Below are 57671 nucleotides of genomic sequence, written 5' to 3' on the forward strand. Positions count from 1 at the left end.
CCTCGGGGCCGAGCACGAGCGTCGCCCGCGCGCCGTCGGTGACGACCAGCGTCGCCTCGGGCCGGAGCCGCTCGCGGAGCGCGCGCGCCGTCATCCCCAGCACGTCGAGGTCGCCGGTGCTGCACTTCACGAGGTCCGCCTGCGCGAACAGCCGGAAGCAGCCGCGCACGCCGACGTCCGCCCCCGGATGCGGCGCGGCGCGCCCGGCGCGCGGCCACATCCGCGGGCGCGCGTTGATGTCGACCGAGACGGCGCACCCTTCGCGGCGGGCGCCCGCCGCTGCCCGCGCTAACGCGCCGATCGCCCCGCGCACCGGCGCGATCCCGGTGAAGTGCACGACCCGGGTCTGCCATCGCGCCGGCAGCGCCGCGGCGAGCGCGCGCGCCTCGAGCTCCCCCTGCCGGTAGCCGACGAAGCGCGCCTCGCCGCGCGCGATCGCCACGAACATCAGCCCGGTGCGCGCCGCGCCCAGCGCGAGCCGGCCCACATCGACGCCGGCCGCAGCGACCTCATCCTTCAGCCCGCGCCCCAGGGCGTCGTCGCCCAGCGCAGCGCACAGCCCCGAAGGCACGCCGAGCCGGGCGAGCGCCGTCGCGGTGTTCACCGCGCCGCCCCCCGGCACGCGGCGCAGCAATTTTGCCCGCTCTAGCGGAATGCCCTCCGGCGCGTAGAGGTCCCACAGCGCTTCGCCCACGCAGACCACTTCGGTGGGTTCAATCCTTGTTTGACGCGTTTTGTGATCCACAATGGCGGCTCCCCGCGACGGCGCATGCCCGGGCGCGAAGCGTCATCGCAGCTGAGTCAAGCGGGAAAGGAAATGGCGATGAGACCGGGGTTGCTCAATTTCCATACCTTGCCGCCCTCGGCAGCGCCTCGGCGCGCCGCTGCCCCGCGATCGGAGCGGCGGCCCTCCAACGTGGAACCTGCATTGGGATGCCCACCGCACGAACGCTCACTGCAATGCAAACAGAAACCCTTCTCAGGGCTGCCCATGTTCTGATAGACGGAAATCGACCCTGCACCCGACGCCCCGAAGGACCGTTGCGCCTTCGGGGCGTCGCCCATTTCGGCGCCTGTGGAAAAGCTCGGGGCGGGATGGGGGTAATCGGTGGGGAGGAGATGCACGGATGATGAGAATGATGGATCGCCGGGGCCAGCGGCCTCAGAGGATCGAGCCTCCCATCGTCGCCGGACGTGTGCCGCCGCACGACCTCGACGCCGAGGCGGCGGTGCTCTCGGCCATCCTGCTGCACCGCGATGCGCTCGATCGGGTGCTCGAGATCCTGAAGGCGGAGCATTTTTACAGCGAGGCGAACAGCCGCGTCTACGAGGCCGCGCAGGAGCTCGCGTCCGCCGGCACGCCCCTCGACATCGTCTCGGTGGCCTCCTGGCTGCGCGACCGGGAGCGCCTTGCCCAGGTGGGCGGCGCGGCGTACCTCGCCCAGCTCGCGGACGCGACGCCGGCGGTCGCGCACGTCGGCGCGCACGCGCGCGTCGTCTACGAGAAGTGGCGCGTGCGCCAGCTCATCGCCACGTGCCAGCGCGTCGCGGCCGAGGGGTACGGCGACGTCGGCGTGGTGCAGGAGTTCATCGACGGCGCGGAGCAGTCGGTCTACCAGCTCGCGCGCACGCCCCAGGGGACGGCGACGCAGCCGCTCGCGCAGGTGCTCAAGGCCGCGTTCGAGCAGATCACCGCGGCCGCGGAGCGCGGCGACCGCATCACGGGCATCTCGACCGGGTACGAGAAGCTCGACGCCAAGACGGCCGGCCTGCACGACGGCGACCTCACGATCATCGCCGCGCGCCCCGGCATGGGCAAGACGTCGTTCGTCCTCAACCTCGCCGTGAACGTGGCGTCGCCGCGCACGGTGAGCTCCCCCGGCCCCGACCAGGCGGGGCACGGCATCGAGCGGCACGAGCCCGGCTTCGGCGCCGCCGTCTTCTCGCTCGAGATGCCGCGCGAGCAGCTCGCGACACGTATGGTCTGCTGCGAGGGCCGCGTCGACCTCGGCAAGCTCCGCCAGGGCTTCCTGCAGCCCGACGACTGGCGCCGCCTGACCGAGGCCGCGTCCTTCCTCTCGACCCTGCCCGTCTGGGTCGACGACACGCCGGCGATCACCCTCCTCGAGCTGCGCGCCAAGGTGCGGCGCATCCAGGCCGAGTACGACCGGGCGCCCAGCGACGGCAGCTCGGGGCGGCGCATCGGGCTCGTCGTCATCGACTACCTGCAGCTCATGAAGGGGCGGGACGGCGTGAACAGCCGCGAGCAGGAGATCAGCGAGATCTCCCGCGGGCTCAAGCAGCTCGCGAAGGAGCTCAAGGTGGCGGTCATCGCGCTCTCCCAGCTGAACCGCGCGGTCGAGACCCGGACCACCAAGGACAAGCGCCCTCAGCTGTCGGACCTCCGCGAGTCCGGCGCGATCGAGCAGGACGCCGACAACATCATCTTCATCTACCGCGACGAGTACTACAACGCGGAGACGACCAACCACAAAGGCATCGCGGAGCTCATCGTCGCCAAGCAGCGCAACGGGCCGACGGGCAAGGTGATGACGCGGTTCACCGCGTCGTGCACCCGGTTCGACAACCTCGCGCCCGGCGACTACCCGGAGATGGCGGACGACGAGTAGACGAGCCGCCGGCGGCGTGACCGCCACCGATCGGTCCTGACCCAAGCCGCGCCGCGGCCGCGCATCGGAACAGCACCGATGATCCGCTCGCCCGAGAGCTCCCTCCGCCCCCCCGCTTTCCCCGCGCGCGTCTGGCGCACGGCGCGCCGCTCCCTGAGCCCTGCGGGCCTGGCCGCCCTCGCGCTCGCCAGCGCGACCTGCGCGCCGCCCGTGCAGGGCGGCAGCGTCGTCGTGTCCTCCGGCGCGGCCGGGCGCCTCGGCATGCTCTGCCGGTGGGGGCACGGCGGCGGGGAGCAGGGCGAGCTCTGCCCGAGGGCCGAAGGCGCGGCGCGGCCGGCGCGCGTCCGGCGGATCACGGGGCCCGCGGACGCGCTCTCGGGGCCGCTCGCGGCGGGGCGGCGCGGCGACTACGTGCTCGAGAACGACGAGATCGCCGTGGTCGTCGATCAGCTGGGCCCGGGGACCGGCCTCGCCGAGAGCGGCGGCCACCTCATCGACGCGGCGGACGCGCGGGCGCGGCGCGACGAGCTCGGGCAGATCGTCCCGCGGATCGGCGCGCCGCCGCGGCAGGTGCTCTACCGCGACATCGCGGCGGGCGCCGGCGAGGACGGCGCCGCCTGGATCGAGGCGCGCGGCGAGGTGCGCGGGCGCGAGCTCGCCGGCGGCGCGCTCTCCGTCACCACCCGCTACACGCTCGGGCCGCGCGACCGGGCGGTCGTGATCGCGACGTCGCTCCGGAACGACGGCGACCGCCCGGTCGAGGCGCTCGACCTCGGCGACGTCGTCCACTGGGGGTCGGCGGAGCACGTCGCGCCCGGCGTGGCGCCGGGGCACCGCGGCGAGCACGAGGCGCCGTACCTGGCCGGCGTCGGGGCCGGCGTCGCGTACGCGCTCGCCCCGGCGGACGGCGCGACGATCCGCGCGCGGAGCGGCGCCGGCTTCAGCGACGCGACGTTCGCCCGGCAGGCCGCGCTGCCGCCCGGCGGGCGCGCTGCCTACCAGCGGGTCCTCGCGATCGCGCCCCGCGGCGACTCGCTCGCCGTCGCGACGGAGCTCTTCTTCCTCGGCGGCGGCGCGCCCGGCGGGGTGGCGCTCGCGCTCGTGGACGCCCGCGGCGCGCCGCTCCCGCGGCTCGCCGGCAGGGCGACGCTGACCCCGATCGCCGAGGGCGGCGCCGCGCCGGCCGCCGGCGCGCTCGATCTGTGGTTGCGGACCGGCGAGGACGCGCCGCTCGCCGCCGAGGCCCCGCCCGGCCTCTACCTCGTCGGCTTCGAAGGGAGCGGCCGCCGCGCGCTCGGGAGCGCTCGGATCCGGATCCGCGCCGGCGAGATCGCCCCCGCGCGGCTCGCGCTCTCCGGCGCCGGCCGGCTCGACCTCCAGCTGCAAGAGCGCGGCGCCCCGGAGCCCGCCGAGGACGCGGATCTCCTCGGTCCGTTCACGCCGGCGAAGGTCAGCCTCTTCGACGCCACGACCGGCAAGGCCGTATCGCCGCCCCACCTTTCGCTCACGGGCGAGCTCCAGATCCCCCTGCCCCCGGGGCGGTTCCGGGTCGTCGCCTCGCGCGGGCCCGAGTACGCGCTGGCCGAGGCGACGGTCGACATCGCCGACGGCGGCAGGTCGCGGCTCGATCTCACGCTGGCGCGGGTGGTCGACACGTCGGGCTACATCGCCTGCGACCTCCGGCAGCACACCGCGCAGAGCGCCGACGCGGGCGTCGACACGACCGCGCGGATCGTGTCGAACCTGGCGGAAGGCGTGGAGTGCGCGGTGACGAGCGAGCACAACCTCGCCCTCGCCTCCGATCTCCGGCGGGACATCGCCCTCCTGGGGCTCGAGTCGCAGCTGCGCATGCTCCCGGGCGTGGAGCTCACGAGCGGCCGGAGCGGCGCCGGGCTCGGGAGCCTCAGCGTGTTCCCGCTCGGCGCGGAGGCGGCCGCGCCCCGCGAGGGCGCGCTTCGGTGGGCCGACGAGACCGCGGGCGAGATCCTCCGCGAGGTGCGTGCGCTGCCCGGCGAGCGCGTCGTCCAGGTGAGCCGGCAGCACGGCGGCGGCTCCCCGCTGCACGGCGGCGGCTCCCCGCTGCACGCGGCCGGGGCGCCGCAGGGCGCGCCGGACCAGGGTCCGAGCCTGCTCGCGCAGATCGTCGGGGACGGCGCCGGCGCCGATGCCGTCGAGGTCTGGACCGGGCGCGGGGCTGCCGCGCGGGACCGCGCGCTCGAGGAGCTCTGGGCGCTGCTCCGCGCGTCCCGCCCGGTCACGCCGACGGCGACCAGCGACACCCACGGGCTGCACGGCGCGGAGGCGGGTTACCCGCGCACGTACATCGCCGTGGCCGACGAGGATCCGGGCCGGCTCGACGTGGCCGACCTCGTCGCGGGCCTGCGGCGCCGGCGCGACGTCGTGATCACGAACGGCCCGTTCGTGACGATGCGCCTCGGCGACACGCGTCAGGGCGGCGTCGCCTCGATGCGGCGCGGGTCCCGCGGCGGGCCGCTGTCGCTCTCGATCCGCGTCGAGCGCGCCCCCTGGGTCGACGCGCGCGAGCTCCACGTGCTCGTCGGCGGCGTCGCGCGCGGCGCGCCGATCCCCCTGGAAGGCGCGCGCACGACGCCCGCGGGCGCGCTCCTCGACGAGATCGCGATCCCCGTCGTCCTCGAAACCGGCGGCGGGCGGCGACCGCCGCGGCCGGGCGCCTCGGCCGGCGGTGCGCCTGGCGACCAGCGGCCCGGGCAGAGCGCGCGCGGCGCGATCTCCGTCGCCGAGGACACCTTCGTGGTCGCGATCGTCCGGGGGCGGCGGCCGCTCGAGCCGGTGCTCACCGGGGATCCGGGCGAGATCCTGCCGTTCGCGATGACGGCGCCGCTCTGGATCGACGCCGACGGCGACGGCCGCTCCCTCGGCCGTGTAGTGGAGCCGTGAGCGCGGCGAGTTCGGCGCGTCCGGGGGGCCGCCGCGTCGGTTGTCGTCTGCCTTCCGTGCGCATGCGCGACATGGACCGCAGCGAAGACAACCAGCGCGCGTGGGGGAAGCCACCGGCGCGGGGCGCATCGGCCTCGCGTGCGGGGGCGTATGAAGAAGTTCCGGCTGACCGCGCGGCAGCGGTGCTGCCCGAGCGCGCCGCCAGCGGGGCGGCCGGCTACTTCGCCCAGAGCACCGAGAGCTCGAGCTCGATGGCATCGAAGGGCTGGGCGCGGACGCGCGCGGCGTCGCGGTGGACGACCGCCGGCCCCCATCGGCGATCCGCGCCGAGCACGTGGACCTCGAGCGTCCGCGCGATCGGGTCGACCAGCCACGCGTACCGCACGCCCTCGCGCGCATAGATCGGCATCTTCTCGTCGCGGTCGTGCTCCTCGGTCGACGGGCTCAGCACCTCGCAGATCCAGTCCGGGGCGAGCTCGAAGTAGGCCGTCTCGGGTAGCTCAGGCATGCGCTCGCTGCGCCAGCCGGCGAGGTCAGGCACGACTGCGTCGATCTCGCCTGGCGCGTCGGGATCGGGGAAGTGGAGCTCGGGCTCGACCAAGAGGGTCCAGCCGCCGGGCCCACCGCGGCCGCGGTCGAACGGGCCGAAGAGCTCCCCCTGCAGCGCGCTCTCAGCCCTGGAATGCCGCGGTGCCGGCCGGGGCATGACGTGGAGCACGCCCCCGATGAGCTCCGCTACCTTGTTCGGTGGGACGGCTTCGAGATCGGCATACGTGGCGCGGCGCTGCTTCTCGGCGGGCTGGCCCATGGGCGAAGCCTGCCCGGCGGTCCGCGGGCTGGCAAGGCGGCCACGGGCGGTCGCGCCACGCGGCGAGCATCACGCTGGCCGGGCACGCGGCGCAGCTCGTCGGCCCTTCCCCTCGCCACCCCTGGCCGTCGCCAGCGCCCCGGGCTCGCAGCGCTGGCGGGGCCGACTCAGGTCACGAGCTCGCCGCCCGCGGCGCCCGCGGCCTCTTCGACTTCACCCACCGCCGGCTCCCCCGGCTCCTCCAGGCTCGGCCCCTCGCCCGCGACCGTCCCGCCATACCGCTTGCCAGCCCGCTCCGAGGCCTTCAGCACGGGCCCGCGGATCGTCTCGATCGCCTCGGCCGGGGCGTCGGAGAGCTCCAGGTTGGAGAGCACCGCGGACACGACCCGGAACCACTGGCTGCGCGCCGCCGCGATCGTCGCCTTGGTCACCGGCGCCGTCTTCTCCTTCGCGGCGAGCTCGTCCCGCTGGTGCTCGATCGCCTCGAGCTCCTTGCCCGTCTTGATCCACCGCTGCGTCGTGTGGAGCAGCGTTGTTTTCCCGGCCACCGGGATCCCCTTCAGGAACTCGCCGATCGACGGCTCCTCATCGAGGAGCCGGGCGATCCGCGCGGTGTTGCCCGCCTCCGCGGTCGGCGAGGCCTTGATGATGGTGAGCCCGTTCGGAAACAGCTTCGGTTGCACCTGGTCGCAAGTCGCGGCGCGCCCTCTCTCCGGAGGGTCCTCTCCAAGGCAATGCTCGCGGTGCGCGTCGATGCCCCAGCACACGGCCCTGGCGAGGTGATCGTGGCGCTCGTCGACCCGCGCGACCTCCTCGTTCAAGGCGCTCATCCTGGCCGATGGCCCAGCCTTGCTCGGGCGCACCGCGAGCACGGCCTCGTGGGCTGTGATCACCTTCGGGTGCAGGCCGGCGATCTCGGGTATCGAGAGGAACATCCGCTTCCGTTGCGCGCTCTCGACCCACGGGGACACGAGCGCAACCATCTCTTCGATCATCAGGTGCTTCAACATCGCATAGACCTCCTCGTCCGGGGTACAGCGTGTCCGGTCAGGAGATGACGAGGCGGCAGAGCCCGTCAAGCGAACCGCCAGTTTCCGACGAATCGAGACCAACCCGGCCGCCTGAAAAGGAGGTGCCACGGAGGTCACGACCAGCGCCGGCGCTCGTTACGAGGCCGCGGAAAGGTCGCAACCCATCGCCGCGGGTCTTTTCAGGCCTGAACGAAGGTCCCAACCGAAGAAATTGAATTTTTTCATACGAATGGACAGGTCCCGACCGGTCCACCGGCTCCCCGCGAGCCTCCGCGCCCGGTCGAGACCACGCGGGGGACAGCCGAACGATCGGCCGTACCGGGTGGACGGCACCGCCGGATCCTCTCCTCCAGGTAAAGCACCTCAAACGCTGGGCCGTTGCGGCCGGACGGCAGGCTCAGGACTGAAACCACGGCGCCGCACCGGACCCCTCGACCCGGAGAGGTTGATAAACCGCAGCCGCAAGGACGCAATTCGTGCCCTGAATCACAGTTGACACCGCCCCTCCGCACGCGCATCTGGAATGACTTGGAGGATGGACATGCGCCACAGGCTGAAAATGAAGGCGATCGTTGTTCTTATCCTCTCGGTCTCACGGTGTGGGCGTGCAACTACGACGTGGGTGAGTGCTATCTCAGGGGGACGGAAGGCACAGGGGCCGCAGCCCCATACCCACCGGGGTCAGCAGCTACGGGGGACTGGTTCGGAAACGGTGACGACGTGGGGAGCGGCGCCACTGAGGAGATGGCAGGGTGCACGCCCGACAAGACATGCACAGACATGTTCGTCGATTGCCAGGACATCGGCGGCGAGTGCATCACGGGATATCCAGGCTGCGACAAATGGGGCCATACACCGTGTGAAAGTTGCCGCGACGCCTGCCAAACGGGCGCACCCTACCCGCCAGCGTGCAAATGCAGATCGTGCGGATTCAGATGATGAATGAGCTGATGCAGGATGCAATCTATGTTGCCATCGGCAGGGTTGCCGGAGCGGCGCTAGCCAAGGTTGCATCCCCGGTCGTGGCCGACGATGACAGTCTCCTGCTGGGTCCGTCAAGAGTCGATCCGAAACGTCATCGTGCTGCGCGCGTTAGATACTGGGGGGGAGAGCCGTCTACCGAGCTAAATGAAGAGCTTGCGCGTTCTGAGGGGCCGCCGGTCTGCGTGGCGCTTCCGCCGACACCAGGCGGCCTGATGAGCCTCTGTCGGATCTGTGCTTCCGTAGTCGAGCGAGGGCGCGCGGTGTTCGTCGTTGATCTCAGCCCAGACGCCGCTGGAACATTTCCGCAAGGGCCCGACCCAGGCAGGGCCATCGTCCTCAATGTCGCGGATGCTCTGCTACGCAAGCCGCCTGTGGTCCAATGGTCGAAGCTCGAGACAGCTCTCGCGGCTACGCTCTGGAAATTATGGTGCCGCCGCTCGCCCGTTGCCTTTTCCAGGTTCTGTGCATCTGGGAGCATATTCCACCCGCAGTTGGCCAACCTTGGGCGTTATCATGCCGGACTCTTTCCCAGACGGGTAGGCCACAGTCTCTTACTATCACGCTTTGACGAGCTTCTCCTACGACAGCTATCGCAAGAGTGGCTCTCGCCAGTCAAAGCGTTCGTCAATGCGATCAATGCCGGATCTGAGCTCGATGCATGGTTTTCACACACGGGGGATCTGTACGTTGCCAAACGGCTTAATGATTGGTATCACCATGCGCGAGGCCGCATCATCGAACGTCGGAATGCGCATCATCCGAGACCTTCTGAGATGACGAGATGGTCCTTTCGATGGCGTGCGGGGAGCGAGGAGATCCTCGAGGCGCTGCCGAGTGTGCAAGCGGCCCCGCCTGTATCTATTGGAGGCACTACCGCGTACGATCCTGGCCATGCTTGGGTATGCCAATTTGATGCACGAGGCACACCTTACCTGAGCCGATTTGACACCGCATCGTCGGGCGACAGGCTGGAATAGGGCGTATCGGATAGCGCCTGTGACGATGCGAAATCCTTCGCCAGCGCGTCCGTTGCTGCTGGAACGCTTCTCCCCCTGGCTGTTCGTCAGCCATGTGGTTGGCGAACAGTCCTCGCTCAGAAATCCGCTGCACCGCGACGATTTTTCTTGGCCACGGCGACGACGGCGCGCGTGCTCGCGTCCGCCTTGCCACGACCGCGCCACCCTGGATCGACGCCGACCGCGACAGCCGCTCCCTCGGCCGCGCGGCCGATCCGTGGCCGCCCCCGTCGGTTTTCGTTTGCCTCCCGCGCGCACGGGCAACATGGACCGCGGCGCATGCGAACCGAGCGGCTCGCCGCGGACGCGGCATCCATCGCACGGGCCGCCGAGATCCTCCGCCGCGGAGGGCTCGTCGCCTTCCCCACCGAGACGGTCTACGGACTCGGCGCGCGCGCCGACGACACGCGCGCGGCGCGCGGCATCTTCGCGGCGAAAGGCCGGCCGCCCGGCAACCCGCTGATCGTCCACGTCCTGGATGTCGCGGCCGCCCGCGCGCTCGCCGACGCCTGGCCGGCGGACGCGGAGCGCCTCGCGCAGGCGATGTGGCCGGGTCCCCTCACCCTCGTCGTCGCGCGCCGGCCCGACCGCGTCGCCGACGAGGTGGCCGCCGGCGGGCCGACCGTGGCGATCCGCGTGCCGGTGCACCCTGTCGCGCGCGCCCTGCTCGACGCCGTCGCGCTGCCGATCGCCGCGCCGAGCGCCAACCGCTCCACCGAGATCTCGCCGACCACCGCCGAGCACGTCGAGAAGAGCCTCGGCGGGCGCATCGACGCCATCCTCGACGGCGGACCGACCGCGGTCGGCATCGAGTCCACCATCGTCGACGTCACGACCTCGCCGGCGCGGCTGCTCCGCCCAGGGCACGTGGCCGCCGAGACGATCGCCGCCCTCGTGCCGCTCCAGACGACCGCCGGGCTGATCACCGCCCCGGCCGAGCGCGCCCCGGCCCCGGGGACGCACGCGCGCCACTACGCCCCGCACGCGCACGTGGCGCTGGTCCCCGCGGAGGCCGTCCGCGGCGAGATCGAGCGCGCCGCGCGGGCCGGCGCGCGCGCCGGCGCCATCGAGCACGGCCGCCGCACCGCGACCGGGCCGCACGCCGAGCTCCTCCCCGCGGATCCCGCCGGCTATGCGGCGGCGCTCTACGCCGCGCTGCACCGGCTCGAGGACGCCGGCTGCGACGTGATCGTCATCGCCGCCGTCCCCGAGGATCCGGCGTGGGACGCCGTGCGGGACAGGCTGACGCGCGCCTCCGCGGCCCGGTAGGTCCGCCCGCCAAGAAGTCCGGCCGGGGATCCGGAGCGAGATTTCAACGCAAAGGCGCAAAGGCGCAAAAAGAATAAATTTCGTTCATTTTTGCGACTTTGCGCTCTTGGCGTCTTTGCGTTGAAATCTCTCTTCGCTCGCGAGGCAGATGCCTGGCAGGATTTCTGACCCGCGGTACTGGCTCTGTTTCCTCGGGGCTCCGCCCCGAACCCGCCGGCCGCGCGAGCGGCGAACAACCCTGGCCGAGGGCCTCGGCCGCGCCCAGGTGGGTTTTCATCCCCCGCGCTGGCGGTTTGTGGCAAATCAGGGTCGCCCACCCCCCGGGTGAGCTACCTTCCCTCGCCCGTCTCGCCCTTCCTCGTCGACCCCCATGCCGGCAACGTCCCGCGCCGCCGTCCCCAGCCTCGCCGCCGCCGTCGGCCTCGCCGTCGCGCTCGTCGCCGCCCCGCCGGACGCCGGCGCCAGCCTGCTCGACGAGCCGCCGAAGCGCGCGAGCTTCAACCTGAACGAGACGCTCGCGCCGGAGCTGCCGCTCCTCCGCGCCTTCCGCAACGCCGCCGTCGAGCGCCCCGGCCCGCTCCGGCTCTACATGAGCAGCGCGTACGGGAAATGGCAGCAGCAGCCGTGGTGGCAGCTCGCCTGGGGCAGCGCGCGCCCGGACGCCGCCGAACTCGGCGAGCGCGGCCTCGCCGCCGCCGCCCCCGGCGCCCCGGCGTTCGCGAGCGCGTACTCGCCCTTCTCCCCGTTCGAGCCGCCCGGATCCCTTCACCTCGATCCGGCCGCGCCGGCGTGGCTCCGCCAGCTCGATCCGATCCTCGGGCCGCCGTTCCTCGCGACCACGGGGCCGAGCCTCTCGTCGAACGGCTTCGATCTGCTCTGGGACCCGCCGAAGAAGCAGCCGCCCTCCTTTCGCTGCCGCCGGGGCCCGGTCCAGTTCGCCCGGTACGGCGGACAGCACGACGCCTTCGAGCTCGTGCGCTGCGACGGCTCCGTCGCGCCCGGCGCGCTCGATCGCCTGTCGATCATGGCGCGCCCCCCCGAGGCGCCGGACCCGGGCGAGCTGCTGCCCGACGAGCCCGACGAAGGCACGTGGCAGCGGGCGCTCGAGTGGGTGCCCCAGGTCCGCCTCGTCCACCCGCGCCTGCTCTGGGCGCTCCAGCAGATCGCCGACGCCTTCCCGCGCCGCGGGGTCCACATCTTCAGCGGGTACCGGCCGCGCCCCGCCAGCGACGGGCCGGCGCGGGGGAAGGCCTCCGGCGGCCACCACAGCCAGCACGCCGAGGGGCGCGCCATGGACATCCTCGTCATGGGCGTCCCGAACGCGGCGCTGTTCCAGTTCTGTCGCACGCTCGACGACGTCGGCTGCGGGTTCTACCCGAACAGCAAGTTCGTCCACGTCGACGTGCGCCGCCCCGGCACCGGCCGCCTCTTCTGGATCGACGCCTCCGGGCCCGGCGAGCCGTCGGAGTACGTCGATTCCTGGCCCGGCGTCGTCGAGAGCGGAGGGCTCTCCTGGGGAGCGCAGGGCGCGCGCTCCGGCGCGCCAGCGCCTCGCTGACGTCGCCTGCCCGCGGGCGCTCTCGCACCTCCTCCGGGCTTCACCTGCGCTATCGGGCGGCGCCGCAGTCTATTCCCGTTCCGGATGGAGAAAGCTCCAGGGCGCGGCGAGCTTGCCTCCCCGGGATCGGTGTTAAGCTTGGGTTCCCCCTGGGCGCGCGGCGCACGATGGAGGGCGGAGCTCGGAGAGCCGGGCTTCGCTCCCGCACCTCCGGCGGCCAAGGCCGCCCCGCGGTCGCCCCGGAGAAAAAGGTGCGAAATGGGCGAGTTGCGGACAGGGATGGTTGAGAAGATCGCGGCGCTGCAGGACTTCGCGCTCTACCGCGATCTCGCGTGGGAGGGCACGTTCGAAGAGTACCTCCAGATCGTGCGCCAGAACCCGCAGGTGACGCGCAACGCGTTCCAGCGGGCGTACGACATGATCATCCGCTACGGCATCGAGGAGTACACGGACAACAAGAAGAAGCTCATCCGGTACAACTTCTTCAAGGATGAGATGCACGGCGGCGCCGACGCCGTGTACGGGCTCGACATCCCGCTGATGCGGCTCGTCCACGTGCTCCGGGCCGCCTCCGAGGGGTACGGCCCGGAGAAGCGCGTCATCCTGCTGCACGGCCCGGTCGGCTCGTCGAAGTCGACGATCGCCCGGCTGCTCAAGAAGGGGATCGAGCACTACTCGACGACCCCCGACGGCGCGCTCTACACGTTCGACTGGGTGAACCTCGACGACGTCGGCATGGCGGGGACGGAGAGCGCCCGCTTCAAGTGCCCGATGCACGAGGAGCCGCTGCGCCTCGTCCCGCCGTCCTGGCGCGACCGCGCGTTCCACGAGCTCGGCCTCTCGAGCCCGCAGTTCCAGGTCCGCTCCGAGGGCGACCTCGACCCGGCGTGCCGCTTCATCTTCAACCGCCTGATGGACAAGTACGGCGGCGACTGGTCGAAGGTGATGCAGCACGTGCGCGTGCGCCGCCTCGTGCTCAGCGAGAAGGACCGCATCGGCATCGGCACCTTCCAGCCGAAGGACGAGAAGAACCAGGACTCGACCGAGCTCACCGGCGACATCAACTACCGCAAGATCGCCGAGTACGGCTCGGACTCGGACCCGCGCGCCTTCAACTTCGACGGCGAGTTCAACATCGCGAACCGCGGCATCGTCGAGTTCATCGAGGTGCTGAAGCTCGACGTCGCGTTCCTCTACGACCTGCTCGGCGCGTCGCAGGAGCACAAGATCAAGCCGAAGAAGTTCGCCCAGACGGACGTCGACGAGGTCATCATCGGCCACACGAACGAGGCCGAGTACAAGAAGCTCCTGAACAACGAGTTCATGGAGGCGCTCCGCGACCGCACGATCAAGATCGATATCCCCTACATCACGAAGGTGTCGGAGGAGATCCGGATCTACGAGAAGGACTTCAACAAGAACAAGATCCGCGGCAAGCACATCGCCCCTCACACGCTCGAGGTCGCCGCGATGTGGGCCGCGCTCACCCGGCTCGAGGACCCGAAGAAGCACAACCTGTCGCTCGTCCAGAAGATGAAGCTCTACGACGGCAAGGTCCTGCCCGGCTACACGCAGGACACCGTGAAGGAGCTCCGCAAGGAGGCGTCGCGCGAGGGCATGGAAGGGATCAGCCCCCGCTACGTGCAGGACAAGATCTCGAACGCGCTCGTGAACGACCTCGGCGAGGGGACGATCAACCCCTTCATGGTCATGAGCGAGCTCGAGAAGGGCCTGCGCCACCACTCGCTCATCACGAACGACGAGCAGCGCAAGCGCTTCACCGAGTGCATCGGGATGGTGAAGCGCGAGTACGAGGAGCTCGTCAAGAACGAGGTGCAGCGGGCGATCAGCGCCGACGAGGACGCGATCCAGAAGCTCGCCGCGAACTACATCGACTCGATCAAGTCCTACACCTTGAAGGAGAAGGTGAAGGACCGCTTCACCCGCGAGGACGTCGAGCCGGACGAGCGGCTCATGCGCTCGATCGAGGAGAAGATCGACATCCCCGAGAACCGGAAGGACGACTTCCGCCGCGAGATCATGAACTACATCGGCGCGCTCGCGGTCGACGGCAAGAAGTTCGAGTGGCACACGAACGACCGGCTGCGCCGCGCCCTCGAGCTCAAGCTGTTCGAGGACCAGAAGGACGCGATCAAGCTCCAGACCCTCGTGTCGAGCGTCATCGACAAGGAGACGCAGGAGAAGATCGACATCATCAAGACCCGGATGATCAAGTACTTCGGGTACAACGAGGTCTCGGCGCGCGACGTGCTCGACTACGTGGCCAGCATCTACGCGCGCGGCGACACGAAGTGACCCTGCGGCGCGCGTAGAGGCTGACCGGGCGCGGCGTCTCGCCCGCGCCGCGCCGCGGTCAGCCGTCCCGCCTGAGCTTCGCGATCTCGCGCTCCAGGGAGGCCACCGTTCGCTTGAGGTCGCGGACCTCCTCGACGGTCGCCAGGCCCATCGCCTTGGCGAACGTCTCCTTCTGCTCCGCCGTGAACGAGGAGACCCGGCCGGGCACGCTCATCGCGGTCATGAACAGCCGCATGAACCGCTCGTCCTGCATCAGCTTCGCCACGTTCGGGTTCGCGGCGAGCTTCAACCCCTCGGAGACCAGTTTGTCCTTCAGCGCCATGCGCGCAGCCTAGCCGACTTTCGAGCGGGCGCGTCAGCCCGCGCGTCAGCCCACCTCGACGAGCACCGCGGTGATGTTGTCCCGCCCCCCGCGCCGATTCGCGAGCTCGATGAAGAGGTCGACGGCCGTGTCGCCGCCCTTCGAGGCGATGCTCGCGATCTCCTCCTCGGCGTGGAGATAGCCGTGCAGCCCGTCGGAGCAGAGCAGGTATCGATCGCCCGCCTCCACGGCCACGATCGAGGTGTCGACCTCGACATAGTCCCTGTTGCCCACCGCGCGCGTGATCACGTTGCGGTGAGGCGAGCTCTTCGCCTCGTCCGGAGAGATGAGCCCGTTCTTGATCTGCCACGCGATCAGCGTGTGATCCTCGGTCATCTGCACCGCGGTCCCGTTGCGGAGCTGGTAGATGCGGCTGTCGCCCACCTGGCCGGTCACGAGCGCGCCGCCGACGATGAGCGCCGCGCTGATCGTCGTGCCCATGCCGCTCTTGTCGCGGTCGAGCTCGGCGATGGCGAAGACCATGTACGTCGCCGCCTGGATCGCGCCCTCGAGGATCCGCAGCACGGCGCGCGCCTTGGGCTGCGTCAGCGGCTCGTCAGGGTCGCCGATGGCCGGCAGGCCTCGCTTGACCATGCCGTAGATCGTCTCGACCGCCTCGGCGCTCGCGACCTCGCCGGCCGCGTGCCCGCCCATCCCGTCCGCGACGATGTAGAGGCGGAGCTCGTCGTCCCGGAAGAACGCATCCTCGTTGGCGCGTCGATGGCGCCCGACGTCGGTGCGGCCAAATGATTCGATCCTCATCGAGCTTGCCCGGTCCTTCGATCGCCGCCCGGTGGGGAAAGCCCCGAGGCGTCGGCGCAACTGTCGCACGATAAACTTCTTCAGCGGGGCCTGTCGAGTGGGCGAGGGCTCGGTTAGGATGGATGGGCCAGCCATGGCACGAAGCTTCTCCGCGACCTGTGGGCCGGATGGCCTTCGCCACCACCTGACCGACCTGCGCAGCGCCGTCCCGTCGGCCTCGGGCGGGGTCGTCTTCGTGTCCGGGCAGCTCGCCCAGCGCGCCTCGGGCGTGGCCGAGCTCGTCCGTAGCACCTGGCGCGGCACCCCCGCCTGCGTGGTGCCGGCCGCGGGCGTGCTCAGCGAGCGCGGCGAGATCGAGGGGGACACCGGCGCGAGCGGCGTGCTCTGGTCCGGCGGTCGGGTCACCCCGTTCGCGCTGCCCGAGCGCGCCGAGGAGCCGGGCCGCCGCCTGCGCGAGCCCCTCGCCCGCACCATCGGCCACCGCTCCGCGACCGCCATCGTCTTCGCCCGGCCCGGCGCGTTCGCCCCCGAGATGCTCGAGGCGTTCGCCTCCTGCGCGCCCGGCGCGTGCCTGTTCGGCGCCGGGACCGCGTCCGGCTCCGCCATCGGCGTGACGTCCGAGGGCGAGCTGCTCGAAGGCCCGGCGATCGGCCTCGCCATCACCGGGTTCGCCCCGCCGATCGTCGACTCCTCGCCCGCCGCCAGGCTGCTCGAAGGCTTCCACCCCATCGAGGACGTGAGCGGCGGCGTCGTGCTGCGCGCCGGCGGACGGGCGGCGCTCGACCTGCTGTCCGCCGCGACCGCCTCGCTCGGCGAGCCGCCCAGCCCCCAGCAGCTCGTCCTCGCCGCGCTCGCCGACCCGCTCGATCCGCACGGCGGCGCCGCGGAGCCGCGCGGCGAGGCCGCGGAGGCGGCGGCGCTCCGCTCCGAGCGTTACGTGCTGCGGCCGATCCGCGGCGTCGATCCGTCGCGGCGCGGGCTCCTGCTCGGCGACGACGCGAAGCCCGGCGTGCGCCTCGCCTTCGCCGTGCGCGACGCCGCCGCCGCCCGCGCCGGGCTCGAGGGGATCGCCCGGCAGGTGTCCCGGAGCGCGCTCGGGTCGGCCCCCCGCTTCGCGCTCTACCTGAGCTGCGCCGGGCGCGGCCAGGGCCTGTACGGGGCGCCGGACGTCGAGGCGCGCATCCTGCGCCAGCGCTTCGCGGATCTCCCGATCGCCGGCATGCACTCGAGCTTCGAGATCACCCCCTGGGCGCCGGGCCAGGCCAGGCTCGCCCTCTACACCGGCGTGCTCGCGCTCTTCCGCGCGCCGAGCTGAGCGCCGGCTCCCCGGACGCCGCGCGCGTCAGCGCTCGCGGTACACCGCGACCACGGCGGAGGCCCGCCGCTTCACCTCGGCGTGGAGGGTCGCGTAGCGCGGCTCCGCGCGCAGGGACGCGAAGACGGGGCAGCGCTCGATCCAGATCAGGTCGAACAGGCCGTCGGCCAGCGAGAGATCGAGCGCGGTCAGCGCGAGCTCCGACTTGCCGACGAAGGCCGCGATCTCCGCCTGGAGCTGCCGCATGAACGACGTGCGCCGCAGCGCCGTGACGCCCGGGCCCGCGCCCTGCGCAGACGCCGGCCGGACGTCCGACAGCCGGTCCTCCAGGACGTCGCCGATCAGCGACAGGAACGGATCGGGGGCGTACGGGAAGGCGTCACGCACGCGCTTCTGCGAGAGCGCCTCGAGCACCTCCGGGGCGCGCTGCCACATCGCGCGGCGCATCCACAGGACGGAGTGGCCCGTGGTGCTGGCCCCGGACGGCAGCGCATCGATCACGGCTTCGCCCTCCGCCCACTGGCCCAGGAGCGCGTGCGCGCGCGCCAGGGCATACGCCGCGAGCACCACCTCCGGATCGCGCGCCAGCGCGGACCGCGCACGCCGCGCGCCGTCCTCGAACGCGCCGCACTCGAGCAGGATGCTGGCGATGAGGCCCTCCGCCTCGGCGTTCCCGGAGCGGGACGCGAGCGCCGCCTTGAGCTCCCGCATCGCCCCGACCACGTCGAGGCGCTGGAACCGCACCGACGCCATCGCGAGCCGCGCGTCCGGCAGCTCGGGCGCCGCGGCGACGGCGCGCGTCGCCGCCTGCGTGGCCAGGTCGCCGCCCTGATCCGTGAAGAACCAGAAGCGCGAGCGCGCGAGCGCGTAGGCCGACAGGATCATCGGATCCTCGGGCGCGCGCTCGAGCGCCTGCTCGAAGAGCGCGATCGCGCGCGCCTGGTGCTCCGGCCAGAACCTGCGGTACTCGTGGCGCCCGCGCAGGAACAGGTCGAGCGCGACCGGATCGCTCGGCGCCGTGCGGCTCGGGGCGGCCCCGTCGAGGGTGAGCGCCGCCGCGACCGCCTCGGCCACCTCGTCGTTGATCCGCAGCACCTCGGTCTCGGGGCGGTCGAAGCGCTTCGCCCACAGCTGGAAGCCGTCGGCGACAGAGACGAGCCGCGCGCTGATCCGCACCGTCCCGTCGCGCCGCCGCACCGAGCCGCCGACGACCATCTGCACCCCGAGCTCGCGCCCGATCTCGCGCGGATCGACCTCGCCGCCCGGGCGCCGCGAGGCCGCCCCGCGCGGCCTCACCCGCAGGCCCGGGGTCATCGAGAGCGTGTCGATGAGATCATCGGTCAGCTCCTCGGCCAGGTACGCGTCGGACGCCGAGCCCTGGTTCGTGAACGGCAGGACCGCGACGCTCTTGCCGCCCGGATCGCCCGTCCCGGAGACCGACCCCGAGATCGCCGTCCGCTCGTGCGGCGGCGTGAACGCCGGCGAGGCGACCGTGGCCGGGCGCGTGAGCGACGCGAGCTCCTGCGCGACGCTCTCGACGGACGCGTACCGGTCGTCGCGAGAGCGCGCCATGCAGCGGAGCACCACGCGCGAGAGCGCGTCGGGCAGGTCGGCGCGCCGGTGCCGCGGGTCGGGCGGGTCGGCGACGAGCCGCGCCGCGGCGACGGCGAGCGGCGCGTCGCCCTGCCACGCGCGCTCGCCCGTGAGCATCTCGTAGAGCATCGCGCCGAGCGCGTAGAGGTCGGCGCGCTCGTCGATGTCCGTGGCGCCCTGCACCTGCTCGGGCGCCATGTACGCCGGCGTCCCCAGGACCGCGCCCAGCGTCTTGCCCGCCTCGCCGTCCGGCACGATCGCGCGCGCGATCCCGAAGTCGGTCAGGACGACGCGCCCGTCGCGCCCGAGCAGCACGTTGTCCGGCTTGAGATCGCGGTGGATGACGCCGGCCCGGTGCGCGGCCTTGAGCCCCGCGCACACGCCCTCCACGATGTCGATGGCGCGGGTCACGGCGAGCCGCCGCTCGCGCGCGACGAGCGCGGCGAGCGGCTCGCCGTCGATGAACTCCATCGTCAGGAACCGGTCGCCCTCGTGCTCGCCGATGTCGAAGACGCGCGCCACGTTCGGGTGCGTCACCTTGCGCGAGAGCCGCACCTCGCGGCGGAACCGTTCGAGCACGTCGGGCGCGCCGCTGAGCTCGCGGCGCAGCACCTTGACCGCGACGACCTCCGCGAGCTCCAGATCGCGGGCGCGGTACACGCTCCCCATCCCGCCGATGCCGACCAGCCCGAGGAGCTCGTACCGCCCGGCGAGGACCTGCCGCGGGCCGGTCGCCGCGGTGGCGCTCGCCGACTCGGCCCCCTGCCGGGCGCCGCTCGCCGGGAGCGGGGTGTCGTGGATCGTGTCGTCCTTGAAGCTCTGCGGCATAGGGGAATCCGGGCGACCGTCGCCCCCCACGCATCGAGGTTAGCCCAGGAGGGGCGGGTCGAGCACCTCTCGTCGTGAGAGCTCGAGCGCGGAGGTGCTAGTGTCCGCCGACCATGGTAGAGACGTCGAGCGCCATCGCGGTGGAATCGCTCTCGAAGACGTACCGGGTCCACGAGCGCGCCCCCGGCTTCTCCGCCATGGTGCGCTCGGTTTTCAGGCGCCGCACCAGGTTGGTCCACGCGGTCGACGACCTCTCGTTCTCGATCGCGCCGGGCGAGCGCGTCGGCTTCCTGGGCCCGAACGGCGCCGGCAAGACAACGACGCTGAAGGTCCTCGCCGGGCTGCTCCACCCGTCGGGCGGCCGGGTCCGGGTCGCGGGCTTCGTCCCGCAGCACCGCGAGGCCAGCTTTCTCAAGCGCATCACCCTCGTGATGGGCCAGAAGCAGCAGCTGCTCTGGGATCTCCCGCCCGTCGAGACCTTCGCCCTGAATCGCGCCATCTACGGGATCAGTGATGCGGATTTCAAACAGACCCTGGGTGAGCTGGAAGACCTGCTCGGGATCGCCGCCATCGCCACGAAGCCGACACGGCAGCTCTCGCTCGGCGAGCGCATGAAGTGCGAGCTCGCGGCCGCCCTGCTGCACCGGCCGGAGATCCTGTTCCTCGACGAGCCGACGATCGGGCTCGACGTCGCGATGCAGCTCGGCGTCCGGGAGTTCATCCGCCGCTACAACGAGCAGCGGCGGGCCACGGTCGTGCTCACGTCCCATTACATGGACGACGTGGCGGCGCTCTGCCCTCGGGTCATCGTCATCGACAAGGGGAGGCTGCGTTACGACGGCGACCTCGCGGCGCTCGTCCGGAGCGTGCGGCCTCACAAGCGGATCGCGCTGCGCTTCGGCGGCCCGGTCGACCGGGCGCTCCTCGAGCGGGTCGGCTCCGTCCTCTCGCTCGACCCGGGCCGCGCGGTGCTTCAGGTGTCGCAGGAGGAGCTGCGGCCGGCCATGTCCTGGCTGCTCAGCCAGACCGACATCGCGGATCTCACGGTGGAGGATCCTCCCCTGGAGGAGGTGATGCGCGAGCTCTTCGCGGGCGAGGAGCGGCCGGGCGAGCGGGCGGACGCCGCGGGCGAGGCCGCGTCGTGAGCGCGCTCTCCAGGGCGGCCCGGGCGTTCCCCACGCTGCTCCGCGTCGGGCTCGCGGCCGCGATGGCGTACCGGGCCGAGATGCTGATCTGGATGCTCACGACGACGATGCCGCTCGTGAGCCTCGCGCTCTGGTCGGCGGTGGCCGCGAGCGCCCCGGTCGGCCGCTTCGGGGCGAGCGACTTCACCGCGTATTTCCTGGCGATCCTCATCGTCCGGCAGATGACCGGCTCGTGGCTTGTCTGGGAGATGAACATGGAGATCAAGAGCGGCGCCCTCTCGCAGCGCCTGCTCCGGCCGATCCACCCGCTCGTCGCCTACGCCGCCGACAACCTCGCCGCGCTGCCGCTGCGGGCGGCGCTCTGCTTGCCCATCGCGGTCATCGCCCTGGCCGTGACCTCGGGCGAGCGGTTCCATCCGACGCCCCTCGATCTCGGGATCTGGGCGGCGTCGCTCGTCGGCGCCTGGATGATCAACTTCTTCACGATGGCGCTGATCGGCTCGCTCGCGTTCGTGATCGAGAGCTCGACCGCGGTGTTCGACATCTACCTTGCGGCCTTCATGGTCTTCGCCGGCTACCTCGTCCCGCTCGAGCTGTTCCCCTCGTGGCTCGGCGACGTCGCGCGGGTCCTGCCGTTCCGGTACAGCCTCGCGTTCCCGGTCGAGCTCATCACCGGCCTGCTCGACCCGGGCCGCGCGCTGACCGAGCTCGCCGTGCAGTGGGCCTTCGCGGCCGGCACCGCCGCCGCGGCGCTCGTCGCGTGGCGCGCGGGCGTCCAGCGGTTCTCGGCGTTCGGCGGGTGAGCGGCGTGCGTTATCTCCGGTTGCTCGCGACGCAGCTCCGGGTGTCGCTCGCGCTCGGCATGCAGTACCGGTGGGATTTCCTCCTCGGCGCGGTGATGACCGTGGTCTGGACGCTGGTCGGGCTCGTCCCGCTCCACATCGCGCTCGTCGGCCGACCGCCGATCCACGGCTGGACCTACGAGCGCGCGCTGGTGGTGGTCGGGTGGTTCACGCTGCTCAAGGGCGTCCTCGAAGGGGCCGTGAACCCGTCGCTCATCAGCGTGGTCGACCAGATCCGGAAAGGCACGCTCGACTTCACGCTGCTCAAGCCGGCGGACGCGCAGTTCCTCGTCTCCACGGCCCGGTTCGAGGTCCGCAAGGTCGTGGACGCCGCGGCCGCGGCGGCGATCTTCGTCTATGCGTTCACGAAGATGGGCCGCGCCCCCGCGCCCGCCCACCTGGCGCTCTCGCTCGGACTGCTCGTGACGGCGACCCTGGTGCTCTACTCCATCTGCATCCTGGTCATCTCCGCCGCGTTCTGGGTCGTGCGCCTCGACAACCTGGCTTACCTCTTCAACTCCCTCTTTGATTTCGCGCGCTGGCCGGTCACGATCTTCAACGGATTCTGGCGCATCGCGTTCACGGTCGTCGTCCCGCTCGCCCTGATGACCACCTACCCGGCGGAGGCGATGCTCGGCACCATCGCCCCGCGCACGGCCGCCGCCGCGGCGCTCGGGGCGCTCGCCTTCGGCGCCGTCGCGCGCGCGGTGTGGAAACGGGCGATAGGACGGTATACATCGGCGTCGAGCTGAGCGTCGCGAGGGCTTCCGGCGCGCTGCGCGGGGCACTAGGCTGACGGGCTGGCCTCCCTGGGCGCGAGGAGGGCTGGCGGCATCGGGAAGGAGACATGGTGAAGAACGGAGGGCTGACGCTCGAGGAGTTTGGCCGGAGCCTCATCGAGCTCACGATGACGGACGACGTGATTCGCCGGCGGGCGATGGCCCTACTCCCGCTCGGGCGCCGCGAGGAGAGGGAGCTCAAGGTCCTCGGGAAAATGTCGCGCCTCACGGTCGACTTCCAGGCCGGCGACGCGACGGTGACGCGCGGCGCGAGCGGCGCATTCGATGTCTCGATCCCGCAGGCCCTGACGGTCCGGGTCGACACGGCCGGTGAGGCCGAGGCCGCGGAGCACCGGCTCGGCGCGACGATCGTGCTGCGCATCACGCCGAGGCCGTGTGCGCCGCTCGGGATCTTCCTCGACGTCGCGGAGCCGGCGGCGGAGTCGGTGCTGTTCGCCGAGCCGCAGGCCGGCTCGAGGGACTACCTGCATGCCCGGATCGAAGAGGAGGTCCGGAAGGAGCTCCTCCGCCTCGTCCGCGCCCGGATCGCGGAGACCGGCGCCGAGCGCACCGTCGATCTGGAGGAGCCGCTCGCCCGCGCGCTCGGGCTCGCCGGGGCTGACCCGGGCGGCCGCGAGGCGCCGCCGCCGAGCCGGCTGCGCGGGGCCGGCGCCGCGCTCCAGCAAGCCGCCGCGGCCCAGCAGGGCGCTCCGGCCGACGAGCTGGTCGCGCAGCTCCGGGTCTTCGGGAACGCCATGCCCGTCCAGGTGTGGACCTCGCGCCCGGACGGCCAGCTGAACTTCGTGAACCGGGCCGTCCTCGACTACTTCGATCGCACGGAAGAGCAGGTGCTCGGCGAGGGCTGGCTCGGGGTCCTGCACCCGGATGACGTCCAGAAGACGATCGCGAAGTGGACCCGGAGCCTGGAGACGGGGGAGCCGTACGAGACGGAGTTCCGCCTGTGGCGGGCGAGAGACCAGACCTACCGCGAGCACGTGGTGAGCGCGCTGCCGCAGCGCGACGCGGCGGGGAACATCGTCCTGTGGATCGGCGGCACCACCGACGTGGCCGACGTGCGCCGGGCCGAGGCCGCCCTGCGGACGAGCGAGGCGCGTTACCGGCTCTTCGCGGAGGCGTCGAACGAGGGCATCTGGTCCTGGAACATCCGCGAGGACACGACGGAGTGGAGCGATCGCATGCTGGAGCTGATGGGCGTCAGCCGCGCGGCGTGGGGCGGGACGTTCATGAGCTTCTTCGAGCGCGTGCACCCCGACGACCGGAGCGCCGTCCAGGCCGCGCTCAAGGCGCACCTGGAGGAGCGGCGGCCGTTCGAGATCGAGTACCGGCTGCGGCACGAGGACGGGGAGTACCGCGACATGTTCATCCGCGGCATGGCCGAGTGGGACGAGCGCGGCGTGCCGTTCCAGATGGCGGGCGGCGCGACGGACGTCACCGAGCAGAAGCGCCATCAGGCCATGCTGAAGGAGCGGCTCGAGATCATCGAGCAGCAGCAGGAGGCGATCCGGGCGCTGTCGACGCCGATCATCGAGGTCTGGAAGGGTGTCCTGACGATGCCTGTGCTCGGCGTGTTGGACGAGCAGCGCTCGCAGCAGATGATGGAGGTGCTGCTCGACGCCGTGGCGCGGACCCGGTGCCGTCACGCGATCATCGATCTGACCGGGGTGAGCGCCCTGGACGCGGGCACGGCCGATCATGTGCTGAGGCTGATCGACGCCGTCGCGCTGCTCGGCGCGCAGGGCATCGTGGTCGGCATCCGGCCCGAGGTGGCGCAGACGGTGGTGTCGCTGGGGCTGGATCTGTCGAACATCAAGACGCTCTCGAACCTGAGGGAGGCGCTCCTCTTCGCCATGCAATCGAGCGGGGTGTCCGTCCGGAGGCGGCGGAGGCGGAGGGCTCGGCGCGAGGACGCGGACGACGCGCCGAGCGCGCGGGAGCCGCTCTCGGGGCGCGGGCGGTGACGGGCCGCTGGCTCATCCGTCGAAGGTGAGCTCCTTCTGGAGGTGCCGCTCGAGCCGCTCCAGCACCTGGCGCGCCACGCGCCGGAGCCGCCGGGGGTACACGACGGCGACGGGTGGGCTCGGCAGCGGGAGCCTGGACAGCAGCCGGATCAAGCGCCCCTCCTGGACCCGACGCCCGACCAGCCAGCGCGGGAGCACGCTCGCGCCGAGCCCTGCCTCCACTGCCCTGAGGTTCGCCTCGATGTCGTCGGTCGTGAGCCTGACGGTGAGCCCCAGCTTCTCTAAATCGCGCACCCCACCGCTCGCCACGACCCGCACCGCGGCGAGCTCTGCCATGGATGTCGGCACCGGCTTACCCGCGAACAGGCCGGCGCTTCCGACGAGCCACTGGGGCGAGGTTCCCAGCTTTCGCTCGACGAACGACGGCTCGCTGCGGCTGCCGACACGAAGGGCGAAATCGAACGCGCCGGCCACGAGGTCGACCCGCTGATCGGTGAACGCGGCGTCCACGACGAGCCCCGGCGACTCGTGCATGATCCGCACGAGCTCCGGCAAGAGGAGCCGGCGACCGAGCGCCCCGGGCGCCGAGAGCTTCACGCGGCCAGCCAGGTCCCCGAAGCCGGAGGAGGCGCGGAGCTCCGCGTCCTCCAGCGCGCGCACGTGCTCCTCGACCTGCTCGTAGTACGCGCGCCCCTCCAGGGTGAGCGCGACGCGCCGGGTGGAGCGCTCGAACAGCCGGAGGCCCAGCCGCGACTCCAGATCGGCTATCCCTCGGCTCGCAGCCGATTGCGTCATCGAGAGCTCGCGCGCCGCTCGGGAGAAGCTGCCGCTGTCCGCCACCTTGCAGAACAGGCGCAGCGCGAGGAATCGATCCATGGCCCTATTTATTCCGAATTAGCATCACTGTAAGCCAGATTCTAGCTCTACCGGCATGAGCTGGCGCCGCCCATCCTGCGTGCATGCTTGTACATCACAGGTTCGAAGAGCCGAGGCGGGGCCGTCGGCTCCTCCTCCTCGCATTCTTGAGCACGCTGCTGCCACCTGCAGGCCTCCACGCGGCCGAGGCCGCGGAGGCATCCCCGCCGCCGGAGGTCGCGCCCCGCGGCGCCGACGCCGCGCGCACGGGGCCGCCGGAGGCTCGCTTCGTCCTCGGATCACGCCTCATGGGTCGGAACACGGGCGGCGGCGTGGAGCTCGATGGCCGCGTGCGCCTCGCGGGTGGGGCTCAGCTCGGCGCCGTTGCCTCGTTCTGGGCCCTCGATCGAGCGTACATCGGGGGGCAAACGGTGAAAGGCGCGAGCGACGTCTCGGGCGCGGCCGTTGTCCTGATGCCGCTCGTGACGCACGGCCAGCTCGAGCTCGACCTGCGCCTCAGGTCGGGGTTCCTGGCGCTCCACGACGTCGGAGGGGGCGATGGGGCCGCGTCGGGGATCCGGCACTTCGACGAGCTATCCATGATCGCTCACGTCGCGCTCGGCGACGTGTGGCTGCTCCGCGCGGGGGCCCTCCTCGACTTCGAGCTGGAGCTCGATCCAACCACGGACCTGGCCGACCTGGCTCAGGTCCTGACGGCGGGCGCTGGCTACGCCGTGTCCGAGAACGTTCTCCTCACCCTCGACGCCAGCGCGGGAGGCACCTTTGGATTCAACGGCGACAACGGCAAGTTCATCCTCGAGGGCTCCTTCGGAGCGCGCTTCGCTTTCGGACCAGGAGGCTCACGTGTCGCTCACTGACCGCTGCAGCCGGCGACTTCGCCCCGTGGCGCTCGCGTCGAGCTCGTGCCTCGTGCTCCTGCTCGCGGTCGCGCAGGCCGACGCGCAGGCGCTGGACGCTCCGTCCCGAGCCGTCGAGCCCGCCGACGCGGGCGCCGAAGGCGCACCGCGGCCCGGAGCCGCGGCGACGCGCGGCGCCCCCCGCCCTGCGCCTGACGTCCCGGTAGGCGGCTTCGTCGACCTCGAATGGCGCGTGATGGGACTGGGCGGACACGTGTCGCACGGCCCGGCGTTCGCGGCCGGCGTGACCTTCGCGAACGGCCTGGTGCGCCTCGGCCTGGGTGGGCTCGGGCGACCGGGGCCCATCAATCCGGCCACCTTCGACGTCACCCTGCCCGAAGGGCAGACCTACAAGGGAAAGCGCACGCTCGAGCTCAAGTCCGACGGATCCATGCTGGGCGTGCACGTTGGGCTCTCGTTCCGGCTGCCCTTCGCGGAAGCGCTGGCGGTCCAGATCCCGATGACGGTCGGCTACGGCGGATTCGGATTCTACTTGCACGGGCGCGATCGAGAGACGCCCGACGGACGGCGCGTGAGCGCGTGGGAAGATCAGCTCTTCGCGGACAAGGACGCCTCCATGGGGTTGGTCATCGATGGGGGGCTGCGCCTCGGGTACCAGCCGGATGAAGCACCGTGGATCAGGCCCTACGTGGGCGCGAGCTTCACGGCGCTCCCCGGCTTCGACACGGTGGTGCGAGACGACTATCTCGGGTTCAGCGGAGTCCTCGGGGTGGAGCTCGGCCACGGCATCTGAGGGAGCGCCGTCGCCGGTATCGCCGGCTGGTCTACTCGGCCTTGACGTGCGAGCGAGACATTCTCGATCTCGCCCTCTGCGAGGATCTCCTCGCCGGCCGGCGTGGGCAGCACGCCCCGGCTCCGGCGCACGAGCAGCCGCGCCCCGAGCGCGCCCTCGAGCTCCGCGATCTTCCGACCCGCCGTGGGCTGGCTGATGCCCAGCGCGCGCGCCCCGGCAGAGAAGCTGCCCCGCTCGACCACGGCGAGCAGCACCCGGAAAGCGTCCCAGTCCAGGCCATGCATGGGTGAATAGCTCCTGTGCGATGATTGCACGGGCGAATAGCCGGCGTGGACCCCAGAATCGGGGGAGAACAGGAGATGGACCTCATGGAGACCGCCGAGCCGAACGCCGTTGCCGCCGCGCCCGCCCCCGCCGCCACCTGCTCCCGCACCGTGCGATGGCGCGCGCCCGAGGAGGCCCTTGCGCGCACCGCAGGCCTGACCGGCCTGGAGATGCTGCAGCAGATCCAGCGCGGCGAGCTGCCGGCGGCGCCCATGGCGGCCACCTTCGAGATGCGCCCGGCAGACCTCGGTCCGGGGCACGCCGCGTTCGAGGCCACCCCGGGCGAGTGGGCGTACAACCCGCTCGGCACCGTGCACGGGGGCTATGCGGCCACGCTGCTCGACACCGCGCTCGGCTGCGCCGTCCACACCGCCCTGCCCGCGGGCAAGGGGTACACCACGCTGGAGCTCAAGGTGAACTACGTCCGGGCCATGACGGCCGCGACCGGGCCGGTGCGCGCCGAGGCGCACGTGATCCACGTGGGGTCGCGGGTGGCGACGGCGGAGGGCAGGCTGGTCGGCAAGGACGACGGCAAGCTCTACGCCCACGCGACCACGACATGCCTCGTGCTCGACGGGAAGTGAGCGGGGCGCAAGCCGCGCTCACCTGAGCCACGTCTCGGACCGGAGCCGCTCGACAAGGAAATCGACGAAGGCCCGCACCCTCGCCGCCGCGCGCCGGCCCTCGGCGTGGACGACGTGGATCGGGACCGGCGGGGGCTCGAACGCCGGGAGCACGATGGAAAGGCGGCCGTCGCGCAGCTCCGGGCCGATCTGATAGGAGAGCACCCGCGCGAGCCCCCGCCCGGCCACGGCCGCCGCGATGGCGACGTCGGCGGTGTTGACGAGGAGCTGGGACGGCGGGAGGACCTTCTCGACCCGCGCGCCCGACGCGAACGACCACTCCTCGGGAGAGCCCGTCTGCGAGAACGAGACGGTGTCGCGCTGCGCCAGGTCGGCCGGCGCCGCGGGCGTGCCGCGCGCGGCCAGGTACCCCGGCGACGCGCAGACCACCCGCCGCACCGAGCCGACGCGGATCGCGGTCAGCGACGAGTCGGGCAGATGGGCTATCCGGACGGCGACGTCGAGCCCCTCGTCGAGCATGTCGACGATGCGGTCGACGAGCAGCGTCCGCGCCGTCACGCGTGGATGGCGCGCCAGGAAGTCGAAGACGACCGGCGCGACGAACATCCGGCCGAACATGACCGGCGCCGTCACGCCGACCTGCCCCCGCAGCGCGGCATGGGACCCGGCCGCCGACGCCTCGGCCTCCTCGAGCTCGCCCAGGATCCGCTTGCAGTCCGCGAGGAACCGGGCGCCCGCCTCGGTCAGGCGGACGATGCGCGTGGTGCGGTGCAGGAGCCGCGTGCCGATCCGCTCCTCGAGCGCGGAAATGGCCCGCGTCACCGCCGGCGGCGACATCGACAGCCGCCGCGCCGCGGGCGCGAAGCCCTCCTCGTCGGCGACGGCGACGAACACGCGCAGGGTGTCCAGGCGATCCATCGGATTATTCCAGTTCCTGGAACGGTCTCTTGTCAAGGACGGGCATTACCCCCGGCGGAAGGAATGGGCATCTTCGGTCGGCGAGCGGGAGAGAGGCACACGCGGGCTGTGCCGCCTCCTGCAGCCATCCAGTCGAAAGGACACCTCGATGACGATCCCTGCCAGCCCACTCCGTCTCTATCGCCATCCGCTCTCGGGGCACGCGCACCGCGTGGAGCTGTTCCTGTCGCTGCTCGGGCTTCCGTTCGAGCGCATCGACGTCGATCTGAAGAACGGCGCCCACAAGACGCCCGAATTCCTGAGCAAGAGCCCCTTCGGTCAGGTGCCGGTGATCGAGGACGGCGACGTGACGATGGCCGACAGCAACGCGATCCTCGTTTATCTGGCTGCGCGGTACGACCCGTCGGGGCGCTGGCTCCCGCGCGATCCGGTGGCGGCGGCGCGCGTTCAACAATGGCTCTCCGTGGCCGCGGGGCAGCTCGCGGCCGGGCCCGCGGCGGCGCGCCTCGTGAGCGTGTTCGGCTTCAGGCTGGATCACGAGCGGGCCAGGACGATCGCCGCCCAGCTCTTCACGGTGGTCGACCAGCACCTCGCGGCGCGGCGCTTCCTCTCGGGCGATGAGCCGACCCTCGCCGACGTCGCGATGTACACGTATACAGCGCACGCGCCGGAGGGCGGCGTGCCGCTCGACCCGGTTGGCCACATCCGCGCGTGGCTCGCCCGCGTGGAGGAGCTGCCCGGCTTCGTGCCAATGCAAAGGACGCTCCCGTGACCGCCCCGTCCGGCTGGCCCGGTGAGGGATCACCCTATCACCCGGGCGAGATGGCCATGCAGGCGCGGGCCGGCGCGCGCGAGCGGGCCGAGAAGGCCGGACGCAGGATCATCCGGGACTTCATGCCCGACCAGCACCGCGAGCTGTTCACGAAGCTGCCGTTTCTGCTCGTCGGGAGCCTCGACGCGCAGAGACGGCCATGGGCCTCCATCCTGGTGGGGCGGCCGGGGTTCATCGCATCTCCGGATCCCCGGACGCTCGCGGTGAACGCGCGTCCTCCGTCCGGCGATCCGCTCGCCGCACACCTCGTGGCCGGCGCGCCCGTGGGCCTCCTCGGCATCCAGCTCGAGACCCGCCGTCGCAACCGGATGAACGGCACGATCACCGAGGCCGGCGACGGGGGCTTCGTCGTCGAGGTCGGGCAGAGCTTCGGCAACTGCGCGCAGTACATCCAGGCGCGAGCGCCGATGTTCGTGAGAGAGCCGGACGCGGCCGCCGCGCCTCCTGCGGCGCAGGCGGAAGGACCGGCGCTGTCCGCCGGCGCGGCGGCGCTGATCCGGCGCGCGGACACGTTCTTCATCGCGACCGCCGCGCCGGCCGCGGGCGGGGGCAGCGCGGTCGAGGGGGCCGACGTGTCCCACCGGGGCGGCAAGCCCGGCTTCGTGCGCATGACCGAGGAGGACGGCCGCACGGTGCTGACCTCGCCGGATTTCACCGGCAATTTCGCGTTCAACACGTTCGGCAACCTGGCGCTGAACCCGCGCGCCGGGGTGCTCTTCGTGGATTTCGCGTCGGGCGGGGTGCTGTCGCTGACCGGAGAGGCCGAGGTGCTCTGGGACGGCCCGGAGCTCTCGGCCTTCGCCGGAGCCCAGCGGCTCCTGCGGTTCCGCGTGGCCGAGGGCGTCTTTCGGGAGGACGCGGTGCCGCTGCGCTGGTCGGCGCCGGTGGCGGCGCCGCAGCTCGCGGCGACCGGCTCGTGGGAGGGCGTGGAGCGCGCGTGACGCCGCGCGGCGGCGGGCCAGCCCAGGGGAGTTTTGCCCCGCCGGGGAGATCCGGGGCGACCCGAGGCCAGCCCGCGCAGCGACGCGCGGCCTTGAGAATGCGCACGCGTCCTGCATTCTGCTCCAGCAATCATGCGGCTCGCCAGCAAGCTCACCTTGGCCCTCGTCCTCGTCATGTGCGCCGTGCTGAGCCTCTACGGCTACCTCTCGGTGCGGCGCGAACGGGCGCTGTTCGAGGCCGACGTGCGGCGCGACGAGCACCTCATCGGCATCGCGCTCCGCGCGGCGGTGACCGAGACGTGGCGCCGGGACGGGCTCGACGAGGCGCTCCGCGTGCTTCGCGAGGCGAGCGAGCGCGAGGATGGCGTGCGCTTCCGCTGGGTGTGGCTCGACGCGCCGGCCGGCGATCGCTTCGCGCCGGCGCTGCCCGCCGAGGAGATCGCCGAGCTCTCCGGGGGCGCCGAGGTGTTCCGGATGCAGCGCGAGGGCGACAGGACCGGGCGCATCTACACGTACGCGCCGGTCGCCGTGGACCCGACGCGCGTCGGGGCCATCGAGATCTCGGAGTCGCTCGAGGAGGAGGAGACGTACGTCCAGGCGAGCGTGGTCAACACGGTGACCACCATCATCGCCCTCGCGGCGCTGAGCGGGCTCCTGGCGATGACCTTCGGGCAGATCCTCGTCGGGCGCCCGACGCGACGGCTCGTCGACAAGACCCGGCGCATCGGGGAAGGCGACCTCGGCGGTCCGCTGCTCCTGCCGCAGCGCGACGAGCTCGGGCAGATCGCCCGCGAGATCAACGCGATGTGCGAACACCTGGCCGAGGCGCGCGAGCGCGCCGCCCGGGAGACGACCGCGCGCATCGCCGCGCTGGAGCAGCTCCGGCACGCCGATCGGCTCACCACCGTGGGGAAGCTCGCGTCGGGCATCGCGCACGAGCTCGGCACGCCGCTCAACGTGGTGGGAGGCCGCGCCAAGATGATCGTCCGCGGCCTGCCGCCGGAGGAAGCGGCGGACAGCGCCCGCATCATCGCCGAGCAGGCGGACCGGATGACGAAGATCATCCGGCACCTGCTCGATTTCGCGCGCCGCCGGGTGGCGCAGAAGGCGCCGGCCGATCTCGCGCAGATCGCGCGCCAGACGCTGGCCCTCCTGGAGCCCCTCGCCCGCAAGCGGAGCGTGACGCTCCGCCTCGACGAGGCGGATCTCGCCCCATCGCGCGCCGAGGCCGAGGTGGACGCCGGGCAGATGCAGCAGGTGCTCACGAACCTCGTCATGAACGGCATGCAGTCGATGAAGCGGGGCGGCGAGCTCACCGTCCGCGTCGAGCGCGCGCTCGCGCGCCCCCCGGCCGATCACGGCGGCGCCGAGGGCGAGCACATCGCCATCCGGGTGATCGACCGCGGCGACGGGATCGCGCCCGAGCACATCGCCCGCATCTTCGAGCCGTTCTTCACCACGAAGGACGTCGGCGAGGGCACCGGCCTCGGGCTGAGCGTCTCCTACGGCATCGTGCGCGAGCACGGGGGCTGGATCGACGTGGAGAGCGAGCTCGGCAAGGGCTCGACCTTCACGGTGCATCTCCCCCCGAGCGGCCGGGGAGGCGCGGGCCCGGCGGCCGGGGACGACGGCGCGCCCTCGCCGGGGCGGGGCGGGCTGGCCGGGGCGGCGGCCTAGCCGCGGCTGGCCGCAGGCGCGGCGCTGTACTACGCGATTCATCGAGGAGACATGGGAAGGCGAGCGCTGATCATCGACGACGACGAGGCGATGTGCGCGTGGCTCGCGGCGGACCTCCGCTCGCGGGGCGTCGAGGCGACCACGCGGACCTCACCGGCGGAGGCGCTCTCGCTGATCGAGGAGGATGAGCGCTTCGACGTCCTCCTGACCGACCTGAACATGCGCGGCATGGACGGGATCGCGGTCTGCCGCCGGGCGGCCGAGATCCGGCCGGACCTGCCGGTGGTGGTGATCACCGCCTTCGGCAGCATCGAGACCGCGGTGGAGGCGATCCGCGCGGGCGCGTACGACTACGTGACCAAGCCGGTCGACATCGAGGCGCTGGCGCTGGCGCTGGAGCGGGCGATCGCGCACCACGCCCTCAAGGCCGAGGTGCGGCGGCTGCGCCGCGCAGTGGCCGCGCCCGGGGCGTCGCCGGACCTCGTCGGCCGGAGCGCCGCGATGCGGGGGGTGCAGGACCTGATCGAGCGCATCGCCGACGCGGAGGCGACGGTGCTCATCACGGGCGAGAGCGGGACGGGCAAGGAGGTCGTCGCGCGGGCGCTGCACGAGCGGAGCCGCCGCAAGGGGGGGCCGTTCGTGGCGATCAACTGCACGGCGGTGCCGGAGTCGCTGATCGAGAGCGAGCTCTTCGGGCACGTGCGGGGCGCGTTCACCGACGCGCGCGCGTCGCGCCCGGGGCTGTTCGTGGAGGCGAACGGCGGGACGCTGCTCCTCGACGAGATCGGGGAGCTGCCGCTCTCGGTGCAGCCGAAGCTGCTCCGCGCCCTGCAGGAGCGCCGGGTGCGGCCGGTGGGCGGGAACGCCGAGGTGCCCTTCGACGCGCGCATCGTGGCGGCGACGAACCGCGATCTGGACGCGGCCGTCGAGGAGCGCCGGTTCCGGGAGGACCTGTACTACCGGGTCAACGTGCTCCACGTGGAGCTGCCGCCGGTGCGGGCGCGGGGCAGCGACGTGCTGCTGCTCGCGCAGCGCTTCCTGGAGGACTTCGCCGCGCGCGCGGGCAAGGAGGTGGTGGGCCTGTCGCCGGCGGCGGCCGAGCGGCTGCTCGCGTACTCGTGGCCGGGCAACGTGCGGGAGATCCAGAACTGCATCGAGCGGGCGGTGGCGCTCACGCGATACCAGGAGATCACGGTGGACGATCTGCCGGCGAAGATCCGGGAGCACCGGCCGTCGCACGTCCTCGTGGCGGGGGACGATCCGTCGGAGCTCGTGCCGCTCGAGGAGGTGGAGCGCCGGTACATCCTGCGGGTGCTCGAGGCGGCGGGCGGGAACAAGACGCTGGCGGCGCGGATCCTCGGGCTCGACCGGAAGACGCTGCACCGCAAGCTCGATCGGTGGGAGCCGCCCCTCGTGCCGGCGAAGGGCGGCTGAGGCGCGGAGGAATACCCCGGCGGGGAAGGACGCCCCGCCCCGGGGGCGACCGGCGAGGCCACCTCGGCCACCTCAACCCGGGTCGGTTCGGGCGACCCGGGTCGGTTCGGGCGGCCGCCGGCGGCACGCTGCCTGCAATGAGGAGCGGTCATAAGGAGAACCCGATGATCCCCCAGCAGCTCCGCGAACATGCCTGGTCCCCGAGTGCGACCCCCGAACCCCAGCCGAGCGTCCGCCTCGTCGCCGCGCCCGTCCGCGTGCTCCTGGCGGAGGACGACAGGGAGCTGCGGCTGCTGCTCGCCACCGCCCTCCGCCGCGACGGTTACGAGGTCCTGGAGGCGCGCGACGCCAACCACCTCCTCGAGCTGATGGGCGCCGCGCTGGTCTCCGGCAACGGCGCCCCGGTCGACGTCGTGGTGAGCGACATCCGGATGCCGGGCAGGAGCGGCCTCGAGCTGCTCGCCGGGCTGCGCCGCGACGACTGGGCGACGCCCGTCGTCCTCATCACCGCGTTCGGCGACCCGGAGACCCACGCCGAAGCCTACCGCCTGGGCGCCGACGCGGTGCTCGACAAGCCGCTCGACATCGACGATCTGCGGATCGTCGTCCACACCCTCGCCTCGATCCGCGGCTGACGCGCCGCGCGGCCGCGCGCGCCGCCTCGCGCTCCCGTCGTCCCCACCGGCGCCGCGACGCCTCACCCCGGCTCCACCGGCAGCCGGCGCGGCTCCCCCTCGCGCGGAGCCTTCAGCCGCGCCCGACGCATCTTGTGCCACGCGAGGATCCCCGCATCCGCACGCACGAAGCGGCACGCGTCCAGGTCCGCGTCGCGCGGCTCCGACGACGCGAGCATCCGCTCGTCGCCCGGCTGGATCAGCCGGAACTCCATCAGCATCCCGAGCCTCGCCAGGAGCCGCCCGATCACCGGGATCGGCAGATAGTACCGCCCCACGATCGCCGTCCGCCCCGCGTCGATCGGCGCGCACCCCGCCAGGCCCTCCACCACCTTCCCGAACGACAGGCGCAGCAGGCCCGGGAAGCGCACCTCCAGCTCGAACTTCAACCCCCGGCGGCCATCCCACGGCTCCCCGTCATCGTGGCGGAGCACCCCCACGGCGTGGATGACGTCGCCCTCCACGCGGACGTCATAGGGATCGAGCAGCGCGCCGACGCCGGGCACCCAGGGCCGGTGCGCGAACGGCAGGTGGTGAATGTCGAGCATCCCCTCCATCGCGCGCGCGAACGGCACGTCCCAGTCCATCGACGCCGTGTGGGCGTGCCGCTCGTCGGCCGGCAGCCCCTCGAACCAGGGCACCGGCGGCAGCTCCGCCGGTCGCTCGCCCCAGAAGAGCCACACGAAGCCCCGGTGCTCGCGCACCTCGTAGCGGGTCAGCGCGAGCGCGTCGGCCGCGCCGCGCGCGATCGCTCCGCGCCCCTCGCACGGGATCGCCACGCAGCGCCCGTCCGAGGCGAACCGGAAGCCGTGGTACGGGCACTCGATCGTCCCGTCCACGACCCGCCCCAGGCCGAGGTCCGCGCCGCGGTGCGGGCAGCGCGCCCGCGCCGCGACCAGGGCGCCGCGCTCGTCCCGGAACAGCACGAGGCGCGTCCCGAACCGCTCGACGGTGACCGGCCGCTTGCCCACCCGGGCCGCGTCCGCGATGATGTACCAGGCGCCCTCGACGAACCCGCCGCGCCCTTCCTCGATGCCGTGCCTTCGCATAGTGCTCCTCCGATTGCCCGGAAGCCTGAGGCTCCCTCGGCGAGGGGGCAGTGACCGCGCGCGCCACAAGGGCTGACATGCGGCGCCAGGCCGCCCGGGCGCCGGCGCGCGCGCCGACGATCTGGGCCCGCACCGCCGCGCAGCTCGCGGACCACGCGGCGCAGCGCGGGGTGGATCGCGCCGCGCTGCTCGAGGCCGCGGGGCTCCCGGCCGCGGCGCTCGCCGATCCCGACGCCCGCGTGCCGCTCGCGGCGTTCTACGCGCTCGTCGAGGAGGCGGTCGCGGCCGCCGCCGATCCGCACCTCGGCCTCGATTTCGCGGGGCGCTTCCAGCCGGAGCACTTCGACGCCCTCGGCTTCCTCGCCATGAGCAGCCCCACCCTCGGCGAGGCGTTCCACCGGATGCTCCGCTACCAGCAGCTCTGGAACGAGGGCGAGCGCTATACCCTGGAGCTCCGCGGTCGCTGCGCGCACCTCACCTTCGCGCCGTTCGGGCCCGATCGGCCGGCCCACGGCCAGGTGGCGGAGATGTTCGCGTTCGACGTGCTCGTGAACGCCGGGCGCATGTGCGGCGACCCGATCCAGGCGGTCGCGGTGCGCTTTCGCCACGCGCCCGACGGCGATCCGGAGGAGAAGGCGCGGCGGCTCGGCTCGCCGGTGCTGTTCGGGGCGCCGCAGACCGAGATGGTCATGCCGGTCGAGGCCCTGGACCGGCCGCTGCCGCACGCGAACGAGGCGCTCGCCGCCTTCCTGGAGCGCCAGGTGCGCGTCATCGCGGCGAGCCTGCCCGGCGTGGCGCCGCCCGCGCTGTCCGACCGCGTGCGGGCGCTCCTCGGCGAGCGGCTGCGCGAGGGGGCCGACCTGGGCGCGCTCGCGGCGCGCCTGCGGATGAGCCCGCGCACGCTCCAGCGCCGCCTCGGCGACGAGGGCACGTCGACCCACGCCCTGCTCGACGAGGTCCGGCGCGGCCGCGCGGCGGCGCTCCTGGAGACCGACATGGCGATCGGCGAGGTGGCCTACCTGCTCGGCTACTCGGAGCCGAGCGCGTTCCACCGGGCGTTCCGGCGCTGGACCGGCGTGACGCCGGAGGCGTTCCGCGCCCGCGCCAGGGCCGCTGGGCCGCGGTGACAGGGGCCGAGGAGGAAGCCGAGCGCCGTCGCGAGCCGCCTGGCGCGAGGGCCTGCGCGCAAGGCGCACGAACGGCGACGGCCGAGGCGAGCGCGCGCGGCGCCCGGCCTCGGCCGGCTTCCGGAGGTCATGCCCGCCCGGCCGCGGCCCGCGCCGCCGCCGGGCGCGCGCTCACGGGCTCGCGGGGGCGATTTCCAGCTTGCCCATCACGTTGGCGCTCGCCGTGAGGCTCGCATCGATGTTCTCGACCGCCTGCGTGATCGCGTTGGTGGCCGGGATGATGCACGCCCCCGCCTTCACGCTGCCCGTGGCCTCGATGTTGGGCGCGATCGTGACCACCGCCTCGGCGCTGTCGAGGAGCAGCTGACCACGCGCCTGGGCGGCGACCAGGAGCCGCGGCAGGTTCGTCTTGAGCGTGGCGATCACCGCCTCGGCGTCGGTCCCGCCCTCGATGTTGACCGCGGGCTCCTTGCAGCTCGCCTTCGCGCTCGCGCTCGCCTTGCAGGAGCCGTCGCACTCCGCAGTCCCCTGGCACTCGACCTCCGGTCCCTTGAGCTCGGCGTTGCACTTCGGCGCCTTGAACTCGACGTCGCACGTGCCCGAGCAATCGGCGTTGCACTGCACGTTCACACCGGCATCGAACGAGCACGAGCCGCGGCACTGGCCCGTGCAGGTGCCCTTGCACTCCCCGCGGCAGTCGCCGCCGGCGGTCGTCGCGGCGCAGTCGCCCTCGCACGTGCCCTCGCACGTGCCCTCGCACGTGCCCTCGCAGTTGACGGCCAGGTTGGCCGAGCCCTCGCACGTGCCCTCGCACGAGCCCTCGCAACGCCCCGAGAGCGCGCCGGCCTCGCAGCGCGCGATGATCTCCCCCGGCGTCAGCTGGCACTCGACGTTGGCGCTGCACTTCGCCTCGCAGTTCGCCTGCACGCTCGCGTCGACCGTGCAGCTCGGCGGCTGGAAGGAGATCGACAGATCGGCCGTCGCGTCCCCGAGCGCGTCGATGGCGAGCTCACACCACTGCGTCGCCCGCTCGCTCGGCTTCGTCGCCGTGATCGTCGCCGCGTCCTCGCCGAGATCCAGCGCGATCGCCTGACACGCGCTGGTGACGTCGGCCACGATGGCGCCCGCGGCCCCGGTGAAGTCGGACACGGACTGCATGAAGGCACCATAATCGAGCTCGGCTTGTGCATCGAGCCCCCACTCCACCGCGGCGAGATCGGCGCCCGGCGTGAAATCGCGACAGCAGAGGTCATTCTGCAGCTCCGCGGCCTTGTCACACCCCATGAGCGGAACGAGCGAGAGCCCCGCCAGCACCAGAGGGAATGTCGCGATTCGCCACGTCACACGGATATCCATCAGGAAACTCCTTGGTTCTTTGTCGGGAGCGCGTCCGGTGCCCGATCGCCGCGAGAGGGGCAAACCCCGCATGTGGGCGGCCGCTCACCTTCGTGCTCGGGCGGCAGCCGCCTCCGAAGCAGGGCGACAATAATTCATAAACCGACCCGGCTGACAAGATCCATCCTGCGGAATCGTCGCCGCTCTCGACGTACCCCTAGGGCAAAGCCCGTCAGCGAACCAGCAATGCATGACGAGATCTGTTGATGTGCGTCTCGGCGCGGGTGCAATGCCCGGATGCGGCCGTCCAGGGATGCTCTCGACGCGGCATGACACGGCACGTCGTGGCTTCAACTAGCCATCATCGGATAGCGGTTGCAGAGCTCGGCCGTGCCGTAGGACAATGGCCCCGTGATGACGCTCGGCCCACCGCTCCCCCGGCTCTCGCGGCTCTCTCTCGTGCTCGCCCTGACGGCCGCTTGCGGCGGCTCGTCCGACGACGAGGGCACGGCGAACCAGGCCGCCGGCGAGCCGTCCGCGGTGGCCGGGATGACGGCGGCCCACAACAGGGCGCGCGCCGCGGTCGACCCGCCCGCCGACCTGCCGATCCCCTCGCTCACGTGGTCGCCCGAGATCGCCGCGGCGGCCCAGGCCTATGCCGATGGGTGCGTGTTCGGCCACAGCAAGACCGGCTACGGAGAGAACCTCTACGCCACGAGCGGCTCCGCGACCACGCCGGAGGACGTCGTCGCCGCGTGGGTCGACGAGGCGGCCAACTACGACCTTGCGAGCAACGCCTGCAGCTCCACCTGCGGCCATTATACTCAGGTGGTCTGGGCCGACTCCCTGCGGCTCGGCTGCGGGGTCGCCGATTGCACGGACGGCTCGCCGTTCGGCGGCGGGTCCTGGCAGATCTGGGTGTGCAACTACGATCCTCCCGGGAATTTCAACCAACAGCCCCCCTACTGAGCCGCGCGCGGGCGCCGCGCGCCGTCCTCGTAATCCCACCCGCATCCCACCTCGCGTCCTCCCCGCCCCTCGCCCGCTCTGGTATCGCAGCAGCGATGGACTTCGGATGGACCCCTGCCCAGCGCGCCGTCCACGACCGCATGCGCGCCCTCGGCGCCGAGGCCGACGCCGCGGCCCCGGACGACCGCATGCGCGTCCTCGCCCGGGGAGGCGCCCTCGGCCTGCCGATCGCGCGCGATCTCGGCGGCGAGGGCCTCGACCTCGTCACGACGGCGCTCGCCTACGAGGGCCTCGGCGCGGCGCTGCGCGACGGCGGCGTCCTGCTCGCCGCGGGGGCGCACCTCTTCGGCGTGGCGCTCCTGCTCGCCCGGGTGGGCACGCCCGCGCAGCAGCGCGCCTGGCTGCCGCGGATGGCCACCGGCGACTGCATGGCGACGGTCGCGGCCACCGAGGCCGGCGCCGGCTCGGACGTCGCGTCGGTGCAGGCCACGGCCGACCGCGCCGCCTCCGGCTACCGGCTCACCGGCGAGAAGCGGTACGTGACCTGGGCCGACCGGGCCGACGTGTACTTCGCGATCGCGCGCGACGGCGGCGAGGGCCGCGCCGGGGCGGCGCCGGCGCGCGGCCTCACGGCGCTGCTCGTCCCCCGCGCCGGCGCGGGCGGGGCGGACGCAGAGGGCGCTCGCGCCGGCGCGGCGGGGGCCGACGCGGCGCGCATCCGCCCGGGCGCCCCGCTCGCGACCGCGGGCCTCCGCGGCGCGCGGCTCGCGCCCGTCTCGTTCTCCGGCTGCGAGGTCGGCCCCGACGCGCTCCTCGGCCGCGCCGGCGCCGGCCTCGCCGTCTTTCAGATCGCGATGACCTACGAGCGCGCGCTGATCCTCGCCTTCCGCCTCGGCGCCATGGAGCGCGCCCTCGGCGCGGCCGTCCGCTTTGCCCGGGAGCGCGCGATCGGCGGCCAGGCGATCGCGCGCCACCAGGCCGTCGCGCACCGCCTCGCGCAGATGAAGCTGCGGCTGGAGACCTCGCGGCTGCTCGTCTACCGCGCCGCCTGGGAGCTCGACCAGGGCCAGCGCGGCCAGGCCGAGGCCGCGCTGGCCAAGTGGCACACGGCGGACTCGGCCTTGCAGTTCGCGCTGGACGATCTCCAGCTCCGCGGCGGCGCCGGCTACCTCGAGGAGAGCGGCCTCCCCTCCGCCGTGGACGACGCGCTGGGCGGCAGCATCCATTCGGGGACGTCCGACGTGCTCGCCACGATCGTCGCGCGGTGGCTCGGCGCCTAGCGCCGCCCGCTGGATTCCGGCGCCAGCTGCCGGCCCCCTGCGCCGCGTTCCGGCGGCTTCGCGCGCCCGCCACTAGCCAACCCCCCAGGACGCCTTTACCAAAGGAGGGCTGCGCCGCCCGGCCGAGGGTAGCCGGCGCCGCGCCCCGTCCGTCGGCCCCTCACGCCCAACCAGGAACGATCATGACCGAAGCGACCGACAATCCCCTGCTCTCTCTCGGCTTCGAGATCCCGTTCGATCGCATCCGGAGCGAGCACGTCGAGGCCGCGGTGCGCGCGCTGCTCGCGGACGCCCGCGTCCGGCTCGAGGCCCTCATCGCGGCGCCCGGCCCCCGCACCTACGACAACACCCTCGCCGCGCTCGAGGCCGTCACCGATCGGCTCGATCGCGCCATGAACGTCGTCTCGCACCTCGAATCGACGTCCACCACGCCCGAGCTGCGCGCCGCCTACAACGCCGTCCAGCCGGAGGTCAGCGAGTTCCTGAGCGGCATTGCCTTGAACGAGGGCGTCTACGGGGCGCTCAAGGCGTTCGCGGCCACGCCCGAGGCCGAGGCGCTGACCGGCCCGCGGCGCCGCTTCTTCAGGAAGACCCTCGACGATTTCCGCCGGAGCGGCGCCGAGCTCGACCCTCCCGGCAAGAAGCGCCTGTCCGAGATCGACGTCGAGCTCGCGACGCTCACCCTGCGCTTCTCGCAGAACGTGCTCGACGCGACGAACGCCTTCGAGTTCGTGGTCGAGGACCCTGCCCGCCTCGCCGGCCTGCCGCCGAGCGCGGTCGAGGCCGCCCGCCAGAGCGCGCAGGACAAGGGCGTCAAGGGCTACCGCTTCACGCTCCAGGCGCCGAGCTACATCCCGGTCCTCACGCACCTCGACGACGCCTCGATCCGCGAGCGCTTCTACCGCGCCTTCAACACGCGGGCGACCGAGGGCGACCACGACAACCGCCCGCTCCTCCGCCGCATCCTCGAGCTCCGCCGCGAGAAGGCGGCGCTGCTCGGCTACGCGACCTTCGCCGATCTCGTGCTCGAGGATCGCATGGCCAAGACGGGCGCCGAGGCGCGCCGCTTCGTCGCGACGCTGCGGGAGCGCACCGAGCCCGTCTTCGCCCGCGAGAAGGAGGAGCTCGCCGCCTTCCGCCGCGAGATCGAGGGCCCTGGCGCGCCGCCGCTCTCGCCGTGGGACGTCGCCTACTACGCCGAGAAGCTGCGCCGCGCCCGCTACGACTTCGACGACGAGGCGCTCCGCCCGTATTTCCCCCTGGATCGCGTCGTCTCCGGCCTGTTCGAGGTCGCCCACCGCCTCTACGGCGTGCGCATCACGCCCTGGCAGGACGCCCCCACGTGGCACCCGAGCGTCCGCGCCTACAGGCTCCTCGAGGCGGACGGCGCCCAGAGCGCCGCCTTCTACCTCGACTTCGCCCCGCGCGAGCAGAAGCGCGACGGCGCCTGGATGCACGGGCTCGTCACGGGCGCGCCGAGCGAGGGCGGGGGCGCGGCCGGCGAGGACGCGCGGCACCTCGAGGTCCTGGCGGGCAGCTTCACCCCGCCGGTCGGCGGCCGCCCCGCGCTGCTCAACCACCGCGAGGTCGAGACGCTGTTCCACGAGTTCGGGCACATGATGCACCACGCCTCGAGCCGGGTGCCGATCCGGAGCCTCGCCGGCACCAACGTCGCCTGGGATTTCGTCGAGCTCCCCTCGCAGATCATGGAGAACTGGTGCTGGGAGCGCGAGGCGCTCGACCTCTTCGCGCGCCACCACGAGACGGGCGCGCCGGTCCCGGACGACCTGCTCCAGCGGATGCGCGCCGCCCGCACGTTCCGCGCCGGCGCCACGACGATGCGGCAGCTCGGCTTCGCCGAGATCGACCTCGCGCTCCACATGGACTGGGCCCCCGAGCGCGGCGACGTCGTCGAGTTCGCGCGCGAGGTCCTCGCGCGCTACTCGCCCGTCCCGCTGCCCGAGGGCTACGCCATGATCGCCGGCTTCTCGCACCTCTTCTCGAGCCCGGTGGGCTACGCCGCCGGCTACTACTCCTACAAGTGGGCCGAGGTGCTGGACGCCGACGCCTTCTCCCGCTTCCAGGAGGAGGGCCTGTTCAGCCGGAAGGTGGGCGACGCGTTCCGGAGCCAGATCCTCGCGCTCGGCGACACGCAGGACCCGATGGATCTCTACAGGAGCTTCCGCGGCCGCGAGCCCACCCTCGACGCCCTGCTCCAGCGCAGCGGCCTCGCCTGAGCCCCCTCTGGGCGGCCCCCCCCGGGCCCGCCCAGCCCCCGCGGGCCTCCACGGCCCCTTCACGGGCCTCACGGCCTCCCCCACGGCTTTCCCCACAGCGTAGCCCCAGGACGCGCGCGCCGCGCCGGAGCGGGCGCGCCCTCGCGTCAGGCGCGCCGCCGCCCCCGAGCGCGCTGCCCGAGGCGCGCTTGGAAACTTAACCGGTTCAGTCAAGCCCCCCGCTGTCGTGTCCCATGTCGCAACACCGTGGTTCTCGACCGCTCTCCAGGATGACGGCATCTCGTGATCCGGTCTCCACGGCGGCGGCGTCTCGTGATCCGGTTTGTGAACATCGGTAAAGAACCCTGAATAATTCGTGAAGTCGAAATCGTGCTGTCCGTGATCAAATAGCGTGACCCGGATTGATAAAATAATTCAGCTCGCTATTTAACCCCCCGGTCGACGCCGCCCTGACTGCGGGCCTCCCCATCGGATCGCCGGGTTCGTCCATCAACGAGGGTCGTGATGAAGACCCCGTGCGAGCACACGAGAGCTCGTCGGGCGCGCGGCCCGGGAACGTACGAATCGACGAAGGGCCGCCTGGATCGCTGGCATCCAGGAGGGCAGAGGCGAACGACAGTCGCCAGATTCATCAAGGAGAACAACGATGCGACGTTTGAGCTTCATGATAACGACCTCGTGTGCGCTCGCGCTCGGCGCCTGCCTGCAGGCGCCCGAGGTGGACGAGCAGCGTGTCGATCAGGTGCAGCAGGGGCTCGCGGATCCGGCCTCGGTGCTCGGGTTCGAGAGCGTTGCGGACTGGACCGTCGCCGGCGCCACGAAGAGCGCCAGCGCCGATCCCTCGGAGGGCGCCTCTGCGCTCGCGCTCAGGAACTTCGCCTTCACGGAGCTCCGCTCCGTGCCGCTCACGACCGTATCCGGCGTGACCTCGACGCTGGCCTTCGACCTGAAGCCGCCGGAGCCGCCCGCCTTCGGCAATGCGCAGCTCACCGTGAATATCCCGTCTCGCGGCGTCCACAGCGTCTTGCTGGGCCAGGTGAGCCTCGACGAGCTCGCCGCCGGCACGTACAGCACGCTCTCGTTCGACGTGCCGCCGAACGTCGTCAGCGCCCTGCAGCAGACCTACAGCGATCTGACGTTCAAGATCGTCCTCAACGTCCCGTACTCGACCGCCGATTACCTTGTCGATCACCTGCGGTTCGTGGGTGGGACCCCGCCGGGCGGCGATTCCACGGTCGAGCTGCGCGTCTCGGGCGTGGATGACCGGCTCGTCGTCTCGGTGAACGGCCTCCAGCGCAGGGTGTTCCACCTCGGCGAGGCGAGCGTCGGTCAGCGCATCGACGTGAGCGACTGGTTCGGGAGCGGCGCCAACGATCTGCGCGTTCAGCTCCTCAACACCGGCGGGCCGACGACCGGCGGCGTCGAGCTCTGGGTGGACGATCAGCCTGTCGTGAGCGAGGTGTGCCCTGCGGCCGTGTGCAACGGCCTGGATGCCCGGACGGGCATCGTGTGGGATCGGACGTTCTCGATCGCGACCCCGGACCGGCCTGCGTTCCAGCCCGTGACGGTGACGGGGAACAGCGGCGTGCCTGGCCAGGTGTACGTGAACGACGTCTTCACCGGGCGGGTCACGCCCACCACGCTGTCGTTGCCGCCGGGCGACTACACCATCGGCGTCGGCTCCGGCAGCAAGCTGCCGCCGGTCGATTACACAGGCTCGTTCTTCGAGCAGCAGGTGACCGTCGATGCGTCGCCCGTGGCCGTCGACATCACGACGACCCCGCAGCTGCCTTTCCAGGAGGAGACGCGCATCGCGATCCTGCCCATCCGGAACAGCATCAACCACGTCGCGTCGCTGAATGGACCGGACCCGTCGAACACGGGAGTGCTCGCCGAAGGCGACATCACGGCGCTGGAGGCGCAGGCCTGGGCGACCAACGATCGCTGGTTCCAGCCGCTGTCCTACGGCCTCGCGAGGTGGACCATCACGGTGCTGCCCACCATCGAGGACGTGCCGATCATCGAGCAGAACCACGACGGGTGGGACACCACGCGCTTCATCGCGGAGGCGGGGACCGGCTCCCTGGCGAGCCAGTACGACATGGTCGTGTACTTCTTCTCGCAGCACCGGGCCGACGGCACCCCGGTCGAGCGCGTGAGCAACATCGCGTGGGCGTTCGACGGCACGAACATCGGGTTCTCGACAAGCTTCACCGGCGTGGGCCCGGACCTCCTGAACGCCGCGTTCCTCCACGAGGTGCTGCACAACTACGAGTCCTACAACCAGAACCAGCTGCACCTCTACAACGGCATCGAGGGCCTGCACGGCGCCGAGCAGCACGGCTATTACGGCGGCTCGGGCGGCGAGGAGGACTTCGTGCACTTCTATCGCCACTTCATGCGCGGTCAGGTCGCCGAGCTCGGCGCCATGCGGTCCAACCTGGACTGGCCTGCGATCGGGGAGGTCGCGGCGAGCTCGGACCTCTACCTCGGCGTCTTCCCGGTCCTGCGCCGCGGCTTCCGCGTGCCGTGACGTAGCGCGGCCCCCCGGTCGGCCTCCGCAGGCCCGAGGGACCGCGCTCTTCGCGCGCCCCGCCCCCATCGACCTCCGTAGGCCCGAGGAGACCGTGTTCTTCGCGCGGCGCGGGGAGGGCCGATGTCTGAGCCCCAATTGACAAAGCTCCTCCGGCGAAGCCGGAGGAGCTTTGTCTCAGGCGAGTCCGGCGGGGCCCCCGCGCCGCGCGAAGAACACGGTCTCCTCGGGCCGGGCGTTCCTGGACTGCCTCTCAGCGGAGGAGCCGCCGCTCATTCACCGGCCGCCCCTCCTCCAGGCGATCACTTCATCGAGAAGTTGCAAGCCGACAGCGACGCCGCCCCCACGGTCTGGGTCATCGCCCAGTTGTTGAGCGACCGGATCTGCGCCTGCTCGGTCCTGAACGCGTACCCGTTCGCGAGCTGCACCTCGGTGCCGTTCCGCGGCCGGATGAACACCGAGTACCGCCTCGACCCCGTCTCGACCACCATCCGGACCGTGTACGTCGTCCCGGCCGAGTACGGGAACACCCTCGTCGCCTGGTAGCGCGAGCCGTTCCGCACCCGGACGTTGCCCTGCTCGTCGAAGATCACGCTCGCCGCGAGCTCGGTCCACGCGTCCGCCGCGCCGCTCGACAGCCCGACCACGCCGTCGATCTTCGACGCGCTCGGCGTCACGTCCCAGGTCGCCGTGAAGGTGCCCCACTGCGTCGTCAGCGGCGTATTCACCCACTCGCCGGCGTCCACGCTCGGGCACGACGGCGCCGGCGTTGGTGTCGTCGGCTCCGTCGGCGTCGGCGTCGGCTCCGTCGGCTGCGTCGGCTGCGTCGGCGTCGTCGTCGTCGTCCCCGAGCCGTGCTCGAAGGCGCCGATGTCGATCGCGCCCACCGAGGTCCGCCGCAGTGCGCCGCCGAAGGCCGCGATCGCCCCCTTCGGCGGGTGGAAGAGCGGCAGCGCCAGCGGCGACGGGAACGCGCGCCCCGAGATCCCCGACGTCTGGCTCACGCCGGCGTTGCGGAGCGGGCTCGACGCCAGCAGCGACACGTCGCGGTTGGCGATGCTCGTGAAGCCCGGATCGCTCACGATCCGCGTCCCCGTGAAGCCGGACGGCACGGTCGTGCCCGTGGACACGGCGTTGTTGACGCCCTTGATGAGCGGGCTGCCGGTCTTCCAGCTCGCGTCGTCGCGGAAGACCTGGACGCTCCCGCCCCCGACGCGGTGGAAGATATTGTTGTGCAGCTCGATGCTCTCGATGCCATCGAACAGGTGGATCGCCGCGCTCGACCCGGCCATCAGCAGGAAGGTGTTGTTCACGAACCGGTACCGCCCGTTCGTGTCGCCCGTGCCGTCGCCGCCGACGCGCACCACGTACTGCGTGTGCGTCTTGCGGAAGACGTTGCCGACAACGTCGGAGTCCTCCCGCGCGAGGTCCGGATCCTGCCCGTCAGGGCCGATGAGCTCGAGGTCCTTGTAGAGCCCGCCCTCGATCCAGTTATGGTAGATCTCGTTCCGCTCCGCGCGGGACTTCACCGCATTGCCGCCGTTTGCGTCGTGGACATAGCTGTGCTGCATCCGGAACACGGCGCCCGGATAAGCCGTCTCGTCCGTGGCCATGTAGATCGAGTGCTTCTGCGTCCCCTGCCCGCACTTGTAGACCTCCACGTACTCCAAGGTCAGCGAGCCCGAGTCGCCGTCGGCGCCGAGGATGCCGTGCGCGGGGCAATCGTGGACCACGGTGTCACGAATGGTGACATCGTGACCATGGTGGAAGATGCACCTAGATGTGCCACCGGTCACGTCGAACCCCTCGAGCACGACGTGGTTCGCATTGAGCTCGATGGTGTTGGTGCCGCCCTTGAGGACGGGGCGCTTCCCGGAGACGCGCTTGCCGCGGATGGTGATCTTCGCGGTGGGCGTGCCCCACTCCGTGATCCTGATGTTGCCCGAGTACGTCGCGTTGCCGTCGACCTCCACCACGTCGCCCGGCTTCAGCCGGCCCGCGACGTCGCCGAGGGTCTTGTAGGTCCGCGTCGGGCCGACTTGATACGTCGTGCCGGCGGCCTGCTCCTCCGCGTCCAGCTCCTCCGCGGTCACGTCCTCGTCGAGCGGCGCGCAGCCGAAGCCGACGATCGACATCGCCAGCAGCGAGGCGATGAACTTACCGGCAGCAAACGACCGCGACCCAAAGCCCTGAGAAATCGAATGCATGGCTTTTTCTCCCCCGGCGTCGTCGAACCCCTGTGGTGAACAGGACCGTAACGGGCGAAGGCCACAGGGGGCAGTAAGCTAGCCTCCCACTGTCCGCCTTCGCGCCGCGAACCATCGGTGCAGACCATTCAGCACCAGAGGGGCGGATACCGGCGCTCTCGTAAGATCACTTATTCCCGGATTGCCGCGAAGGGTCAAGACGAAATACTGCCGAAAACCAAACCAACGAGCAATTTGGTCGCACACTTGAGCCGTTTTTCACATCAAGGTTGCAAAATTCGATGCAAAACTGCAATGCGCAGTTCGTCCGCTGATGTGAGGAATGTATAACGAAGTGGTCGCCCGCCCGCTTCATCAAGGGCGAAATCCCGCTGAAATGTGGGGCAACGCCCAATACAACCGGGATCTCCACGCCATTCACTGACCTTCACCTACCTTGCCCCCGCGCTCTCGGGCTCCGAGGCGGCGTCCACGCCCCGTCGAGGCGAGTTTCTTCCCGGAGAGACGCTGCGTTCAGGGACAGGAACCCGCGCTGTGCGGAGCGGGTCGGTCTCGGCGATCTCGCTGCGTGTGCGCGGGGAGCAGCACCATTCATGCTTCGAGCCGCTGCCGCGGAACGTCGAGCGCGCGCCGCGGTACCACGGGCGCGAGGCGCTCTTCCGCGGCGACGAGCGCTCGCCCACGCGCTCGCCGCCGCTCGTGCGACTGAGCCGCTCTCATGTCCGATTCGGCAGCTTGTCGCGGCGGCGCCGCGGCCCCGGGGAACGAGGAGCCGCTCAGGAAGGAATATGGGGAAGGACGAATCGACTCGGGACGAGGCTTCGCCCTCTTTCGTGGATTCCCGGCTTCCTCCGGGATCCATGGGATCCGGCGCACCGAGCGGCGCCGGGCGGCGCGCTCAGCGCCTGCCCTTGAAGCCCATCATCTGCTGCACCACCGCCTCGCTCTCCTCGGCGATCGCGCCCTCCTGGGCCGCGCGATCGGCGCAGTCCTCACAGACCTTCTTCTTCTTGGTTCCGACCTTGATCGTCTTGAGCTCGTCGACCTCGCTGTTGCACTCGCGGCACGTGGGCATCGCCGGCCTTCCTTTCGCCGCGCCAGCATATCGCACCCGCGCCGGGATCGCGCACCCGCGCTGCGAGCGGCCTGCGGGGCCCGCCCGCCCGATGTTTGGCCCGGACGAGCCCCGCGGCCTAGGCTTGGCGCCCCCACGAGGACCCCAAGGAGGACCCCCATGGATCGTAGGCAGGGCGCGCGTGCGCAGGTCGACTTCCCCGTCTCGGCGCTCGTCGACGGCCACAGGCACCGGTGCCGCGCGATCGATCTCTCCCCCACGGGCATGATCGTCGAGCGCGCGCCCGCGCTCGCGGGCCGGGCGCTGCCGGCCCTCACCCCGTTCGAGCTCGACATCGGGGCCGGGCGCCCCATCCGGCTGCGCGCCCGCCCGGTCTGGGACCGCGACAACCTGCTCGCCGTCCGCTTCGTGGTCATGAGCGACGCCGATCGGCTCACGATCGCCGAGCACCTCGACGACAGAGCCCGGCGCCGCGAGCCACTCCATTAGAGAGGCCGCCCCCGACGCAATGCGCGCCTGCAAGGGTGAAATCGCAGGAGTGCAACACCCGGGGGATTTGCCCGGGACATCTATGCGAACTTGCGGGGAATTTTGATCTTCTCGCGGTGGCACGTGAGCTGCTAAGTCAGAGGGCAGCGTTGCTGGTGTGGCCTATCCCCCCCCCGGGCCCCGGCGACGCTTTTTCTTTTTGTCGCTCGCCGGATCGACGGGCCGTTCGCGCCGCCCGGCGCTCGATAGCGGCCCCCGCGCGGCGCCGGGACAGCCGCCCCGGAGCGGGGGCGCCCCGCGCTACGTGCGCGGCTCCCTGCGCCGGCGCGCGACGGAGATCGACGCCCGCGGGATGCTGGCGGCAGAGCGGCGAAGCTCGTCGAGGGCCTGCTCGGGCAGGCGCAGCACGCGGGGCTCGGCGGCGGGCGGCTCGGCAGGGGCCGTCGGGCGGGCGCCCAGGTACGGCCAGAGGCTCTCGCGGATGGGAGGCGGCAGCACGTTCTCCAGGTACTCGAGCGCGGTCCCGCGGAGGCGCCCGTCGTCGGCGTGGAGCGCCCGGTAGGCGATCTCCAGGGGCTCGCGCTCCAGGCAGAGCGAGAGCACCCGGAAGACATGCTCCAGGCTGCGGCTCGTCCGCTCGACGAGCAGGCGCTCGGCCAGGGGCGCCTCGCCCGGCGCGGATGCGTTCGCGGGCTGGGCGTCCCACACCCGGCGGTCGATCTCGATCTCCCGCGTCGCCGCCGCGATCACGTCCTCGCGGCGCAGGTGGATCGGCGCGCGATGCTGGAGCAGGCGCGCGAGCGCCACGCCGCACTGGTAGCGCACCTCGAAGCGCTCGTCGGCGAGGCCGAGCATCAGCCCGTCGGCGGCGCGCTGGGTGGGGCAGGCCTGGAGCACCCGCGGGATGCGGCGCCGGACGGCGACGCTCCCGGCCGGATCGAGCAGCGCGTCGAGGAGCTGGCCGGTCGCGCGGGGGGCGACGGCGCGGAGCGCGCGGACCGCCTCCGAGATGAGCCCCTCGCGCTCGAGGAGCGGGAGGAGGTGCGGGACGAGCGCTGGGTCCGGCTCCCGGACGAGCCCCCGGCGGATGCGCTCGGGGTCGCCCGAGCGGAGGTCGGCGATCACCGCGAGCACCGGATCGGACGCGATCGCGGCCGACGCGGCGCGCGCCGAGAGCGGCCCTTCGGCGACCTTGCGATCGCCCGCCGGAGACGCGCCGTCCCCGGGCGCGCGGCCGGAGAGCGGCCCGCGGGCGGAGAGCGGCGGGCCGGCGTACGACGTGCGCTCGCCGTCCCCGGGGGCGCGCCCGCCGACGGACCGCGCCGCCGCCCCCTTCCGGAGCGCGGCGAGCTCGGCGAGCACCCTGTCGCGGCTGAGCGCGTCGACGGTGCCGCTCAGGGTGCGGCGGGTGGTCGCGTCGACGACGCTGGCCGGGTCGAGCGAGACGGCGCCGGAGCGCAGGCTGCTCTCGAGCGCGGCCACGTAGCCCCGGTGCAGCCGCGGCGTGAAGAGCAGCGTGACGCCCACGGCCGCCGTGCCGAGGCCGATGAGGAGCGGCAGCGACCCACCCCCCGGCGCGACCACGAGCAGGACCATCGCGACGCCGCTGCCCGCCGCGGTGCCGATGCGGTCGAAGCCGACGTCGATGAGCGTCTTGATCGACCGCTTCTGGTCCGGCGGCAGGGGCGTGTAGAGCAGCTCGTAGCCCGACCGGAACAGCGAGTTCCGGAGCACCGCCTCGGTGGCGCGGACGATGGCGGCCGACCAGAGCCGCGGCGCGACGACGACGGAGAGGGAGCTCGTGAGGACGGCGGCCGGGAGGATGCCGATGGTGGCGGCGAGCCCGAGCCGGTCGAGCGAGAAGGTGGCGGCGAGCGACTGCGCCAGGAACGAGAGCAGGCTCACCGAGAGGTGGAAGAGGGCGAAGAACGAGAGCAGCTCGTTGCGGTCGCGCATCGCGGCGGCGGCCTCGGCGCTGAGGGCCACGTCGAACAGCGCGCCGCTCACGGCGCCGAGCGCGACGAGCAGGGCGAGGTCGCGCAGGTGGCTGCTCTCGCGCAGCGCGCGGAGCCCCGAGGCGTCGGCGCGCGGCCCCTCGCCCGCGGCGCCGGCCGCGCCCCCGTCCGGGAGGCTCGCGCCGAGGAGGTAGGTCGCCCAGGCGGTGAGCGCGCTCACTCCGGCGAGGGCGAGGAGCATGGTCGGGGCGTCCATGAGGTGGCTGGCGCGCCAGGCGAACAGGCCGCCGATCACGCCGCCGAGCGTCCCGCCGCCCGCGATGCGCCCCATGGAGTGGCGCGCCGTGTGGGGGTCGAAGCGCTCGTTGACGAGCGACCAGAAGGCGGAGATGAGGGTCGCGCCGAAGACGGCGATGTGCAGGTAGAAGACGAGGGCGGCCGCGCCGGGCGCGCGCAGGGCGAGGGCCCACTCCAGGACGAGGAGGACGGAGCTCGCGGCGCAGGTGGCGGGGACGACGCGCGCCGGGGAGAGCTGGAGGAGGGCGCGCGAGAGCAGGAGGACGGCGGCGAACGAGAGCACCGCGCCGGCGGCCATGACCTTGGGGACGTCGGCGGCGCCGAAGGTGGCGAGGAAGAGGGCGTCGCGGGTGGCCCGGCCGGCGACCTGCTGGGCGATCATCGTGCCGGACGCGATGGCGGCGATGAGGACGGCCCTGCCGCTTCCGCTCGCCTCTTCCACCTGTTCCTGCGGCATCCTAGGCGGGTTCGGCGGTGAGCACGCGGGCGTCGGTGACGAGGGTCCCGAGCGCGACGTCGCCCTCGGTCGCGGGCACCTCGGCGACGAGCTGGAAGTCGAACGCGACGCCGACGGCGTGCGCCGGGGGGCAGAAGCGCGGGAGCGTGCTGTCGTAGTAGCCGGCGCCGTAGCCGATCCGGTGCCCGCGCGGGTCGATCTGGAGGGCGGGGACGACGATGACGTCGAGCGCCGCGGCCTCCTCGTCGGCGGGGTCGGGCTCGCGGAAGCCGAGGCCGCGCTCCTGCATGGCCTCGGGATCGGCGACGAAGCGGAAGGTCATGACGCGCGACTCGGGGTCGATGGCGGGGTACGCCACCTGGACGCCGCGGGCCCGCAGGAGCGGGTCGAGCTCGCGGAGGTCGACCTCGTTGCGGTCCTCGATCGGGTAGAAGAGCGCGACGCGCCGGGCCGCGGCGACGGCCGGCAGCTCCGCGAGGGCGCGCTGGATGCGGCGCGACCGCTCGAGGAGGGCGTCGCGGGGGATGGAGTTGCGGACGGCCCGGGCGCGCTTCCGCAGCTCGGCTTTCGCGCGGTAGCGCAGGGCGATCTCGGCATCGGGATCCATGCTCGGGGGTTCCTCCGGCGCGCATCCTAGAGAGGCCGCCCGGGATCGGGGAACCGTCGTGTGAGAAATCGGCCCGCGGCGGCGCATGCGGTCACGGGTGTGGCGGTTTTGCAGGGGGTGGGGCGCGGCCGAGGTTCCAGCGGGGGCTGAGGCCGGCTCGGGGGGCGGCCGGGGGCGGCGGCGACCGGCGAGCCGAGGTGAGTTTACGGACGAGCCTGGTGGCACCGCTTGTGTTGACGGCCTCGCCCGCGTAGACAGCGTGGGCAGGGCGGATGTCAAAAGCGCCAAGGTTCCAATAAGGCAATGAGCGAGCCAGGGTGGCTGCCCGAGCAGGGGCCCTCGGCGGCGGGAGAGAGCGATGTTTTGGGAGGATTTCAAGAAGTTTGCGATTCGTGGCAATGTCATCGACATGGCGGTCGGCGTCGTGATCGGCGCCGCGTTCGGCAACATCATCAAGTCGCTCGTCGATAACCTGATCATGCCGCCGATAGGCCTGCTGACGGGCGGCATCGACTTCAGCCAGCACTACATCGTCCTGAAGGCGCCGGGCGCGCCCGGTACGTACGCGAGCGCCGAAGAGATGGTGAAGGCCGGCGCGGTCCTCCTCCAGTATGGCCAGGTCATCAACAACCTGGTGAGCTTCTTCATCGTCGCCTTCTGCGTGTTCCTGCTGATCCAGCTCATGGGGAAGCTCCACAGGAAGCAAGAGGAGGCGGTGACGACGAAGGATTGCCCCGAGTGCGCGATGAGCATCCCCCTCAAGGCGGTGCGCTGCGGGCACTGCACGGCGGCGCTGAAGGCGGCGTAGAGCCTTTCGGCGCGGCCCTCCAGCGCGCCGCTCATGAAGCTCCGAACGCCTCGCGCTCCCGCGACAGCCACTCCCGCAGCGGCTTGACCTGGAACGCCTGCGCCAGCGACCGCAGCTGCCCCGCCCACGGCCCGAGCTCCGGCTGCGCTGAGCGCCCTTGTCGGAGCCCGCGAATAGGTAGTTCTTCCTCTTATGTGGAGCTCCACATAAGAGGAAAAATTGGCTCTTTGTGGGCAGCAAGGACGGTGCCGAGTGGAACGCTACCATCGTGTCCCTCATCGCCTCCTGTGCGCTGCACGGCATCGAGCCCTGGGCCTACTTGCGCGACGTGCTGATCAGGCACCGCGCGCAGCGCGGGTCCAGGCCGCCGAAGGCGCCCGCGCAGCGGGGCGAAGCGCCTGGAGGCGCGCGAGGACGGTGCCACCCTCGCCTGGCGACGGCGGAGCTCCTCCGACGTGTCCGGTTGCGCGGCCACGGTCGGCAGGTGCGGGAACCAGCAGGATCGACCTTGCGGCCGACACGCTTCCATGATGCCTAGCCCCTCCGAACATGGACTCTCCCCGCGCCTTTCGCTTCCTGGATCTAGTCACCGCCGCCTTCGTCTGCGTCCTCGTCGTCAGCAACGTCGCCTCCTCCGCGAAAATCGTGGACCTGGGCTTTTCCCTCTTCGGAATCCCGATGGCCTTCGACGGCGGTACGCTGCTCTTTCCCGTAAGCTACATATTCGGCGATATCCTCACCGAGGTCTACGGTTTCCGGACCTCTCGGAGGGTCATTTGGACCGGTTTCGTCGCCCTGGCGGCCAGTTCCCTCGTGTTCTTCGTCCTGAAGGCGCTCCCCGGCGACTCCTCCTGGGAAGGAGTTGCGGGACAGGCCGCCTACAACGCCATCCTCGGCGGCATGAGCTCCGGGGGCATCGTCGCGGCGAGCCTTGCCGGATTCCTGATGGGCGGGCTCTCCAACTCCCTCGTGCTGGCGCGCCTGAAGGTGCTCACCGGGGGCAAGGCCCTCTGGATGCGGACCATCGGGAGCACCCTGGTGGGGCAGCTCGTTGATACGGTCGCCTTCGTCGTCGTCGCGAGCGCGGTCGGCGTCTTCGGCTGGGATCTCTTCGTCTCCCTGGTCCTGACCAACTACCTGTTCAAGTGTCTCGTGGAGGCACTGATGACCCCTGCGACGTACCGGGCCGTCCGGTTCCTGAAGGGAGCCGAGGGCATCGACGTGTACGACTGGGATCTCAGGATCGCCCTTCCCCGCCTCCGCCCGGGACGATAACGACTCCGGACGGCAGGTCCAGCTCGATGGTCCGGCCGCCGTCCGCGATGATGCGCAGACCAGCACGTCCAGCGCGAGTTGCCGCATTCCCAGGAACCGGCGGTGGACCTCGGCCCGCTGCTCCACCCACTGCGCGTGGATCTGCGCGATCTGCGCGCTGAATGCCGCCGCTCCCGCGACCGCCTCGCCGCGGCATCTCCGCGGCGCGTCGTTTCAGGGCGCATCGGCGTCGCCAGCGGCCGGAGCCCCGGGAGCGACGCTCGCGTCCACGCGTCGGGCAGAAGCTCGTGCTTCCTCCTTCGTCGCGAGGGGAACAGGTAACCGGCGCCGCGCGGACGGTCACGATGCCCTTGGCCGGGCGCTTACCGCTCAACTGCTCTTTCGGCCGGCTGCGCCGGCTGCGGCGCCGCTTGCTGCTGCCCAGCAGGCCGCGGTGCCAGCACCGGCTGCTGGTTCACGCCGCCCATGCGCACCGTCCGAGGCGGCGCCGCCGCCGGGCTGACGGGCGCCTTGCCCTGCGCCTGCTGCTCCGCCATGCGCTGCGTCTGGATCAGCCGATGGAAGCGCGCCCCCTCCGGCCCCGTCCAGCAGCTCGGGCTCCGGCAGCCCCCCATCCCCGCCCCGCCGGGCGGAAAGTTCCGATGCCCGCCCTGCGTCTGCCGCCCATCCGGGTCGACGAGGTTCACCGGATTGTTCAGCGTATAGCTGTACAGCCCCAGATTCCCCGGGTTGAACACGCACGCACCGGGCCCGCCCGCCATGTACTCGTCCAGGATCGGATCCGGGCTCAGCCATACATTGATCCGCGCGTCGTAGTACCGCGCCCCGAAGTAATACAGCCCCGTCGCCTGGTCGAGCTCCTTGCCGGTGAACACGTACGCCCGCCGCAGCTCGTACCGCGAGTCCGACGCGTCGATCCACAGCTCCCCCGTGTCAGCCGTTCAAGTGCGATGCTCAGCATCGTACTCTCCCGGCAAATAGTCATTATCTGAAAAGAGCGCCTGGTAAAGTCTCACTCTCTCAGGATCTGTGTCGAAGAGACGCAGCCCGATCGGCGTTTTCAGCACATCGAGACGAAGCACTTCGATCGCATGCTGCCTGCATACTTTTAGGATCCAATGTTCGCCCTCCGACCTGGCATCCGATTCGCATTGAACGTAAACATCCCAGCCCCTTGCGCCGGTTTCACGGAGGAGGACGGCATAGGAACCGACAAGAGAGATCTTCAGAGTCCACTGAACCCCCGATCCCTCAGGAGATATCGCGAGCACGCAGCTAACATCGCCGCTTAAATCCGTAATGTCCTCGACCGAGAAGCGACTCATCAGACATTGCTCGAGCTCTCGATATGGCTTTCGCTCGTACTCCTTGATCACCCAGTGAAAATCCGGATTCTCCAGGGATTTGTACTTCATCAGAATGACTTGGGATAGCTGGCTTGGCTCTGTCATAGCTTCACTGTGGCAAGGGGCCCTCGTGCACCCGACCCCAGGGTGAACCATGGATCTGTCCTTTTGCATCCATCGACACAAGGACCTGTGTCTGGTAGCCGCCGCCGCCTGAGCCGACGGCGACGGGGGTCCGAAAGTCGTGCAATTTCAGGTCGCCATTGCTAGCTCGGGCAGGGGCCCAGTCGGTCCCCCCTTGGCAGCCTCTGAAGATGATGTCGGCTGCTTCGCGACCGCCTGCCCCGCCTGCGCTGGCTGGGGCGGCTTCGTCTCCCCGGAGCCGTAGACCCCGTGTCCACGAGGGTCTAGCCCGGGCGCTCGACGGAGGCGTGGGTCTCGTCCATCTGAAGGCATGGATTCTGGTCGAGCCGGGAGATACGGAGGCAGCGGCCGACTCGGAGCTCAGTACGTTCCACAATGGGCACGACGACCTCGCCGGAACGACTTCAGCGTCGTGGGAGCGGGCTAGCGGGAGTGGTCCGAGAGCGTTCAATCCAACAGTGGCTCCTTTCGATGGAAAGCCCAAATACGGTTTTTGGGAATAGGTTCTGGCGCTGGCCTTCTCATGAGGCTGACATCGGTGGCGTGATCCTCGGGGAACGCTGCGATGAGCTCCGTTTCGACGAGAGACATCGCTTCCTCGTCCTCATCGCTGATCTCTCCATCGAAGTATGCCTCAAGCCGGATGCTTTTGTTATCATAGGTGACTGCAACAGCACGGAGATTCGCCGTCACCTCCCCCAGAAGCGCCTGCTGCACCGCGACAAGAACCGCGCAGCGTCTATCGTTGCTCTCTTTCATGGATTCGCTGGGACTATGTGCCCCCCGCCGGGCGGGAAGTTCCGGTGTCCACCAACCACTTGCCGCCCATCCGGGTCGACGAGGTTCACCGGATTGTTCAGCGTATAGCTGTACAGCCCCAGATTCCCCGGGTTGAACACGCCCGCACCGGGCCCGCCCGCCATGTACTCGTCCAGGATCGGATCCGGGCTCAGCCATACATTGATCCGCGCGTCGTAGTACCGCGCCCCGAAGTAGTACAGCCCCGTCGCCTGGTCGAGCTCCTTCCCGGTGAACACGTACGCCCGCCGCAGCTCGTACCGCGAGTCCGACGCGTCGATCCACAGCTCCCCGGTCGGGAAGTACTCGTCCCGCTGCGTCAGCGTCTGCTCGTTGTTCGACGCGAAGCTCGTGCTCCCCAGGTGATCCGGATGGTAGTAGAGCGTCGGCGGGTCCCGGAACCAGTCCGGATCCATCTTGCTCGCGATCCGCGTCTGCCCCGCATAGATGTGCTTGGTGATGAATCGCCCGTCCCGCAGCGTCAGGTGCTGGTCGTGGTAGGCCGTCTCCTCCTCGCCGCTCACGTAATGCAGGTGCACCCGCCGCGCACCGTCCCCGTCGTAGAGCATGCGCGACTGCTCCTGCCCGTTCTGCCTCACCCGGCTGACGCGGTTCTCCTCGTTCCACTCCGTCGTGCGCGTCGCCCCGCTCCGGTATACCCACCCGGTCTGGTTGCCGCTCGCGTCGTAGCTGATCACCCGCGGCCATGGATCCGACTCCGCCACGAGGTGCTCGTCGATGTGCCTCGGCGCATGCGGCTGCGGGCCCGTGTACCGGTACTCTGACCGGTACGTCTGCTCCCGGATCGGGTTGTTCTCGCACCAGTCCCCTTCGCACAGGTCCGCGCTCGTACCCGCCACGCCATCCGGCACGTAGCGATAGCTGGCCTGATCCTTGACCAGGATGTTCCCAATCTCGTCGTAGTCCAGCGACAGCCCGTACCGGTACTGCCAGCCTCTCGCGTCCTGGTACGTCCCTTTCGCCGACACAAGCTGGTACAGATCGTCGTACCCGTACTCCTGTGTCGTCGGCCCGACCCGCACCGACCCCGGCATCTCCTGCTCGTACGGCGCCTCGTTCCTCACCTGCTCCAGGTTGCCCGCCGCGTCATACACATACCGCATCCGCTGGAACGGCCTCGCCGGGCGGCCGCGCTCCACGAGGAACCGGTCGCGGTGGTCGGCGTTGACCTGCTCCAGCCGCCTCGACTTCTCGTAATACCTGTACGACGTCGCGATCCCGTTGCCTTGCACCACGCGCACCCGCTGCTCGAGCTCGTCGTACCCGATGTGCAGCAGGTACTGCGTCGTCACAGGCTCATCCGGGTGCTGCGGATTGATCTGCGTGTTCGTCCCGACCGCCGACCGGACCAGGCCGCCTCGATCATACCCGTACGTCACCACCTCCGCGCCGGAGCCGGGGAACTTCATCGACAGCAGGCGCCCGAACGACCGCCCCACCGTGTCGTACTCCGCCGTCGTCACGTTCCCCAGCGCGTCGGTCACCCGGACGAGCTCGCCGGCGGCGTTGTACCCGTACCGCGTCGCCAGCGTCGTCCACGTCTCCGACCCGTGCAGCCGATTGCGCTCCTCGACCGCCACGATCGCGTTGTCCACGTCCTGGTACGCCTTCCGCACC

45 protein-coding genes and 2 pseudogenes (2 of these 47 cut by a window edge) are annotated in these 57671 nt (G+C 71.5%); 28 read left to right on the top strand and 19 right to left on the bottom strand.

Features of this window, described 5'->3' with window-relative positions:
- Positions 1-745, bottom strand: the 5' portion of a protein-coding gene (locus WMF36_RS36570; RefSeq protein WP_437575446.1) for a PfkB family carbohydrate kinase. The gene continues 194 nt to the left of window position 1, outside the view; only the first 745 of its 939 coding nucleotides appear in the window; the start codon lies at positions 743-745; the stop codon falls past the left edge of the window.
- A gap of 382 nt (positions 746-1127) precedes the next feature.
- On the opposite strand from WMF36_RS36570, the gene dnaB reads away from it, so the two are divergent.
- Together dnaB and WMF36_RS36580 are read left to right on the top strand one after the other, a co-directional pair.
- Entirely contained in the window at positions 1128-2630 is a 1503-nt protein-coding gene (gene dnaB / locus WMF36_RS36575; protein ID WP_437575447.1) for a replicative DNA helicase, read from the top strand.
- Between the two features lie 78 nt (positions 2631-2708).
- A complete protein-coding gene (locus WMF36_RS36580; RefSeq protein ID WP_437575448.1) occupies positions 2709-5549 on the top strand; it encodes a hypothetical protein in 2841 nt (946 codons plus the stop codon).
- Between the two features lie 217 nt (positions 5550-5766).
- Here WMF36_RS36580 and WMF36_RS36585 read toward each other — a convergent pair whose 3' ends face one another.
- Positions 5767-6357, bottom strand: a complete 591-nt coding sequence (locus WMF36_RS36585; protein ID WP_437575449.1) for a Uma2 family endonuclease — start codon at positions 6355-6357, stop codon at positions 5767-5769.
- Positions 6358-6524: 167 nt separating this feature from the next.
- Positions 6525-7367 (bottom strand): hypothetical protein, encoded by an 843-nt coding sequence (locus WMF36_RS36590; RefSeq protein ID WP_437575450.1) that lies wholly within the window; start codon positions 7365-7367, stop codon positions 6525-6527.
- Between the two features lie 2300 nt (positions 7368-9667).
- Between WMF36_RS36590 and WMF36_RS36595 the strand changes: the two genes are divergently transcribed.
- The 3 genes from WMF36_RS36595 to WMF36_RS36605 all read left to right on the top strand — a co-directional run bounded on the left by WMF36_RS36595 (position 9668) and on the right by WMF36_RS36605 (position 14531).
- Complete coding sequence (locus tag WMF36_RS36595; RefSeq protein WP_437575451.1) at positions 9668-10657, top strand: L-threonylcarbamoyladenylate synthase; 990 nt, start codon at positions 9668-9670, stop codon at positions 10655-10657.
- Positions 10658-11027: 370 nt separating this feature from the next.
- Positions 11028-12215, top strand: a complete 1188-nt coding sequence (locus tag WMF36_RS36600) for a YcbK family protein (RefSeq protein WP_437575452.1) — start codon at positions 11028-11030, stop codon at positions 12213-12215.
- A gap of 258 nt (positions 12216-12473) precedes the next feature.
- Positions 12474-14531: a PrkA family serine protein kinase gene (locus tag WMF36_RS36605; protein ID WP_437575453.1), complete on the top strand. Its 2058-nt coding sequence runs from the start codon at positions 12474-12476 to the stop codon at positions 14529-14531.
- A gap of 58 nt (positions 14532-14589) precedes the next feature.
- Here WMF36_RS36605 and WMF36_RS36610 read toward each other — a convergent pair whose 3' ends face one another.
- Positions 14590-14853, bottom strand: coding sequence for a hypothetical protein (locus WMF36_RS36610; RefSeq protein ID WP_437575454.1), 264 nt, complete (start codon positions 14851-14853; stop codon positions 14590-14592).
- Between the two features lie 45 nt (positions 14854-14898).
- Entirely contained in the window at positions 14899-15654 is a 756-nt protein-coding gene (locus WMF36_RS36615; RefSeq protein ID WP_437575455.1) for a PP2C family protein-serine/threonine phosphatase, read from the bottom strand.
- Between the two features lie 133 nt (positions 15655-15787).
- Here WMF36_RS36615 and WMF36_RS36620 point away from each other — a divergent pair, with 133 nt between their 5' ends.
- The gene (locus tag WMF36_RS36620; protein WP_437575456.1) at positions 15788-16969 is read left to right on the top strand and encodes an FIST C-terminal domain-containing protein; all 1182 of its coding nucleotides are present in this window, start codon (positions 15788-15790) and stop codon (positions 16967-16969) included.
- 27 nt (positions 16970-16996) lie between these two features.
- Here WMF36_RS36620 and WMF36_RS36625 read toward each other — a convergent pair whose 3' ends face one another.
- Complete coding sequence (locus tag WMF36_RS36625; protein WP_437575457.1) at positions 16997-19390, bottom strand: protein kinase domain-containing protein; 2394 nt, start codon at positions 19388-19390, stop codon at positions 16997-16999.
- A 236-nt stretch (positions 19391-19626) separates the two neighbouring features.
- Here WMF36_RS36625 and WMF36_RS36630 point away from each other — a divergent pair.
- The 4 genes and pseudogenes from WMF36_RS36630 to WMF36_RS36645 form a co-directional block, all read left to right on the top strand.
- Positions 19627-20535, top strand: a pseudogene (locus WMF36_RS36630) (ABC transporter ATP-binding protein); the annotation flags it as partial.
- Complete coding sequence (locus WMF36_RS36635; protein WP_437575458.1) at positions 20532-21338, top strand: ABC transporter permease; 807 nt, start codon at positions 20532-20534, stop codon at positions 21336-21338. The pseudogene WMF36_RS36630 and the gene WMF36_RS36635, both read left to right, overlap by 4 nt.
- Before the next feature lie 5 nt (positions 21339-21343).
- Positions 21344-22129 (top strand): ABC transporter permease, encoded by a 786-nt coding sequence (locus WMF36_RS36640; protein WP_437575459.1) that lies wholly within the window; start codon positions 21344-21346, stop codon positions 22127-22129.
- 95 nt (positions 22130-22224) lie between these two features.
- On the top strand, positions 22225-24135 hold the full coding sequence (locus WMF36_RS36645; RefSeq protein ID WP_437575460.1) for a PAS domain-containing protein: 1911 nt from the start codon (positions 22225-22227) through the stop codon (positions 24133-24135).
- A 12-nt stretch (positions 24136-24147) separates the two neighbouring features.
- Here the strand turns inward: WMF36_RS36645 and WMF36_RS36650 are convergent, their stop codons facing one another.
- Positions 24148-25011, bottom strand: a complete 864-nt coding sequence (locus WMF36_RS36650) for a LysR family transcriptional regulator (RefSeq protein WP_437575461.1) — start codon at positions 25009-25011, stop codon at positions 24148-24150.
- 146 nt (positions 25012-25157) lie between these two features.
- On the opposite strand from WMF36_RS36650, the gene WMF36_RS36655 reads away from it, so the two are divergent.
- Positions 25158-25868 (top strand): hypothetical protein, encoded by a 711-nt coding sequence (locus tag WMF36_RS36655; RefSeq protein ID WP_437575462.1) that lies wholly within the window; start codon positions 25158-25160, stop codon positions 25866-25868.
- Positions 25855-26661, top strand: coding sequence for a hypothetical protein (locus WMF36_RS36660; protein ID WP_437575463.1), 807 nt, complete (start codon positions 25855-25857; stop codon positions 26659-26661). The genes WMF36_RS36655 and WMF36_RS36660 overlap by 14 nt, the downstream gene beginning before the upstream one ends.
- On the opposite strand, the gene WMF36_RS36665 is transcribed toward WMF36_RS36660, so the two are convergent.
- On the bottom strand, positions 26610-26945 hold the full coding sequence (locus tag WMF36_RS36665; protein WP_437575464.1) for a helix-turn-helix domain-containing protein: 336 nt from the start codon (positions 26943-26945) through the stop codon (positions 26610-26612). The genes WMF36_RS36660 and WMF36_RS36665 overlap by 52 nt on opposite strands.
- An 84-nt stretch (positions 26946-27029) precedes the next feature.
- Between WMF36_RS36665 and WMF36_RS36670 the strand changes: the two genes are divergently transcribed.
- Positions 27030-27569, top strand: a complete 540-nt coding sequence (locus tag WMF36_RS36670; protein ID WP_437575465.1) for a PaaI family thioesterase — start codon at positions 27030-27032, stop codon at positions 27567-27569.
- 18 nt (positions 27570-27587) lie between these two features.
- On the opposite strand, the gene WMF36_RS36675 is transcribed toward WMF36_RS36670, so the two are convergent.
- Positions 27588-28487, bottom strand: coding sequence for a LysR family transcriptional regulator (locus WMF36_RS36675; RefSeq protein ID WP_437575466.1), 900 nt, complete (start codon positions 28485-28487; stop codon positions 27588-27590).
- Between the two features lie 148 nt (positions 28488-28635).
- On the opposite strand from WMF36_RS36675, the gene WMF36_RS36680 reads away from it, so the two are divergent.
- The 5 genes from WMF36_RS36680 to WMF36_RS36700 all read left to right on the top strand — a co-directional run bounded on the left by WMF36_RS36680 (position 28636) and on the right by WMF36_RS36700 (position 34006).
- Positions 28636-29259, top strand: a complete 624-nt coding sequence (locus WMF36_RS36680) for a glutathione S-transferase family protein (protein ID WP_437575467.1) — start codon at positions 28636-28638, stop codon at positions 29257-29259.
- Complete coding sequence (locus WMF36_RS36685) at positions 29256-30260, top strand: pyridoxamine 5'-phosphate oxidase family protein (protein ID WP_437575468.1); 1005 nt, start codon at positions 29256-29258, stop codon at positions 30258-30260. Before WMF36_RS36680 ends, WMF36_RS36685 begins: the two co-directional genes overlap by 4 nt.
- Before the next feature lie 132 nt (positions 30261-30392).
- On the top strand, positions 30393-31937 hold the full coding sequence (locus tag WMF36_RS36690) for a sensor histidine kinase (RefSeq protein WP_437575469.1): 1545 nt from the start codon (positions 30393-30395) through the stop codon (positions 31935-31937).
- Between the two features lie 51 nt (positions 31938-31988).
- On the top strand, positions 31989-33371 hold the full coding sequence (locus WMF36_RS36695) for a sigma-54-dependent transcriptional regulator (RefSeq protein WP_437575470.1): 1383 nt from the start codon (positions 31989-31991) through the stop codon (positions 33369-33371).
- A gap of 164 nt (positions 33372-33535) precedes the next feature.
- On the top strand, positions 33536-34006 hold the full coding sequence (locus WMF36_RS36700; RefSeq protein WP_437575472.1) for a response regulator: 471 nt from the start codon (positions 33536-33538) through the stop codon (positions 34004-34006).
- A gap of 62 nt (positions 34007-34068) precedes the next feature.
- Here the strand turns inward: WMF36_RS36700 and WMF36_RS36705 are convergent, their stop codons facing one another.
- Positions 34069-35094, bottom strand: a complete 1026-nt coding sequence (locus WMF36_RS36705; protein WP_437575473.1) for a Rieske 2Fe-2S domain-containing protein — start codon at positions 35092-35094, stop codon at positions 34069-34071.
- Between the two features lie 77 nt (positions 35095-35171).
- Here WMF36_RS36705 and WMF36_RS36710 point away from each other — a divergent pair, with 77 nt between their 5' ends.
- Positions 35172-36221: an AraC family transcriptional regulator ligand-binding domain-containing protein gene (locus WMF36_RS36710; protein WP_437575474.1), complete on the top strand. Its 1050-nt coding sequence runs from the start codon at positions 35172-35174 to the stop codon at positions 36219-36221.
- Between the two features lie 171 nt (positions 36222-36392).
- Here the strand turns inward: WMF36_RS36710 and WMF36_RS36715 are convergent, their stop codons facing one another.
- Positions 36393-37577, bottom strand: a complete 1185-nt coding sequence (locus WMF36_RS36715; RefSeq protein ID WP_437575475.1) for a hypothetical protein — start codon at positions 37575-37577, stop codon at positions 36393-36395.
- 393 nt (positions 37578-37970) lie between these two features.
- On the opposite strand from WMF36_RS36715, the gene WMF36_RS36720 reads away from it, so the two are divergent.
- The 4 genes from WMF36_RS36720 (at position 37971) to WMF36_RS36735 (ending at position 44575) form a co-directional block, all read left to right on the top strand.
- Complete coding sequence (locus WMF36_RS36720; protein ID WP_437582000.1) at positions 37971-38525, top strand: CAP domain-containing protein; 555 nt, start codon at positions 37971-37973, stop codon at positions 38523-38525.
- A 95-nt stretch (positions 38526-38620) separates the two neighbouring features.
- On the top strand, positions 38621-39805 hold the full coding sequence (locus tag WMF36_RS36725) for an acyl-CoA dehydrogenase family protein (protein ID WP_437575476.1): 1185 nt from the start codon (positions 38621-38623) through the stop codon (positions 39803-39805).
- A gap of 182 nt (positions 39806-39987) precedes the next feature.
- Positions 39988-42042: a M3 family metallopeptidase gene (locus tag WMF36_RS36730; RefSeq protein ID WP_437575477.1), complete on the top strand. Its 2055-nt coding sequence runs from the start codon at positions 39988-39990 to the stop codon at positions 42040-42042.
- Positions 42043-42688: 646 nt separating this feature from the next.
- Positions 42689-44575 carry a hypothetical protein gene (locus tag WMF36_RS36735; protein ID WP_437575478.1) on the top strand — a complete coding sequence of 629 codons (1887 nt, stop codon included), beginning with the start codon at positions 42689-42691 and terminating at the stop codon, positions 44573-44575.
- 302 nt (positions 44576-44877) lie between these two features.
- Here the strand turns inward: WMF36_RS36735 and WMF36_RS36740 are convergent, their stop codons facing one another.
- Positions 44878-46782: a hypothetical protein gene (locus WMF36_RS36740; RefSeq protein ID WP_437575479.1), complete on the bottom strand. Its 1905-nt coding sequence runs from the start codon at positions 46780-46782 to the stop codon at positions 44878-44880.
- Between the two features lie 648 nt (positions 46783-47430).
- Here WMF36_RS36740 and WMF36_RS36745 point away from each other — a divergent pair.
- Positions 47431-47526: pseudogene (locus tag WMF36_RS36745) on the top strand (protein adenylyltransferase SelO family protein); the annotation flags it as partial.
- Positions 47527-47680: 154 nt separating this feature from the next.
- On the opposite strand, the gene WMF36_RS36750 reads toward WMF36_RS36745, so the two are convergent.
- Positions 47681-47857: a hypothetical protein gene (locus tag WMF36_RS36750; protein WP_437495098.1), complete on the bottom strand. Its 177-nt coding sequence runs from the start codon at positions 47855-47857 to the stop codon at positions 47681-47683.
- A 159-nt stretch (positions 47858-48016) separates the two neighbouring features.
- Here WMF36_RS36750 and WMF36_RS36755 point away from each other — a divergent pair, with 159 nt between their 5' ends.
- On the top strand, positions 48017-48346 hold the full coding sequence (locus WMF36_RS36755) for a PilZ domain-containing protein (protein ID WP_437480723.1): 330 nt from the start codon (positions 48017-48019) through the stop codon (positions 48344-48346).
- Between the two features lie 300 nt (positions 48347-48646).
- Here WMF36_RS36755 and WMF36_RS36760 read toward each other — a convergent pair whose 3' ends face one another.
- Positions 48647-51055 carry a hypothetical protein gene (locus tag WMF36_RS36760; protein ID WP_437575480.1) on the bottom strand — a complete coding sequence of 803 codons (2409 nt, stop codon included), beginning with the start codon at positions 51053-51055 and terminating at the stop codon, positions 48647-48649.
- Between the two features lies 1 nt (position 51056).
- Positions 51057-51662 (bottom strand): 5-formyltetrahydrofolate cyclo-ligase, encoded by a 606-nt coding sequence (locus WMF36_RS36765; RefSeq protein WP_437575481.1) that lies wholly within the window; start codon positions 51660-51662, stop codon positions 51057-51059.
- Between the two features lie 358 nt (positions 51663-52020).
- On the opposite strand from WMF36_RS36765, the gene mscL reads away from it, so the two are divergent.
- From mscL to WMF36_RS36780, 3 genes are all read left to right on the top strand, one after another.
- Positions 52021-52470, top strand: coding sequence for a large conductance mechanosensitive channel protein MscL (mscL, locus tag WMF36_RS36770; RefSeq protein ID WP_437575482.1), 450 nt, complete (start codon positions 52021-52023; stop codon positions 52468-52470).
- A gap of 268 nt (positions 52471-52738) precedes the next feature.
- Complete coding sequence (locus tag WMF36_RS36775; protein WP_437582001.1) at positions 52739-53008, top strand: transposase domain-containing protein; 270 nt, start codon at positions 52739-52741, stop codon at positions 53006-53008.
- 11 nt (positions 53009-53019) lie between these two features.
- A complete protein-coding gene (locus WMF36_RS36780) occupies positions 53020-53745 on the top strand; it encodes a queuosine precursor transporter (protein ID WP_437575483.1) in 726 nt (241 codons plus the stop codon).
- A gap of 362 nt (positions 53746-54107) precedes the next feature.
- Here WMF36_RS36780 and WMF36_RS36785 read toward each other — a convergent pair whose 3' ends face one another.
- The 4 genes from WMF36_RS36785 to WMF36_RS36800 all read right to left on the bottom strand — a co-directional run.
- Positions 54108-54668 (bottom strand): RHS repeat-associated core domain-containing protein, encoded by a 561-nt coding sequence (locus WMF36_RS36785; RefSeq protein ID WP_437582002.1) that lies wholly within the window; start codon positions 54666-54668, stop codon positions 54108-54110.
- A gap of 18 nt (positions 54669-54686) precedes the next feature.
- Positions 54687-55160 (bottom strand): hypothetical protein, encoded by a 474-nt coding sequence (locus tag WMF36_RS36790; protein ID WP_437575484.1) that lies wholly within the window; start codon positions 55158-55160, stop codon positions 54687-54689.
- 522 nt (positions 55161-55682) lie between these two features.
- Positions 55683-55994: a hypothetical protein gene (locus WMF36_RS36795; RefSeq protein WP_437575485.1), complete on the bottom strand. Its 312-nt coding sequence runs from the start codon at positions 55992-55994 to the stop codon at positions 55683-55685.
- Positions 55991-57671 carry the 3' portion of an RHS repeat domain-containing protein gene (locus tag WMF36_RS36800; protein ID WP_437575486.1) on the bottom strand. It continues 1304 nt past the right edge of the window, so 1681 of the gene's 2985 nt are visible here — the last part of the coding sequence; its start codon lies beyond the right edge, outside the window — the gene reads right to left on this strand; its stop codon occupies positions 55991-55993. The genes WMF36_RS36795 and WMF36_RS36800 overlap by 4 nt, the downstream gene beginning before the upstream one ends.

It is taken from the genome of Sorangium sp. So ce887 (genome assembly GCF_051521455.1).
GTDB lineage: Bacteria > Myxococcota_A > Polyangia > Polyangiales > Polyangiaceae > Sorangium.

What these genes read in the sequence shown, in the direction of transcription:
- dnaB (WP_437575447.1), top strand. Translation starts at nt 1,128, where the DNA reads ATGATGAGAATGATGGATCGCCGGGGCCAGCGGCCTCAGAGGATCGAG.
- WMF36_RS36580 (WP_437575448.1), top strand. Translation starts at nt 2,709, where the DNA reads ATGATCCGCTCGCCCGAGAGCTCCCTCCGCCCCCCCGCTTTCCCCGCG.
- WMF36_RS36585 (WP_437575449.1), bottom strand. Translation starts at nt 6,357, where the DNA reads ATGGGCCAGCCCGCCGAGAAGCAGCGCCGCGCCACGTATGCCGATCTC.
- WMF36_RS36590 (WP_437575450.1), bottom strand. Translation starts at nt 7,367, where the DNA reads ATGTTGAAGCACCTGATGATCGAAGAGATGGTTGCGCTCGTGTCCCCG.
- WMF36_RS36595 (WP_437575451.1), top strand. Translation starts at nt 9,668, where the DNA reads ATGCGAACCGAGCGGCTCGCCGCGGACGCGGCATCCATCGCACGGGCC.
- WMF36_RS36600 (WP_437575452.1), top strand. Translation starts at nt 11,028, where the DNA reads ATGCCGGCAACGTCCCGCGCCGCCGTCCCCAGCCTCGCCGCCGCCGTC.
- WMF36_RS36605 (WP_437575453.1), top strand. Translation starts at nt 12,474, where the DNA reads ATGGGCGAGTTGCGGACAGGGATGGTTGAGAAGATCGCGGCGCTGCAG.
- WMF36_RS36610 (WP_437575454.1), bottom strand. Translation starts at nt 14,853, where the DNA reads ATGGCGCTGAAGGACAAACTGGTCTCCGAGGGGTTGAAGCTCGCCGCG.
- WMF36_RS36615 (WP_437575455.1), bottom strand. Translation starts at nt 15,654, where the DNA reads ATGAGGATCGAATCATTTGGCCGCACCGACGTCGGGCGCCATCGACGC.
- WMF36_RS36620 (WP_437575456.1), top strand. Translation starts at nt 15,788, where the DNA reads ATGGCACGAAGCTTCTCCGCGACCTGTGGGCCGGATGGCCTTCGCCAC.
- WMF36_RS36625 (WP_437575457.1), bottom strand. Translation starts at nt 19,390, where the DNA reads ATGCCGCAGAGCTTCAAGGACGACACGATCCACGACACCCCGCTCCCG.
- WMF36_RS36645 (WP_437575460.1), top strand. Translation starts at nt 22,225, where the DNA reads ATGGTGAAGAACGGAGGGCTGACGCTCGAGGAGTTTGGCCGGAGCCTC.
- WMF36_RS36650 (WP_437575461.1), bottom strand. Translation starts at nt 25,011, where the DNA reads ATGGATCGATTCCTCGCGCTGCGCCTGTTCTGCAAGGTGGCGGACAGC.
- WMF36_RS36665 (WP_437575464.1), bottom strand. Translation starts at nt 26,945, where the DNA reads ATGCATGGCCTGGACTGGGACGCTTTCCGGGTGCTGCTCGCCGTGGTC.
- WMF36_RS36670 (WP_437575465.1), top strand. Translation starts at nt 27,030, where the DNA reads ATGGAGACCGCCGAGCCGAACGCCGTTGCCGCCGCGCCCGCCCCCGCC.
- WMF36_RS36675 (WP_437575466.1), bottom strand. Translation starts at nt 28,487, where the DNA reads ATGGATCGCCTGGACACCCTGCGCGTGTTCGTCGCCGTCGCCGACGAG.
- WMF36_RS36680 (WP_437575467.1), top strand. Translation starts at nt 28,636, where the DNA reads ATGACGATCCCTGCCAGCCCACTCCGTCTCTATCGCCATCCGCTCTCG.
- WMF36_RS36690 (WP_437575469.1), top strand. Translation starts at nt 30,393, where the DNA reads ATGCGGCTCGCCAGCAAGCTCACCTTGGCCCTCGTCCTCGTCATGTGC.
- WMF36_RS36695 (WP_437575470.1), top strand. Translation starts at nt 31,989, where the DNA reads ATGGGAAGGCGAGCGCTGATCATCGACGACGACGAGGCGATGTGCGCG.
- WMF36_RS36700 (WP_437575472.1), top strand. Translation starts at nt 33,536, where the DNA reads ATGATCCCCCAGCAGCTCCGCGAACATGCCTGGTCCCCGAGTGCGACC.
- WMF36_RS36705 (WP_437575473.1), bottom strand. Translation starts at nt 35,094, where the DNA reads ATGCGAAGGCACGGCATCGAGGAAGGGCGCGGCGGGTTCGTCGAGGGC.
- WMF36_RS36710 (WP_437575474.1), top strand. Translation starts at nt 35,172, where the DNA reads ATGCGGCGCCAGGCCGCCCGGGCGCCGGCGCGCGCGCCGACGATCTGG.
- WMF36_RS36715 (WP_437575475.1), bottom strand. Translation starts at nt 37,577, where the DNA reads ATGGATATCCGTGTGACGTGGCGAATCGCGACATTCCCTCTGGTGCTG.
- WMF36_RS36720 (WP_437582000.1), top strand. Translation starts at nt 37,971, where the DNA reads ATGACGCTCGGCCCACCGCTCCCCCGGCTCTCGCGGCTCTCTCTCGTG.
- WMF36_RS36725 (WP_437575476.1), top strand. Translation starts at nt 38,621, where the DNA reads ATGGACTTCGGATGGACCCCTGCCCAGCGCGCCGTCCACGACCGCATG.
- WMF36_RS36730 (WP_437575477.1), top strand. Translation starts at nt 39,988, where the DNA reads ATGACCGAAGCGACCGACAATCCCCTGCTCTCTCTCGGCTTCGAGATC.
- WMF36_RS36735 (WP_437575478.1), top strand. Translation starts at nt 42,689, where the DNA reads ATGCGACGTTTGAGCTTCATGATAACGACCTCGTGTGCGCTCGCGCTC.
- WMF36_RS36740 (WP_437575479.1), bottom strand. Translation starts at nt 46,782, where the DNA reads ATGCATTCGATTTCTCAGGGCTTTGGGTCGCGGTCGTTTGCTGCCGGT.
- WMF36_RS36750 (WP_437495098.1), bottom strand. Translation starts at nt 47,857, where the DNA reads ATGCCCACGTGCCGCGAGTGCAACAGCGAGGTCGACGAGCTCAAGACG.
- WMF36_RS36755 (WP_437480723.1), top strand. Translation starts at nt 48,017, where the DNA reads ATGGATCGTAGGCAGGGCGCGCGTGCGCAGGTCGACTTCCCCGTCTCG.
- WMF36_RS36760 (WP_437575480.1), bottom strand. Translation starts at nt 51,055, where the DNA reads ATGCCGCAGGAACAGGTGGAAGAGGCGAGCGGAAGCGGCAGGGCCGTC.
- WMF36_RS36765 (WP_437575481.1), bottom strand. Translation starts at nt 51,662, where the DNA reads ATGGATCCCGATGCCGAGATCGCCCTGCGCTACCGCGCGAAAGCCGAG.
- mscL (WP_437575482.1), top strand. Translation starts at nt 52,021, where the DNA reads ATGTTTTGGGAGGATTTCAAGAAGTTTGCGATTCGTGGCAATGTCATC.
- WMF36_RS36780 (WP_437575483.1), top strand. Translation starts at nt 53,020, where the DNA reads ATGGACTCTCCCCGCGCCTTTCGCTTCCTGGATCTAGTCACCGCCGCC.
- WMF36_RS36790 (WP_437575484.1), bottom strand. Translation starts at nt 55,160, where the DNA reads ATGAAGTACAAATCCCTGGAGAATCCGGATTTTCACTGGGTGATCAAG.
- WMF36_RS36795 (WP_437575485.1), bottom strand. Translation starts at nt 55,994, where the DNA reads ATGAAAGAGAGCAACGATAGACGCTGCGCGGTTCTTGTCGCGGTGCAG.